The sequence below is a fragment of the Myceligenerans salitolerans genome (assembly GCF_017349295.1).
GTDB classification, from domain to species: domain Bacteria; phylum Actinomycetota; class Actinomycetes; order Actinomycetales; family Cellulomonadaceae; genus Myceligenerans; species Myceligenerans salitolerans.
This window is the reverse complement of record NZ_JAFMPK010000009.1, coordinates 57,672-114,468: the sequence shown is the minus strand read 5'-3', so window position 1 is coordinate 114,468 and position 56,797 is coordinate 57,672. Positions and strand designations below refer to the sequence as shown.

Here is a 56,797-nt window from a genome sequence, read left to right as displayed (position 1 = left end):
ACGCGGTCGGCGACCTTCATGACGAAGTCGACGTGGTGTTCCACGAGGAGCACGCCGCGCCCGTCGCCGGCGAGGTCGCCCACCGTGGTCGCGAGGGCGTCGATGTCGTCGGCGCCGAGGCCTCCGGCGGGCTCGTCGAGGAGCAGCAGCCGCGGTTCGGTCACCAGGGCGCGGGCCAGGGCGACGCGTTTGCGTTCGGGATAGGGCAGGGTCCCGGCGGCCCGGCCGGCGACGTCGGTCAGCCCGAGCCGCGCGAGTGTCGCGGCCGCGCGGGCGGTGTCCCCGCCGGTGGTGCTGAGCGGGACGAGCACGTTCTCCAGCACGGTCATCGTGTCGAACAGCCCGAGCCCTTGGAGGGTCCGGGAGACGCCCGCGCGGACCAGCCCGGTGGCCGACGACGGCGCCGGCGCGCCCGCGATCCGCACCGTGCCGCGGCCGGGGCGCACCAGGCCGCACACGGCGTTGAACAGCGTGGTCTTGCCGGCGCCGTTGGGCCCGATCAGGGCGACGGTCTCGCCCTCGCGCACGGCGAAGGACACGTCCTCCAGCGCGGTCAGCCCGCCGAAGGCCACGGTGACCCCGTCGATCTCCAGGAGGGGAAAGCTCTCGTTCATCGGCACCTCTTCGTGTCGGGTGGCGGACAGCGTAGCGGATAAACCGACCGGCCGGTATGGCCGGGGCGGCGTTCCGCGACGGCGTGTTCGGTGGGGTGGCCCGGCGGTGCCGGGCGGTCAGCGGTGCGGGATACCGGCGATCATGCCGCCGTCGGCCACGATCTCCGCGCCCGAGACCCACGACGAGGCGTCGGAGGCGAGGAACAGCACCGCTCCCACCACGTCCTGCGGCAGCCCCGGACGGCCCAGCGGGATGTCGAGCCGTTCCGGGTCGATCTTCACGGACATGTCCGTGAGCACCAGCCCGGGATGCACCGAGTTCACCCGGATCCCGGACGGCCCGAGCTCGACGGCCAGGGACTTGGTCAGGCCGAGCACCGCGAACTTCGAGGCGGTGTAACCGTGCAGGCGCGGGCTGCCGCGCTTGCCCTCGACCGACGAGATGTTCACGATCGACCCGCGGCCCGCCGCCTTCATGACCGGCACGACGGCACGGCAGCCCAGGAACGTTCCCGTGGCGTTCACGGCCATGACCGCCTCCCACTTGGCGAGCGTGAGGTGCTCGATGGGCGCCGCGTTCGCGATGCCCGCGTTGTTCACGAGCACGTCGACGCCGCCGAGGTCACCGGCCGTGCGCTCCACCACCCGCTCCCACGCGGCCTCGTCCGTGACGTCCAGCTCCTCGAACCGGGCACCCTCGCCCAGCTCGGCGGCCAGGGCCCTGCCCTGGTCCACCAGGACGTCCGCGACGACGACGCGTGCTCCAGCGTCGTGCAGGCCCCGCACGTACGCCTCGCCGAGGCCCCGCGCGCCACCGGTCACGAGAACGACCCGCCCGGTCAGGTCGACGCCCGCCGTCACCGCGCCACGTCCTCGGACACCTGGTCCGCCGCGGCCGGTGCCGCGTCGTGCGGAACGGCACCTCCTCGCGTCGTGACGCGCTCCGCGTCCATCGCACGGGCCGTGCCGGTCGTGCGTGCCGCGTCACCGGTGGCGTCGTCGGCGACGCGCACCACGATGCGTCCGGTGGTGCCGCCCCGGGCGAGTCGGCGCACGCCGTCGGCCGCCGCCTCGAACGGGATGACGTCGCTGACGTCGGGGAGCAGCGCGCCGTCGTCCACGAGGCGGCACAGCTCGGCGTGGGCCTGGTCCAGGAGCTGCGGCCGGACCTGCTGGTAGAGGCCCCAGTGGAGGCCGAGCACGCTGTAGTTCTTCACCAGGAGGTGGTCGGGCCGCACCCGCGGCAGGTCACCGCCGGCGAAGCCGACCACGACGATCCGCCCCTCGAACGCGATCACCTTGGTGGACTGCTCGAACGCGGTGCCGCCCACGGGGTCGAACACCACGTCCGCGCCGCGCTGCCGCACCGGGGTGACCCAGTCGTCGCCGCGCAGGTACACCTCGTGGGCACCGGCCGCCCGGGCGACGTCCGCCTTCTCCGGACTCCCGACGACGCCGACCACGTGTGCGCCCGCGGCCGCGCCGAGGCGGCAGGCCGCCGACCCGACACCGCCCGCCGCCGCGTGCACCAGCAGGGTCTCCCCCGGCTGGAGGCGGGCGCGGCGGTGCAGCCCGAACCACGCGGTCTGGTAGGCGATGGTCAGCCCGGAGGCGCGCACGTCGTCGAGGCCGGGTGGGGCCGGGTAGACCGCCGTCGCCGGGAGAACGGCGTACTCGGCGAGCGCGCCCTGCCCCCAGCCGACCACCCGGTCGCCGACGGCGAACCGGGTGACGCCGGGCGCGACGGCGGCCACCTCGCCGCACAGCTCGATGCCCGGGGTGAACGGCAGCTCGGGCCGCACCTGGTACTGGCCCCGGGCGAGCAGCACGTCGGGAAAGTTCAGCGCGACCGCGCGCACGCGGATCAGCACCTCGCCGGCGGCGGGCTCGGGGACGCCGGTGTCACCGAGTTCCATCACGTCCTCGGGCTCGCCGTTGGCCACGACGCGCCAGGCGGCCATGCGCGCCGCGACGGGAGGCACCCGCCGGTCGGACGCGAGAGGTTCCGCGGACACGGCCGGCCGGGGGGACGGTTCGGGCTCCGCGGCGGGGGCGGGTGGTACGGACTGCTCGGGCATCAGGTCTCCTTCCGGATGCTGCGCAGGAACAGATCGGTCACCTGCTGGGCGACCTCGGTCTTGGTCTCGGGGCCCTCCGGGCTGTACCAGTGCGACAGGTAGTGCACGTCGGAGAAGAAGTGCGCGATGAGGACCGCCGTCGGCACGTCGTCCCGGAACACCCCGGCGACCTGCCCGCGCTCGATGATCGCGGCGAACTGGTCGTTGTACTCCCGACGACGGCGGGTGACCTCCTTCTGGCGCTCCTCGGAGAGCATGTGCACGCTGCGGAAGAAGACCGTGCCCTCGGGCAGGAACTCGATGGACGTCTCCATGACGTCCACGCACACCGCGCGGAGCACCTCCTCGGGGGCGCCGCCGCGGGCGGTGATCTCGTCCAGGCGGCTCTTCTGCAGGGACAGCATGCGCTCGTAGATGGCGAACAGCAGGTCGTCCTTGGACGTGAAGTAGTGGTACATGGCGCCCTTGGTGACCCCGGCCGCCTCGACGATCTGCTGCACGCTCGTGTTGGCGTAGCCGCGCGTCGAGAACAGGTCGAGGGCGGCGCGGGTCACCTCGTCGGCGACGTTCTTGGTACGCATGGCTCCCATCCTCCATCACCTCCCCGAGGCGGCCCGGGCAGGCCGCCGGTCGTGCGCGCCGCCGTCAGCCCAGCGCACGGATGCTCGCCCCGCCGTCGACCAGAAGCGTCTGACCGGTGACCCAGGCGGCGTCGTCGGACAGGAGGAAGGCGGCCGGCCCCGCGACGTCGGACGGCTCACCGAGACGCTGGAGCGGGTACTCCGCGGAGACCTGCTCGTCGCGCCCCTCGTACAGGGCGCGCGCGAACGACGTCCGGACCACCGCGGGCGCCAGCGCGTTGACCCGGATGTCGGGCGCGAGCTCGCCGGCGAGCTGCTGGGTCAGGTTGATCAGCGCGGCCTTGGAGACCCCGTAGAAGCCGATGCCCGGCGAGGCACCCGTGCCCGCGACGGACGACAGGTTGACGATCGAGCGCAGCCCGCCGGCGCCCGTCGCCCCCGCCGCGGCGACGGCGTCGCGAGCCCACTCCAGGGCGGCGATCACGTTCACCTCGAGGATCTTCCGGGCGGCGGCGAGGTCCAGGTCCGCGAGCGCCCCGTAGGCGGGGTTGATGCCCGCGTTGTTGACCAGGTGGTCCAGGCCGCCGAACCGGTCGACCGCGGCGGAGATCGTGGCCGCGCGGTGCGCGGCGTCGTCCACCTTGCCCGCCACGCCCGCGGCGCGCTCCTCGCCGAGCTCGGCCACCGCGGCCGTGAGCGCTTCCTGGTCGCGGCCCGTGATGACCACGGAGCCGCCCTCGGCGACCAGCCGCCGTGCGATCGCGAAGCCGATGCCACGGCTCGCGCCGGTGATCACGGCGACCCTGCCCTCGAACCTGTCTGCCATGCGGTGCACCTCCCTGTGCGTCCGTGCGTGACCCGCCGTGCGGCACCGGGGCCGCGGGATGCCGGTCACGCACCGCCGGCACCACCCGATCATACCGTCTAGTCGGTTTGATGAGGAGACGGTACCGCATCGAGGTCCCGGTGCACCATCCGCGCGACGTCGACCCGCGAACGCGCCCCCAGCGCGACGAAGATCCCCCGCAGGTGGTGGTCCACCGTCCGCACGCTGACGGCGAGCTGTTGCGCGATCTCCCGGTTCGTGGCTCCGGTCGCGACCGCCCGGGCGATGCGGAGCTGGTGCGGGGTGAGCGCCGCGAGCGACGGCGCCGCCCGGGTGGGTGGCGCGCCCGCGGCACGCAGCTCCCCCAGGGCCAGGTCCGCCCACCCGGTGGCGCCGCACCGCTCGAACCCGTGCAGGGCGTCGCGCAGCTGGTCGCGCGCGGCCCGGAGCCGGCGCCGCCGCCGCAGCCACCGGCCGTACAGGAACTGCGTCCTGCTTCGCTCCAGGTCACCCGGGTCGTTCTGGTGCAGGTCGAGGGCACGGAGGAACAGCTCGCCCGGGTCGTCGCGGTGCGGCCCGGGCGGGGACCACTCGCCGCGGACGGGGCGGGGCGGCCACGGGGCCTCGCCGCCGCCCTCGCCGCCACCCTCGCCCGGAACCGCGACGCCGGACGCGGCGAGGAGCGCCCTGCAGCGGAACGCCTGTGCGGCAGCCTGGGCATCGACCCCGAACTCCGCCCACGCGGTGAACGCCGCGACGGCCGGGGCGCCCAGCTCCGGGCGTCGCGCCAGCACGACGGCCTCGACCAGGTCGGGAAGCAGCAGCGGCCGGATCGCGAAGTGGGCTCCGGTCCGGTCCTCGCGGGCGAGCGCCGTCAGGCGTGCGGCGGCGGAGTCGGCACGGCCGTGCCCGAGGTCGTCACGGGCCAGCGCCCACTCCGCGAGCGTGCGCGTCTGGGTCAGGCCGTGCCGTCGCGCGGTGGCGAGCGCCGCCTCCGCGTGCCGCCGCACCGCGTCCCCGTCGCCCTCCACCGACGCCGTGAGCGCCAGCACCGCGTGGTGGTGCGCGGCGGAGTTCGATCGTGCGGCGCGCAGCGCCAGGTCGAGACCTTCCGTGGCGTGGGCACGGGCGCGGGAGTGGCGCCCGCAGCGCATCTCGGCGTAGGCGAGGTACTCCAGCACGAGGGTGGCGACGTCGTCGCGTCCTGCGGCACGGGCCGCGGCGAGCGCCTCACGGCCGAGGCCCGCCGACACCACCACGTCCCCGAGCAGGAGCGCCGCCACCGATGCCCGGTGCAGCGCGGCCGGTGCCCCGTGGCGTGGTGCCTCGACCACGCGTCGCAGCGGCCCGACGGCGTCCGCCGGGCGCTGCTCCAGCAGGGCGCGCAGGCCGCCGAGGTGGTCGGCGAGATGGTCGGCGTCGGCGGCCGCCGGGCGCGGAACGGGGTCGGGGCGGGAGACAGGGTCGGCGCGGGAGACAGGGTCGGCGCGGGAGACGGGGTCGGCGCGACCGCCGTCGGGCGCCGGCACGATCGTATCCGCGGCGTCGATCGCGTCGCGGCAGGCATCGAGGTCACCGGCGGCCCAGGCGGCGTCGGCGGCCGCGAGCCCGGCGGTGCGGGCGAGCTCCGCGGACGCGTCGCCCGTCGCGCCCGAGGCGAGGGAGCGGGCCAGCATGAGGGAGGCGTAGGCGTCCCCGAGCGGACCGTCCCCCATGAGGGTCAGCCCTCGCGCGAGTTCCTCGTGGGCGCCGCCCGGCGTACCGGCGACGCGGAGCAGCACCGTGCCGCCCGTGCGGGCGGCGTCGGCGACGAGCGGCGCGTCGGCGGGCCGGACGACGAGGGCGATGCCGCCGTCGTCGAGGCGGCGCAGCGTGGCCGACGCCGGTTCGCGGTCCGCCCTGCCGGACCGCGCCGTCGGGGCAGCAGGCTCCGGCATGCTCCGTCGCACCCTCCGGATGATAACCGACCGACCAGGCGGTACGGAAGACGCCGGGCGGCGGCCGCGGGTTCGCGCGACCGCCGCCCGGGAGCGGGACGTCGTGAGCCGGGAGCGCCGGGGTCAGAACCCGCAGGTGCTCGCGGACTCCTCGATGTAGAGCCAGCTCGTCGGGGTCGGGCAGAGGAACTGCGTGTAGCGGGTGTCGTTGTCGACCCACCGCTTGAGCCACGAGATCGAGTACTTCGCGATCGTGGTGTTGCTCGAGTTGGGCGCGAAGTGCCCGGCCGAGTTCAGCTCGATGTACATCTTCTCGCCGCCGTGGGTGTTGTAGAAGGGCTTGGCGTGGGAGGCCGGCGAGGCGATGCTGTCGTACTCCGCACCGAAGTCGAGCATCGGGACCTCGACGTCACCCCAGGTCTTGTCCAGGTTCCAGGGGGTCATCGGGATGATCGCCTTGAGCGAGGGCCGGTCCTTCGCCGCTTCGAGCGTGCCGCCGCCGCCCATCGAGTGGCCCATCACCGCGAGCCGGGACGGGTCGACCCGGTCGGCCACGTCGCTGCGCTCGGTGAGGTAGTCGAGCGCGGCCAGGAGCTGGTCGCCGCGCTGGGCGGGCTGGTCCAGGCGCGTGGTGGTGTCGATGGTGAACACCACGAAGCCCTGGGACGCCACCCGGGCGCCGAGCCACTCGATCGAGGACTCGGACGCCGTGTACCCGGGCACGACGGCGACCGCACCGAACGTGCCGTCGGTGCGCGTGGTCGGGTAGTAGATGGTGCCGCCGCCGAAGCCGGGCGCCAGCGAGGAGACCGACTCCTCGGAGACGGAGTAGTGGCCCCGGGTCGCCTCGATGCTCGACTCGGTGGGGTTGGGTCCGCGCTCGTAGGGGTTGTCGGCGGCGTGCGCGGGTGCGGCGAAGGCGCCGAGGCCGACCGCGGCGGCGGCCACGGCGGCGGCGAGCGCCCGACGACGGCGTGGGCGGTGGTGCGATGGGTGCGTGGCGGTGCGTGACTGCATGGCGTCCTCCTTGACGTCTGCGGGACGTTCGGCAAAGCCCCGCGTGCCTCAACTATCCGACCGGTCGGTTTGTGCGGCATCGGCAAGATCACCGGTCCGCCCGCGCGAACCGTGCCACCACCACGGGCACGGCGCCCCTGATCGTGCGCGCGAGCATGACCGGATGCCGGCGACGGGGCCCGCGACCGCCCCGAACCGGCCGCACACCTAGGCGACGTCGGGCCGGGTCATCAGCGGGGAGCGCAGGTGCGGTTCCAGACGGGGATCGGTGAGGGGAACGACGTTCCACCTGGCGGTCGCGGTGCCGGCCCTGGTGTCGACCTCCAGCCGGATCCGGTGCGGGGTGGTGATGACGTACACGTCGGCGACGAACGTGTCTTCCTGCCAGGCACCTGCCGCGACGACGGGGCGCCCGAGCGGTGAGCTCTCGCGCCACGCGCGGTGCCCGGCATCGATGCCGGGCACCGACCCGAGCCGCAGGGTCCATCCGCCGTCCCCGGGTTCGACCACCACGGAGGTGCCCTCGGGCATCGCCGAGCCGGCGCAGGCGCCGAGCCTCGCCCGGACGACGTGGTCCGGCCCCGAGGTTCCCCGCGGTGGAGAAAGCGCCAGGTTCCGCAGGCGCTCGGCGAGGGCGCCGTCGTCCCGGGCGCTGTCGGCGGGTTCGGCGTGGTCCAGGCCGGGGAGCAGGTGGTCCCAGACGGGGTCGAGCAAGGTCTCTCCGCCTTGGCCGATGCCGGCGGTCAGCGCCACCACCAGATCGTGCGAGGGGACGACCAGGCACATCTGGCCGAACGAGCCCTCACCGCGATACCCGTGACGCGACATCCAGAACTGATAGCCGTACCCGCACAGCGAGTCCGGGTTCTCCGACCAACCCTCGACCTGGCGGGTCCCCACGTGTCGGCGGGTCGCCAGGTCCACCCACTCGCGCGGGACGAGCTGCCGGTCGCCCCAGCGGCCGCCGCGCAGCAGCAGCTGGCCGAAGGCGGCAACGGCCTCCGTCGTGAGATGCAGCCCGTGGAAGCCGAAGGCTGCGCCGCCGGCGAGACGGTCCCACTCGGCGTGGTCGATCCCCATCGGTGCGAGGAGACGCTCGTCGAGAAACTCCGGTAGGCCCGTGCCCGTGACCTGTTCGACCATCCTGGCCAGGACGTAGGTGGTGGAGTTGTCGTAGGCGTGCCGCGCTCCCTCCGGCTCGGGGAACGGAACGCGCAGAAAGCCCTTGGTGAGGTCCGCCGGCTCGAGGGCCCATGCCGCGTCCAGACTGTCCGAGTCGTGCCCGGTGGTCATCGACAGCAGGTGGTGCACGGTGAGCCGGCGTCCCTGCTCGGGCACATCGGCGGGGACGTGCTCGGGCAGCACGTCGACCAGCCGGTCGTCGAGCGAGAGCAGGCCGTCACCGATCGCGATCCCCACGGCGACGGCGGTGAACGACTTCGTCAACGAGTAGAGCAGATGCGGGCGGTCGGCCGAGTAGGGCGACCACCACCCCTCGGCGACGACGTGGCCGTGACGCACGACCATGATCGAGTGGCACTCGACCGACTGTGACTCCAGCCGGTCCAGCAGTGCCAGCACGGCCCGTGACGAGACGCCCGAAGCGCCTGGTGACGACCGGGGCAGGAGGGCACGACGAGAGGGCATTCACGCACTCTAGCCAGACGGGTCCGCCGACGGTGCGGCGGGCGCGCGGGAGGAGGGGAGGCGGGCGCGCGGGAGGAGGTTGCGGCCGTGGCGGACCCTACGCGTCTCAGTCCACCGCTTCCAGGACCTCGCCGATCATCGCGAGCACCTGCTCGTCCATCTCGACCTGGGCGAGGACGACGCAGATCGTCCCGTCGGGATCCACGAAGAAGTCGGTGCCGTATCCGCCCGACCAGCCGAACCGTCCGCGGTGCGGGCCGGCGGTCGTCACCGAGACGCCGAAACCCCAGCCCAGGCCGTCCCAGAAGCCCGGGAAGAAGCTCTCGGGAGTCTTGGCCGCCGCGTCGACCTGGTCGGTGCGCAGCTCGTCCAGGAGGGCGGGGCCGACCAGATCGCCGTCGACCAGCGCGCGCAGGAACGCGTGGTAGTCGGCCAGCGTCGAGACCAGCTCGGAGTGGCTCTCGTCGAACGGCGCCGGGCCCGTGTGGAATCCGCCGCCCGCGGGCTCCGCCTCGACCAGCCCTTCAGGCGTCCTGCGGTACGCCGCCAGGAGCCGATGTTCCTGGCCCTCCGGCACGCGGAAGCCCGTGTCCGGCATACCGACCGGTCCGAGGACGGAGTGCCGCAACAGCTCCGAGGTGCTCGTTCCCGCGACTCGTCCGAGCAGGATGCCCAGGATCCCGAACCCCAGGTGGTAGCGCCATCCCTGGCCGGGCTGGTGCGCGAGAGGCAACGCCGCGAGGGCGGCGAGCCACTCCTGGGCGCCCCGGTCCACCGGCTCGTTGTTCGCGTCGAGCCCGGCGTCCACCATCGCCCGCAGCAGCGGCGAGTCCACGGTGACGACCCCGTAGCCGGACTGGTTCGTCAACAGGTCGCGCAGCGAGATCGGGCGCTGCGCGGGCACGGTGTCGTCGACGTCGGCCATCGGATGCGCGAGCACGCGCCGGTCGGCGAGCTCGGGCATCCACGACTCGATCCCGTCATCCAGCGCGATCGCGCCCTGCTCGACGAGCCGCAGCGCCGCGACGGTCGTGACCAGCTTCGTCATCGACTGGATGCGCACGATCGCGTCGGCCTTCAGGGCTCCGCCGCCGGTCCCCGCGGACCCGACGAGCAAGGGGTCGCACTCTCTGCCGTAGGTCGCGATCGCGCCGGGGATCGTCCCCGCGTCGACGTGCCGGGCCAGGACTTCGCGCAGGGGATTCGCCATGGACGCCAGCGTAGTGGTGGGCCGCCGAGGACTCGGTGTTTTCCCCTCCGTGAGCTGCGGAAACCCCACCGGCCGGGTGCCCTCGTGGCAGCCCACGGTGAGCCCGCGGCCCGGGACGCGGGACCCCGTTCGGCCAGTCCGGCTCACTCCTGGATGAGCGCGATGACGTTGCCCGCGGGGTCGGCGATCCATCCGATCGTCGGGCCCTGGGCGGGATCAGGACTCCGCGCCACGCCGCGTTCGTCCTGGGCGAAGCCCGGGTACCGGATCAGGCTCACGCCCGCCGCCTCCAGTTCCGTCACCGCGTCGTCGATGTCCGGAACCACGAGGTTGAGCACGGTGAACGACGCCGGCGTGTGAGCGTCCCCCTTGGGGTAGACGAACACCGACGAGCCCTCGGTGAGGTCGATCTCGAGACCGCCCATGGCGTTCTCTCGCGCGGGCAGGCCGAGGGTGTCGCGGTAGAAACGGAGAGCGGCGTCCGCGTCGTCCACCGAGAAGCCGCTGAAACTGCGGACCGTGGTGACCATTGTGGGTTCCTTCCGTCGGAGCGGTCATACGGTTGACGACGGCGTGCCGAGAAAGTCATCGGTCGTGGCCGCGGTCGCGCGACGACTCCTGTGATCACCGGCTCCACCGGGAAGGAGCGCTGTCGGCGCCCTACCCGTGAGCGGCCAGGACCGCCGCGAGGCCTTCCTGAACGTCTCGGACGAAGTACCCGGGAACTTCCAGCGACGGGAAGTGTCCCCCGGCCTCGGCCGGCCTCCATCGGACGATCCGTCGGTACCGCTCCTGCGCCCAGGGCCGCGGGCACTTCTCGATGTCGCGGGGGTACATCGTGATCGCCGACGGGATGTCGACCCGGAGCCCGGGATCGAGCGCGTTCACGCCGCCGTGGCTCTCGTGGTAGATGCGGGCGGCCGATGCGCCGGTTCGTGTGAGCCAGTAGAGGGTGACGTCGTCGAGGATCCTGTCCCGGGAGATCCTCTCGAACGGGCTGTCCTCGGTGTCCGACCACTCGGCGAACTTGTCGAGGATCCAGGCGAGAAGCCCGACCGGCGAGTCGACAAGTGAGTAGCCGATGGTCTGCGGCCCGGTCGCCTGCTGCTTCGCGTATGCCGCACGCCAGCGCCAGAAGTCGCGTGTCTCCGCGGCCCACCGGCGCTCGGTTTCCGTCAGCCCATCCGTCGACAGCCCGGGCGGTGCCTGCGCCAGGGTGGTGTGGATGCCGAGGACGTGTTCCGGGAACCTGCCGCCGAGAACCGTGGTCACCACACCTCCCCAGTCCCCTCCGTGGGCGACGAACCTGCCGTAGCCGAGCCGCTCCATCAGCTCGACCCACGCGGCCGCGATCCTCCCGACTCCCCATCCCGTGGTGGCCGGCTTGTCGCTGTAGCCGAAGCCGGGCAACGACGGGACCACGACGTGGAACGCCGGGGCGTCCGCGTTCTTCGGATCCGCCAGCTCGTCCACGACATGGGCGAACTCGACGATGCTGCCCGGCCAGCCGTGCGTCATGACCAGCCCGACGGCGTCCGCGCGCGGGGAGGGGCGGTGCAGGAAGTGGATTCCCAGGCCGTCGACCGTCGTGCGGAACTGGCCGATCCGGTTCAGGCGCTCCTCGAACGACCGCCAGTCGTACCCCGTGCGCCAGTAGTCGACCACGTCGACGAGGTCGGTGAGCGGAACACCCTGCCTCCATCGGCGGGGGCCGTGTTCGGTGCGGTCGATGGTCTCGGGCTCAGGCAGTCGCGCCGCAGCCAGCCGCGCGCGCAGATCGTCGAGGTCGACGTCGGTCGCGCGGACCTCGAACGCTTGGACGTCACTTGCGAGACCGGACATCGGGACCTCCTGGCTGTCGCGGGCTGACTCTCCGGACCGGCGAACCGGCAATGACGGTTCTAGCACGACGTCTCGCCGCCGGGCAACCGGCTATGGTGGTTCCGTGCCTGCTGAGATCCCCGAGTTCCGCCTCGGTAGCGTGCTGGCGACGAGCTTCACGGCCACGCTGACCGAGCGGTGCGGCGACCCCGTGGAACGCATTCCCACGCCACAGCGACTCGTCGACTGGCTCGCGGCGAGTGGGCTGGCCGTAGATTCCTGCACCAGTGCCCAGTGGACACTCGCCCACGAACTGAGGGAGTCGATTCACGCCGCCGCGACGGCGGCAGCGGTCCAGGACGCTCTTCCCGCGCCCGCCGTCCAGGTCATCAACGAACGCAGTGCGCAGGGGCGGGCCGCCGCAGTGCTGACACCCGAGGGAGAACGCGAGTGGCGCCTGAGGTCGGCCTCGGGTGTGGAGGACGCCCTCGGCGTGATCGCGGCCGACGCGATCAGCATCATCGCCGGCGAACGAGACGGAAGACTGGCCCTGTGCGCCTCGCCGACATGTCAGGCCGCGTTCTTCGACACCAGCCGGAGCCGCACCCGCAGGTGGTGCGACATGAACACGTGCGGGAACCGCCAGAAGAAGGCGCGCTTCATGGCCAACCGGCGAAGGCTTGCCGGGCCGGCGGAGTGATCCCCGAGCACGCTCAGGACTCGTCCTCCGCCCGGGCACGACGGCGCAGCTCTTCCAGCGGGTAGGGGGTCGTGCGGCTCTCCCGTTGAAAGCGGAGGTAGAAGTCCCCCATCACCGCGGCGACGGGCGCGTCACGGACCATGATGTCCGCGAGCGCCGCCGGGACACCCGCCGGGGACACTCCCTGCGCGCAGGAGTGCACGGCCTTCCGGCGTTCGTCCGGCCCGTACCCGTAGAGAGCGACGGCCAGCCAGTTCACGAGGTGTGTGGCGGCGTAACCGCGGTCGTAGCCGCGGTGTGCGTCGAGGAAGGCGGCCTCGTCCCGCGCGAGGTCGAAGCGGGAGGAGATCGCGAGCCCGTAGTCGGCGAAGTAGAGGCGTTCGCCGTCGGTCAGGATGTTCTGGAAGTGGGCGTCGAAGTGCAGCAGCCCGCGGGAGTTCATGAACGAGATGCCGGCGCGCAGTTCGCGGTCCACCATGGCGCAGGCCCGCTCGGCGGCCTCGTCGCCCGCCTGGAGCTGGACGTCCAGCCAGTCGTGCAGGTTCTGCGGGATGTATTCGAGGAACAGGATGATGCTCGCCGAGGAGTCCCGTACGGCCTCGATCCGGTGGCGTATCTCCGGTCCGCCTCCCCAGTAGGCGACGGCGCGTTCGACGTCGGCCAGTTCCTCGGGAAGCGGCTGGCCGGCATCCGGCAGCACCCGCCAGTGGTGCGTGAGCGGGAAGCCCTCGTGGTCTCCGGTCACCACCCAGTTCGTCGTCATGATGTGCGCGGCCAGTTCCCGCCAGGCGCCGAACCCCGGGCCGCCGATGGTGCCGACGCCGTAGTGGCAGAACAGCGGCAGGTCGAACACGTTCGCCGTGGAGCGGAGGTTCTCGGGCCGGCGTTCGAGATCGGTCAGGCGCACCTGCTTGACGAAGACCGGGAATCCTTCGACCTCCAGGAGAACGGTCTGGCCGCCGATCCCGGTGCCGATCGGTGTGCCGGCGTCCACGAGCTCGGCGAGGCCGCGGTTGCTGCGCAGCGCAAGCGAGGTGGACACGGCACCGTGCGCGGCCAGGCGCGCGGTGCGGGACATGTCAGGGATCGTCAACTCTGCCTCCTGCCACCGTCCACGACACACCCATCACGATCATGCCCGACCAGGTGCCCGGTTCTCCTTACCGGACGCTGTCGCCGGTAGAGGCTGGCGTGAGATCGCGGCTCGGGACGGCCGGCGGAGCTCAGCGCCTGGTCTCGTACCTCGTCAGGACCACGCCATCGGGGAACTCCCTGGTCTCCACCAGATTCAGATCGACCCAGTTGTCCAGGGCCGTGAAGAACGGCTTGCCGCCACCCACCAAGACTGGTGCGGTCGCCAGCACGTACTCGTCGATCAGCCCGGCCCGCATGGCCGCCGCGGCGAGTGTGGCGCCACCGATGTCCATGGGGCCGCCGTCCTCGGTCTTGAGCCGGGAGATCTCGGCGACCGCGTCGCCGGTGGCCAACCGGGTGTTCCAATCGACCGTCCTGGTCGTCGAGGAGAACACCAACTTCGGCATGTCCTCCCAACGGCGGGCGAATTCGACCTCCGCCGGTGTGACGCCAGGCTGCTGATCGGCGGTCGGCCAGTAGGAACTCATCGTCTCCCACATTTTGCGCCCATACAGCGCCAGGCCCGTCGCCGCGACCCGATCGGACCACCACTGGAACAACTCGTCGCTCGGTACGCTCCAGTCGATGTCGCCACCCGGCGCGGCGACGTAGCCGTCCAGGCTCACGTTCATGCCGAACGTCAGTTTCCGCATAGCGCCATCCTCACACGAGTCGGGATCGGGTGAACAGGTCGGTGCAAGGCGGGCCATCTCGCTCGATCGAATTGGCGCGTGAGCTGCGTCCGCAGCGGGGATCGTGTCAGCGCGTACGGTCTGGTACTCGGGCCCGAAGCCGCGGATGTTGCGGATCGAGGCTCTTCGCCAGGCCGGCACTCGGGCGGCCGGGTCAGAAGTTGATCATGTGGTTCGGAGGGGCTGGATCGTTGGAATTCTGCGGTTTCCAGGATAGCTCGGGTCCGGCGTGCCTGCTGCGTGCCACTCCGGACCAGGGTGCCGTGCGCTGGCCAACGGGCCGATCAGGACGTCGAAGGCATCTCCGAGCTGACGCATACCGTCTCCGCACCGTGACGCGTCATGGCTGAGAATATCCAGCACGCCGAGCCATACAGACGATCGGTCAATTCCCACCGCATACGAACGTGACCGTCGTGTCGTGCGATGACCCGAAGCTCAGATTCGACCGCCGCGCGCTGCCCGCCGACGTCGGGTTCGTTCTGCCAAGGGAGCTGGGACGGGCCAGGGGGACGGTTCTCGTCATCCCGCAAGCGGCGGCCGCGTCCTTGCGGACAAGACCTACTCCGGCCCGGCTACCCGTCACGCGCTGCCCAAGCGCAGTACCACGCTCGTGAGTCCGGCCCACCCGTGTTCGACGCCTGGGCCCACAAGGGACGCAACGTCGTGGAACCCGCTGAGTCAGTACGCCTAGGCGAGCCTCCACGATACGAACTAGCGGTCTGCCGTATGGTCCGTTTCATGCCGAGCGTCGCCGCCACCGCCACGCCGGAGGCGTACGCCCGTTGGCAGGTGAAGCTGGCGGCTGAGTTCTTCGAGGGCCACGAAGGACAGCCCGTCGTGATGTTCGTCGGTCGGGACGAGCTGGATGCACTCGCCGACGACGGTGAGGACTGCGTCCGCTCCCTCGCGGCGGCGGTGCGAGGCGTCGTCGACGTCTCGAAGCATGGCAGCATGTTCGAGCCGGTCACCCGACTCGAACGAGCCTGGCAACACGGGCTGCGCGCCACCCCGCCTCCCACGCTGCCCGTGCTCGCGCTTAGTGTCCTGGCGGCGTCAGAGATGCGTAGCGACTCCTCGGGGGCACGACACAACTACTACATCCGGCTGGCACGTGCTCTTCTCCCCGACGGCACCGATGCTGAGGTCGACGTCCTCCGCACTGACCTGCGCGAACGTGGTGCCTTCGTCGGCGTTGCCACGATGTGGCAGCGCCTTGACGAGTGGCTCGAAGAGCAAGCCGGCACCTTCGGCACCTCCACGATCCGTGAGGACCGGGAGTACACACGGATCGGTTATCCCCTGTCCCAGACGCTGCTCCGGCGTAGTGACCGCGCCGCTCTGACGCGCTTCTTCGAGCGCATGCGCCTGAAGCAGGCGGGAACTCCGGCGCCCTCGACGTTGCTGAGCCTCCTGAAGGTCTGGACGTACAACCGCAACCAGGGCTTCAGCGACCGATTCGTGGAGGCCCTCGACGACGCGACGCTTCAGGATTACCTAGAGCCGCTCGTGCATGGTCTGGCCGTGGCTTGGGACGGAAACGTCATCACGGCGAGCGGGCTCCGTCGCCTGGAGATCCGCCCCGCAATCGACCTTGACGAAGGCGAAGCGTGGTGGGTCGTCCCGGCCGTTGCGGGTGCGCCAGATGACGTCCTCGTGGGTACCAGCGATAGCGAAGAGTTCACGGTGATCGTGACGACCGACCCGCACAGCTCGATGCTCGACGCTATTGGGCTCCCGGAAGTGACCCCACATGCACTGACGGTCGGGCTATCAGCCCGGGGCGAGGCGTCGTACGCCGAGTTCGAGCCGTCCAAGCTGCTCGTTTTCATGGAGAATGCCCATGCTGGCGGCTGGTTGGCGGTCGACGCCGTGCAGCCCTACGAAGAGCACGTCTTCGCGGTCACACGGCACCTCTCCCCCGGCGTTGAGGAAGCGCTGCGGTCGGCAGCCGATAGTGGCTGGCAGAAGATGAAGGACACCAACGCCGAGCGCCTTCTCAGCGGCTACTCGATCTACTACCGCGTCACTTTCTCCGACCAAAGGCTGCTCGAAGCCGCAACCCGAGCTCTGCCGGGCACCACTGCGGCGCCGCTGCGCATAGGGACGACGGCGCGACCAAGGCTCATCAACGGGCTGCCGATGTTCCGCAACCTCAGCCGCAACACCTATCTGGCCGGCGGCGAGCCCGATCTTGAGCTCCCGGTGGGCGCCGAGCCTCGCAGGGTCGAGGTGACACTTGACTACAACAGGTCGCAGCCCTTCCGTGCCTCGATCTTCCCGATCCCGTTCGCCAGGTTCGGACCGTACGAGTCCGGGATCCACACGATCGAGGCGGACGGGGAGGAGTTGGCGTTCATCGTCAGCCCCGGACCAGATGCCGGCTGGCAGGCTCCCGGCGTTGGCAGTCGCTTCTGGATTGGCGGCAACCTGCGTGAGATCGGAGAACCCGCTGAGGTCTGTGGCGCGCTGACGAACGATCTCGTTACCGACGACGTCGTACTAGCACGACGAGGTGCGCTGGAGAACTGGATAGTGGATCGGAGTGGTCACGTACGGCTGCTCGAGGAGCCAGCGCTTCCGACCTTCCTTCCAGGCGCGAGCTTCATGTGCTTCGAGGTCGCGCGCGACGAGGGTGCTTGGCTGCTCCAGCGACGCGCGAAGGGGTGGCAAGCAACGCGTCTCCGAGTTGCCGAGCCCGCCTTCCGAGAACTCACCACCCAGGACCGGCAGGTCTGGGCCGCCGCCAGCGCGACCGTTCGACTGGACGACCCGATTTGGAAGTTGTACCTCGAAGCCTGGGAGCGCCGCAGTGCGAGCTGACCTTCTCCTGAACTGGATGAGCGAGGTCGGGTCCGGCGACATCCGCGACCTGCGCCAACGGATCGCGTGGGCCGCTCGAAGCGCGGACCGGAGCCCGCGACCGCGTGACACCGGACGCTGGCTCCGAGATGTCTCCTCCCTCGGCCACGCCGAGATCGATTGGGCGAATGATCGCTGGGCGATCGCTCCCGCCGTTGCCACCTTGACACCTGGTGCAGGGGGGACGGCGGTGCTCGTGGGTCAGCGGCGAATCGGGCTACTGGAGCGCCTGGAAGACGTCTTCGCCGTCCAGGTCGAGGAGCACGAGAGCAGCCACGGTGCGCCGCTCTGTGCGCCATCTTCGGTCTACGTGCAGTCAGACTCGATCGACGCGCTGCGATCCGACCTCGCCGAGCTCGGGATCGCTTTCGTCGGCTGCGCCGCCCGCAACATTGCGGAGGGCCTTAGCCCCATTGGACTCGGCGACCTGGCGGCATCGCCGAGCCGTAGCGACGTGGTCGAGCATCTGACACTCACTGAGGACTGGCACCAATTCTCCCCTGGGCTTCCAGCTGCTGACGGGCTCTGCCGGTTCACGGCGCTCGGGCGGCCGAGCTACCTCTTCCGGTCCGGCAAAAACTGGCACCACACCGACCACGCCACCGGGATCCTTCTCGAACTCGCCCGCTGCGGGCTATCCGTCATCCGCTGGCGCCCTGAGCGCACCATGGCGGGTCAGGAGATCGGCACGGCGTTCGTAGACCAGGGTGCACCGCTACCGCCACTTCAAGCCCGCGCACTTGTGCTGTGCAGCGGCCTCCCGACCCGGTTCGGGCGGGCCGTCGGCACCGCGATCTATCCGAATGTCCCCAAAGAGATCGTCGAGCTGGTGGGAGAATCCATTCGCCAGCGCGTCACTGTCATCTCGTGATTCAGCCAGAGGTACCGATGGCCACTCCCCAGCCCCCTTCCCACCATGGTCTCGACGTCACGGGCACATTCGACCGGCTGCGCGAGGCGTATTTCCGCTACTACGACACGCCGTTTGGGCTGGCCGACCAGCGGCTGGAGCACGAGCGACGCGCCCTCTTCGACCGCGACAACGGCGCCTACCGTCTGCCGCTCGTCGAACTGCGCCCGGAGTACGTCAGTAGGCCGCACGGTCTGAGCACCTCGGTCGCCACCTGCGGGGCGCCGAGCGAGCTGGCCGACTTCGCTGCCTGCGGGCTCATTCCTGCAAACCGCCCGCTCTACCTGCACCAGGAGCGGGCACTCACCGCCGGGATGGCAGCGGGCACCAACATGATCGTGACGGCGGGCACGGGCTCGGGTAAGACAGAGTCATTCTTGCTCCCGGTTCTCGGCTCGCTGCTCGAAGAGTCCCGCACCTGGGCGGGCAGCCCCGCCTCCTATTGCCCCTGGTGGCAACAGGGCGGCACGCCGTTCGCTTCACAGCGCCAGGGTGAGACGGGCCGCGACCGAGCCGTGCGTGCCCTCGTGCTCTACCCGATGAACGCCTTGGTCGACGACCAGCTCATGCGTATGCGACGCGCCTTGGACAGCGATGCCGCTCGGAGCTGGCTGGACGCGAACCGCCACGGCCACCGCTTCTACTTCGGGCGCTACACCGGCGCGACACCGGTGACCGGCAGCCGCGAGACCAACAGTGCGGTCGAGCGGCTCCGCGACGTCCTCAACGCGACAGAGCTGCGCGGGCTGCGGGCAGCCCAGGTGGCGCAGGAGACTGGCAACGACGAGGTGCGGTACTTCGTTCCCCGGCTTGATGGCGCCGAGATGCGCTCTCGCTGGGACATGGCCGACGCGCCGCCCGACATCCTGGTCACCAACTACTCGATGCTCAACGTCATGCTCCTGCGCGAGCGCGACGGCCACTACTTCGACTCGACGCGGAAGTGGCTGGAGGCCGACCCAAGCCACAGGTTCACGCTGGTGGTCGATGAGCTGCACATGTACCGCGGCACAGCGGGGACTGAGGTCGCCTACCTGCTGCGCAACCTCAAGCAGCGCCTCGGGCTGGATGAGCATCCGGACCAGCTCCGTGTGTTGGCGGCCTCTGCCTCGATTGACGCCGAGCGCGACCAGGACTACTTGGAGGAGTTCTTCGGGGTCGACGCCAGCTCCTTCGAGTTCGTGCCGGGGACCCTATCTATGCCGGGGACTGCCCCCGTTGGCACGGCGTCGTTGGCTACCCAGATCCTCGACTCCGAGGAATCCGCGACGCCGCGGATCGTTCGCGATGCCGGCCTGACCGACACGCTCCGGCGCGCCTTCCTCACCAAGGAGTCGGACGACGCACCGGAGATTCCGGTCGCGAAGCCGCTGGCAGCGCTGGCCGACAAGGTCTTCTCTGAGGCGCCGGAGACCGACCGTGAGACTGCGCTCAAGCGGCTGCTCTCTGCCCTTTCGGATAATTCCGTCGATGCCGATCCCAAGGTGCGGGCGCACTACTTCTTCCGGAATGTGCCGGGCGTCTGGGCGTGCAGCGATCCGGCATGCACGCTCGGCCCGCAGGACGAGAAACCGCGACCGGTCGGCCGACTCTTCCGTGAGCCTGTCACGCGCTGTGGCTGCGGTGCTCGCGTCCTTGAGCTTCTCTACTGCCAGAACTGCGGCGACGTCATGCTCGGCGGTTTTACGCCGGAGGGCGCGACCCAGCGGAACGTCGTCAAGACTCTCCTACTGGCGGACGTACCCGAGCTCGGCAAGCTGCCTGACCAGGTCCAGTCGGAGCGGACGGCCAACAACTACCTCGTCTACTGGCCGAACACGGCCAACACCCTGCCGACCTTGCCAGGTAGCAACTGGACGCGCGACGGCGGCAACGTCCAGTACGAGTTCCGCCGCAGTGAGTTGACTCCGGCCAGCGGCGGCATACGCAATGCCCGGCCACATGGTGGACACACCGGATGGACCTTTCACGCAGTGGTTCCCGCGGCGCGGCGCACCAGGCGCGACCCCGCCCAGCTCAGCCCGTTCCCGACTACGTGCCCGAGCTGCGGCGACGACTGGGAGATCCAGTGGGGCCCCGGCGGAGTTCGGCTGCCGCACACCGACCAGCGCACTCAGCGCTCCCCCATCCGGACTATGCGCACAGGTTTCGAGAAGATCAACCAGGTGCTCACGACCGAGTTGGCGACGGATATGGGCGACAACGACCGTAAGGTCATTCTCTTCACCGACAGTCGGCAAGACGCCGCCAAGCTTTCCTCTGGCCTCGGGCTGCGTCATTACCAAGACCTCCTGCGTCTCCTGCTCCACGAGCAGATGCAGGCGTCGGCGGACATCGCGCCCGACATCGCCCTGGCGCGGGCGCACGTTGTTGATGGCGACAAGACGCCCGAGTCGTGGGCGGCGTTCGACCGGCTGGAGAAGCATGACGCGCTGGTCTTCCAGAAGCTGCGCGACACTTGGGAAGGTCGGCCCGGACACGATCTAGCAGACGAGCCCGGCCTGATCCTGAGTCTCAGCAAGGGGCCGACGGTCGACGCCTCAACTGGCGCCATCTCAGCCAAGCTCCTCATGCTCGGCCTCAACCCGGGCGGGCCGCACGCGAGCATCGAGAAGACGGCCTCAGGCCGCAAATGGACCGGTCTCTATGACTGGTCGCTGACGCCACCGCAGCCCCGCTCAAACCTGTCGGCCGAGCAGCAGGCGCTCCTCGCGGAGATCAATGTCAAGCTCCTCGCCGAGATTCTCGACGGGCTGTTCTCCGGTGGCGGTCGTGACTTTGAGTCGCTCGGCCTCGGCTGGCTGGCGCTGAGTAGCGACGACGAGCCGCTCGACATCCTGGCGACGGACGACATGGCCTACACCCGCGCCAGCCTGCGGGTCCTTGCGAACGCGCGCCGTTTCGAAGGGATGAGGACGCCACGACAGGATCCGCCTGCGCAGCTTCGGAACTTCTGGAAGGCGATCGAGCAGGCCGGCGGGCCGACGGCTATCCAGTTGCAGAACGTCTTCACGTTGAAGTGCGGGACTGCTGTGCGTGACTACCTCATCGACCCGACGAGGGTGCTGCTCCGCCAGAGCAACGGCAAGGCGTGGGTCTGCGACAACTGCGGACGACAGCATCTGAGCCGGAGCTGCGGGTTCTGCGTCCACTGCTACAAGGCGCTCCCGGTCGACGCTGAGTCGGTCGACCCGACCAGCGACTACTACGGCTGGAAGGCGACCCGTCAGGCCGGACGCTTCCGGCTCAACACCGAAGAGCTGACCGGCCAGACCGACCGGATCGATGCCCAAGGCCGCCAGGCACGCTTCCAGGGTGTCTTCCTCGATTCCGGTGCCGATCCGGAGGTCGGCGAGGCCGACGGCATCGACCTGCTGAGCGTCACCACCACGATGGAGGCTGGTGTCGACATCGGCGCACTATCAGCCGTCGTACTCGGCAACATGCCGCCTACCCGGTTCAACTACCAGCAGCGCGTCGGTCGTGCCGGGCGGCGCGGCAGCCCAGTCGCTATAGCGCTGACAGTGTGCAGGGGCCGGAGCCACGACGAGTACTACTTTGACCAGCCCGAGCGGATCACGAACGATCCGACGCCAAAGCCATACCTGGCGACTGGGCGCAAGGAGATCTTCGCCCGATCGCTCCGCGCTGAGGTGCTACGTCGGGCGATGCGCGACGTCGAGACAGCGATGACAAATGACGGCCTGGACTTCACGCGGACGGTCAATGTTCACGGGGCGTTCGGCCAGGTGACTGACTGGCACGCCGCGCGACCCTACCTCGTGGACTGGCTCACGAGCCACGCTGCGACGGTACAGCAAGTTGCACAAGCCTTCGCTGATCGGACGCCGCTGGCACCCGAGGCCAGCAACCTGGCGTCCGCCTGCATCGCCGAGCTGCCAGACCTCATCGACAGGGCGGCTGCGGACGGAACGGTGGGGCACGAGGATCTCAGCCAGCGGCTCGCCGAAGCCGGCGTCCTGCCGATGTTCGGGTTCCCGACGAGCGTTCGCTACCTCTACTTGGAACGGCCGTTCAAGACCTACCCGTGGCCGCCGGCCAACGTTATCGACCGCGACCTGGCTATCGCCTCAAGCCAATTCGCCCCGATGAGCGAGGTCGTCCGCGACCGACAGATCTACACCTCGATCGGGCTCGCTGCCTTCCAGCCGGCCGGGCGCCGGGTGGAGCATGCGGACGGCGATCCTCTCGGTCACGACCGGACCATCTACCTCTGCCGTTCCTGCTCCTATCTCTCCGACGAGGACCTGGGCGACATCGTCACCTGCCCACAGTGTGGCTACGGGCCGGACGGGTTCGCCAAGATGTCACTGCGCGAACCGCTCGGATTCCGTGCCTGGAAGCCACGCGATTTCGATGGCAACTTCTCCTGGTCGCCTCGTGCGATGGCGGCACGGGCACTCGCCGACCTCAACGCCCTCGACTCGGCAACGGTCGGTTCAGCCATCGCATACTCTGGCCCCGGGCGCCGGTTCGTGATCAATGACAACGGCGGCAAGCTCTTCACGTTCAAGGCGGCAGCTGCGGGCGGCCAGAACTGGGGCGGCTACGTCTCGGTGGAGGCCATAGACAAGGGGATCATCCCGCAAGCCCTTGCAGCGGGGGATGCGCTCGACCCCGTGGCGCTCGGCGCCGTGCAGCCGACTGACTTCCTATTCTTCGGCCCGCAAAGCGGCACGATTCCCAGCGAGGGCATCCGCCTGAACTTTTCGGGTGGGACGCAGCCATACGGGGCACCAGACATCTCCGACGGACGCCGCGCGGCGTGGTACTCCCTTGCCTTCCTGATCCGCAGGGTCGCCGCGGCGGAGCTGGATATTGAGCCGCTGGAGCTCGTCGCCGGCATGTTCGCGGGGCTGGCGAGCAACGGGGAGTCCGCGCCGTACGCCTTCATCGCTGACACGCTAGAGAACGGCGCTGGCTTCTCGACGCACCTCGGGCGTGCGGAAGAACTCCGCGACCTGATCAAGGCGATCGGGAAGCACCTCGACAAGCTCGCCGAGCCCGAGCACGCCGACGACTGCTCCGCCTCCTGCTACCGGTGCCTCCGCGACTACGGGAACATCTCGTACCACGCGCTGCTCGACTGGCGGCTGGCTCGCGATCTGCTCCACGTTCTGCTGCACGGCAAGCTCGAGGTCGACGAGCAAGTACTCCAGCGAGCCGCCGAGGCGTGGGCGCACGGCTACTCCGCGGAGGTGCTCCCTGACGCCACGGGCGCTGTCCGCTTCGAGCACCCGCAAGGCGACCGCGTCCTCGTCGTGCGTCACCCACTCGAGTCTGCGGACACCGTCCTGATGTCGGACCGTCTCGCAGAGGCGGTGGCCCTTGCTGAGGTGGCCGCGCCGGGTGTCCCGGCCGTGATTCTCGACAGCCTAACGCTCGACCGTGACCCCGGCAGCGTGCTGCAGCTCGCCGAAGCGATGGACGCACCGGCGTGACGAGTGCAACGCCGATCGACCAAGGCCGAGAGTGGTTGTCCCCCACCCGCGCATGGCGCCTGACGGAGTGTCCCGCCTCCGTTGGTCCAACTACTTACGCCACGGCGAAGGGCACCACGCAGGATGTCAACACCGGCACGTTGGCACATCGCGTGCTGAAGCGCTGGATTGCCGTGGAGGGCTACCGCGCCCAAGACCCACGACAGACGTTGGCGTCCGCGGTCAACGAGCATGTCGCCGAGCTTGGCGGACGTCTCCCAGCCGGTTGGGCACTGGCTCGCGCGCGGCTGCTGGCGCGCGGAACCGCACTGGCGGCACTGCTCGGGGCGCGCTCACCTGATGAGGTGATCTCGGAGCAAGAGATGATAGACCCCGAGCTCCGCCTCCGCGGGACACCCGACCTCGTCCTACTTGGCCCCGAAGTCGTCCTGATCGACCTCAAGACACAGACCTTCACCAAGGACGATGTACCCGACTGGGTGAAGTTTCAGCTCACGATCTATGCATATCTCGTTGAGCTCACGTATGGCCTGCGGCCGGACCGGGTCGAAGTCTTCTCCCTCAACCGCGGGCCGATTCCGGTGACGGTCACCGACGAGAAAATTAAGGACGCGTTGTTGCAAGTCGCCTCGGCTCGGGCGTCGAGCAGGCACGATGCGAAGCCTGCGGAGGTCGTCTGCTACTTCTGCAGACGACGGCTGGAGTGCCAGCCACACTGGGATGCCGCGACTAAGTGGCCCGATGCTGACTGCGTCGAGGGAACACTCCGACGAATCGAGGAAGCGACGACCGGAGCGGTTGCAGTGCTCATCCAGACTAAAGACGGCGACGTCTGGGTCAGCGGCGTACCCGGGGAACTCATCACTGGTGGCCCCGGCGACCATGCGAGGCTCGTACGGCTCGGACGATCCCGAACCAACGAGAGCGGGCTAACCGGGCGTCGCTGGGGGCATAACAGCGCGGCCCACATCGCGACACCAATGTAGCCTTCAGGATCTACACCGCTCAAACCTCGTCTCAGAATGATCGGCGTGTCCGCTATGGCTGTCCTGGCAATGCATTTTGGCACAGAGGCCGAGCTTGTCACACAGGGCACGGTGGCCCGACACTTCGGTCAAATGGCGAGGTCCAGCGGGAGGTCGCTAATATCCTTAAGGCGTCTGCCGTCGACCATGGAGTCGAGCAGAGCAATGTGCTCGTCATCCCCGGAATCCCGGACGGCGGTCTCCAGCTCGTACAGCGCGAAGTGGTAGACGGTATCGATGTCGCCCGTGCCCAGCGCGAGCGAGGAGATTCGCGAGAGGGTTGGCTCACCGGTGACAACCACGATGTGTGGCACCTGGCCTTTTCGGTTCCGGATCAGGTTGAGTGCCTCGGTGCGAGCGTTCTGGGCGCGGTCCGAGCGGAGGGTCCACTTGCACGAGACAACCGAGTGAAGGATCGGGTCAGGCTGGACCGAGCACCGAAGGCTTGCGTGTGTAGCGACGCTCTCGTCGACCAGGAGTGTCCCGGCGTTGAGCACGGCGTCGCTTACTGGATTCCGGGCGATGATGACGTCGGGAGCAACGACGTATGCGTTGCCTAGCGATGCCCTCAGCATTGGATCAGCCTTTACCGCACGGTCCAGGTCGGCCAGATGGCGGTACTGTTCGAACTGAGAGACCCCGCTAGCGTTCCGCCCCGTGATCTTGCGGATGTCCCAATCCCCAGGCCGCAAAGCCGACAGCGCCGGGAAGGAACTGTTGAGATAAGCTGCCACAGCGTCCTCGAACGTGTTACCCGATGTCTGGCCCGCTGCACGCTCGTTAACCGTCTCGACCTTGAGCTTGTTCGCGATCGCCTGAGCCCACATGACGGACCGAGAGTTCTGCTTGTCAGCGTTGCTCGGCACTCCGTTCCTGTCGACGGTTAGCGTTCCCGACGCCAGCAAGCTCGCATGGAACTCTCGCCGCTCCTGTGCGAGGAGCACGGGGCTCTCAGCGAGAGCTTCTGTGGAGTCGTCGACACGCCTTGAGCCGGAGGTGTCGTGGTCAAACGAGGGCTGAGTCATCAGCAAGGTCTCCCTGGTTCACAGTGGCCGGTGGGGCTGCGTGCAGTCCGCAAGATACACGCGCGTGCCGCCAGGTTCGGCACAGGCCCACCTGAGGGGGTGAGATCCGTGCTCACATTGGCGCCCAGCCTGTCCCCTAGCGGGGAAGTCGGCCATACTCCCGCTCGTGACTACCGATGCTGAGTACCCGCCCGACGCGTACACGCCGGGAGGCGTCCTCTGGTGGCAGCTGACCGTGAGGCCTGGAACCGAAAAGCAGCCCTTCGGCCAGACGTCCCGCTTGGCGGCCTGGCTATGGTTCAACAAGAAAGCTGGCAGCCAGTTCACGATGAACGAGTTGCGCGGCGCGCTGGGCAAGGACATCGACGGGAAGTCCGAGCACCTGAACCGCCGCCTCCGTGAGCTGCGCGAGAACGGCTGGGTCATTCGCTCGCACAGGGACGGAGGCCGCAAGCTCCGCCACGATGAATACTGCATCGACAAGTTTGGTGCTCGCTACTGGCTCAAGGAAGAGCGTCGGCAGCACAGGAAGGTTGTTCCGTCTGCCAGAGTTCGGCGGCTCGTGTTCGAACGGGATGGACACCGATGCGTGCTGTGCGGTGTTGGAGCACGCGAAAGCTATCCGGGCGAATCAGATACGAATGCTCGTTTGACGATCGGCCATCGGATCCCTCAGGAGCGCCTGCGGTCTCGTGCTGCGGCAGACGACCTGGATAACTGGCATACGGAGTGCGCACGCTGCAACGAGCCGGCACGGGACCAGATGCCGGACCCGCACCGTTACGACGAGGTTCTAGTCCAAGTACGAGCACTGCGCGCCCAGGACAAGAGGACGCTGCAGTTGTGGCTTACGCGTAGTGAGCGCGGCCGGAGCGATCTTGACCGCGTTTATGACCTAGCTCGGGTGCTCGGAGCGTCCGACCGTGCCCAACTGCGAGAGTACCTAGAAGGCGCCAACCACTAAGTCGTGAGAACTCGTAGCGCAGCATGCACGGGATCAGCGCGGATTTCGTGCTCCCAAACACGCACGGCCGTCCACCCGAGTTCCTCGGCTTCCTGGGTCGCAAGGACGTCACGTTCTCTCGTGCGCGTCATCTTCGCTGTCCACAGGTCGGCGTTGGGGCCTTCGAATCTCTTGCGCCTCCCGTGCTCGGGGCAGGAGTGCCAGTAGCATCCGTCAACCCATACAGCGATCCGGCGGCCAGGAAGTACGAAGTCGGGAGCCGAAGCTGGTCCGAGACGCCGGTGCAACCGGAACCGTGCTCCCAAGGCATGAAGTGCGCGGCGCAACTCGACCTCGGGCGTGGTGTTCCTGCTCTTGCGCCCCGAGAGGCTTGGGCTCGACTTCGTGCTAACCCACTGCTCCACCATAGTTCCAGCCTACGAGGTGGTCTCAGCTGATCCGGTTCCGCGCTGTCGCGAACGCAAGGTGGCGGTCGTGGTCGCCTTGGCCGACGAACCCCTTGAAGGCGCCGAGCATGTAGGTTCGGTCCTCGTCCTCACCGTCAGTCTTGATGTGGAAGTCGCGCGAGAGCAAGCCTAGGCGCTGCTCAAATTCACTCGGGTGGATGTTTCCGCCTGCCGCCTTAATCAACTGCTTCGCGCTGAGGGGTCCGTCAGCGGCCTTGAGGGCGACGTAGATCGGTTCATGCTGCATCGCCTCGGCCTCGGCCTCCGCGAGGTCCTTGGGGCTTCCATCTCGCATGAGGGCGGCACGGATCGCCCCTCCAACAGCCCGTGCCACCGGTGGTGGGAATGCGTTCCCGATCTGGCGGTACTGACTGGTCTTCCTACCTTCGAAGTTCCATGCGTAGTCACCGTCGTCGAGCCAGCCCTGGAGCACCTTGACCATATCGATCGTGAGCTTCGGGATGTGATCGAGGCCGTGCTCCTTGGGGTTTGGAGCGTCGTTGGCAATGCCCATCGCATCAACACCAAGTTCTGCCCAGGCGCGCTTGGCACGTGTCGGGCCTAGGTCAGCACCACCGTGCTTCTTCGACCCGCCGACGATAGTCGGGGCAATGCCCTGGTTCGCCTTGCGACGCCAGGCGTCGGCGCCCGGCCAGCGGTGCGTGTTCATAAGGTCGTAGAGGGCGTCCCCAACGCCCCCGGCGTAGGGAGTCTTCTTAGGCCAGTTGAAGTGGCGAGCATCCTCCTCGTCATGCAAAGCGACGAGGATGAAGCGCGGGCGCAGTTGCGGAACCCCGTAGTCGCGCGCCTCCAGGAGCTTCCAGTCCGACCAATAGCCAAGCTTGCTAAGCCGGTCTTTCACCCACTGCCGGTAGGCCGCGAATCTCGGCATCGATAGGCCACGGACGTTCTCAAGCATCACTGCGCGAGGTTTCATCCGCCCGACCAGCTCAACAGCCCAGGCGAAGAGATCACGTTCGTCGCTGGTACCAAGCTGCTTGCCCGCGATCGAGAACGGCGGGCACGGCACGCCGCCAGCGAGAAGATCGATTCCCACATAGTCATCTGGGTTCCAGACATGTCGTTCACCGTCGAACTGTTCACCCGGTTCTGGTACGGCCGCGACATCGCCCACAGCCACCCTCATGTCCCACCCAAGACGCCTGCCGTTCGTGCTCAGGGTCTTCGCCGCGGTCTCGTCGATCTCGACGGCAAGCGAGTGCTCGAACTTGGCTAGATGGAGCCCGAGGCTCTGCCCGCCCGCACCGGCACAGATCTCGACGACGCGAAGTTCAGACACTCTCTGCTCCTTGAAAATTTGTCAGACTGCGGATCACGTTCGGCTCATTCAACACGCTGTCACTGACACTCACCCGGCCTAGGCCACGGCTCGTAGTGTGTAGCGAACCACAGTAGGCCCGGCCAGCACCGATGTCTGCGAGGCGGCGAACGTCACACGCTGTGTGAACGGGCCGCGGGCCGGTCGTGCTCGGCTACATCGCCGCCCACACCAGCGCCCAGCGCAGCAGCAGCGCGAGGTCGTAATCGCATGCGCGCAAGCCGGGGGCCTGGCGGACCCGCTGCAGCATCGCGGCGACTCAAGGGCGGAGCCTCCGGATCTCGGTGATGGCGTTGCGATCGATGAAGCGTGCGCCGTCCGGCTCGAAGCCGTGCTTGCGGTAGAACGCCTGAGCACGCGGGTTCGGGTCCGCTACCCACAGTTGAGCAGGTCCGGACGGAAGCACCGCACCGAGAAGTGCCGCGTCGGCGCCCGATCCGTGGAGTTCGGGCAGGACATACAGTGACCACAACTCCCGATCGTGCACGGGCGCGAAGTCCTCCTTGACCCGGGCAGGGCCGACCTGCGCGAAGCCGACACGACCGTTCACTTCGGCGATGACAGGCCGACAGGCCAGCCCTCACGCTCATTGGCTCTGAGACGCGTGGCGCAACGCTGCACGCGACGCTCGACGGTGTCGGTCAGCCAGTGCTCCCCGGGCAGCAGGTTGGCTTAGGCGTGACGCCAAGTGGAGTGATGGACGACGGCCACCTGCTCGGCGTCACCCGCAACGGCGTCGCGGATCATAGGATCAACGCAGTTCGGCGGGTTGGTTGTCCCATCGCCGCGCGCCGTTGCAACGTTGCCGCGATCATCAGTAGAGCGACGAGGGGGCCGTGTGAGCCGATCGGGACAGCCGGCCCATCAACGCCGCGAGCGGTTGATCGCCAGGCGCAAGGCGATGGGCCTGTCGCAGGAGATGTTCGCCGAGCGCCTCGGTGTGGACCGCACGACAGTGGCCCGCTGGGAGGCTGGTACCAGTGAACCCACGCCTTGGACGCGCCCCACGATGAGCAAGGTCCTCGGGATCACGGCCGAAGATCTCGATGAGTTCCTGCGGCCCGCACCCCAGCAATACTCAACGACGACGGTAGCGATCTGCGGCAGCCGCCCAGCCGGTCACAACGCCGCCCTCATCGATGCGACAGTTGCCGAACTGGCGCGCATCGTCGCGTCGACCGAAGTTAATGTCAGCCATGGACCCGTCGGGATCGGGATCGAGGTCATCACCTACGTGGCCGACCAGTTCCGCCCGGGCGGCTTCACCCGAACCACGGCACGCTTCGGCCACGCGAACGTCGTCGACGGCGTCGACCTTGTACTGATCGTCGGAGGAGGTGCGGGTACCGCCGCGGAAGCCGCAATCGCGGCCGACGCCGGCACACCAGTCCTGCCCTTTCCCCGCACGGGCGGCGCAGCCGCGACGTGCCTGGACAGAGAGTCATTCCAACAGTTACTCCCAGCCGGTACGGTCACGGCGTTGACCGAAGCCGCGACGGCCGCCGCCTACGGCGCGCTCGTCGAACAAGCCATCTCAACCAGGACAGGAAACCCAGGATGATGCAACGCCCGCACGTGCTGCTGTCGGTGGCCGCATCGCTCGACGGCTACATCGACGACACCAGCGAGAACCGGCTCATGTTGTCCAACGACGAGGACTTCGACCGCGTCGACGCCGTCCGTGCAGGCGTCGACGCGATCCTGGTCGGGGCGAACACGATCCGCGCCGACAACCCGCGCCTCATGGTCCGCTCCGAGGAACGCCGCGCCAAGCGCGTCGCCGACGGCAAGCCCGCCACCCCCACCAAGGTCACCCTCACCACAACCGGCGACCTCGACCCCGAAGCACGGTTCTTCACCACCGGCGACAACGACAAGATCGTCTACACCACCGACCAAGCCGCCTCGGACCTCACTGCGCGGCTGGCCGATGGCGCGACCGTCGTCTCCCTCGGCGCAGACGTCACCCCAGCCGCCCTCCTGAACGACCTGGCCGACCGCGGGATCGAACGGCTCATGGTCGAGGGTGGCGGCGCAATCCACACCATGTTCCTCACCGCCGGCCTGGTCGACGAGCTCCACCTCGTCTACGCCCCGTTCTTCGTCGGCGAACAGAACGCCCCACGATTCGTCCGCCCCGGCACGTTCCCACAGGACGCCAACCATCGCATGGCCCTCGCCGAGACTCGCGCCATCGGGGACTGCGTCCTCCTCCGCTATCTCCCCGAGAACTGACTGCGCCTGCGCATCGTCAAACCGACAAGAGTTCGCGGAACGCCCATGCCGATCAGAAATCCTCGAGCCGGATCCCCGCCTCGGCTCGAACGCGCGCAGCCTCCGAAGCCGGAACCCATTCGACCTCGTAGACCCCGATACGAGCCTTGTCCGTCATCAGCATGCTTCCTGCATAGTCGAACAATCCCTGCCGCATCTCGGTGACGTACGACCACGGCGGGTAGTCCTCGATGAGACGGTCCTTGGTCCCGTCGGCCCAGGCGATGACGAACCACACCCACCACCTGTTTCGGGGGCGTGCGAAGAAGTGGGTGACTTCGCTGGCGACATGGCCCTGGAACTCACCATCCCGCCGCAGGATCGCCACTCCGCCACGAAACGGGTCGAGAGTTGGGTCCGGTTCGGGCTCCCTCCGTGCGGGCCTTCGGCGGAAGATCATGAATCGCCCCTTGTCTTGAGCAACTTCCACGGCAGCCCGTCCGAACGTGATCCGGACGGGCAACGATCAGCCGAGCCGGGCCATTGCTGCCTTCAGCCGTTCCAGGGTCCGCTCGCGGCCCAGCACCTCCATCGACTCGAACAGTGGCAGCCCGACTCGACTCCCGGTGACCGCGACACGGACGGGGGCCTGTGTCTTGCCGAGCTTCAGCCCGTGCCCGGCACCGATCCCCTCCAGCGTCGTCTTCAGCGTGTCAGCATTCCAATCGATCGCTTCGTACCGCTCGATCGCAGCCTTGAGGATGTCGGCCGCGTGCCCGCCGCGCATCGCCTTGTCCCACGCCGCCTCATCGATCGCGGGCTCGTCCAGGAAGAGGAAGTCCACCATCTCCACGACGTCGCCCAGCAGCACGATCCGCGTCTGCACCAGCTCCGCCACAGCATCGAACACCGCCGGGTCGTACGCTCCGGCCGACCACGGCACGCCGTCGGACGCCAGCCACGGCTGCACCACGGCCGTGAACTCGGCCAGCGACATCGCGCGAATGTAGTCCCCGTTGAACGCCTGCAGCTTCTTGATGTCGAAGAACGCCGGGGACGGGTTCACGTCCTCCAGCCGGAACTCGGACACGATCTCGTCCCAGGGCACGATCTCCCGGTCGTCGGACGGGGCCCACCCCAGCAGCATCAGGTAGTTGCGCATCGCCTCGGCCACATACCCCTCGGCGCGGAAGTCCTCCAAAGCCACCCGGTCGCGCCGCTTGGACAGCTTCTGCCGCTTCTCGTTCACCAAGATCGGCGCGTGCGCCCAAGTCGGAGCCTGCGCACCAAGCGCCTCCCAGACCAGCTCCTGCTTGGGAGCGTTCGGCAAGTGCTCCTCGGCACGCATGACATGGGTGATGCCCATCTCCATGTCATCAACGACGTTCGCCAGCAGGAACACTGGTGAACCGTCACCGCGGGCGATCACGAAGTCCTCGATCAGAGCGTTCTCGAACTCCGGCTTGCCGCGCACGAGATCCACCACGACCGTGGTGCCCTCGTCTGGCGTGCGGAACCGCACCGCGCGCCCGTCACCGAACTCCAGGCCACGGTCACGGCAGAAACCGTCGTAGCCCTGGTGGCTCGACCTGGTACGTGCGATCACGTCCTCGCGCGCGCAGTCGCAGTAGTACGCCCGGCCATCGGCGAGAAGCTCGTCGATCGCTTCCCAGTGCTTGCCCGCGTAGTCCGACTGGAACAGCGGACCTTCGTACTGGGACTCGTCGATCCCCAGCCACGCCATCGCGTCCAGGATTCCCTGCACCCACTCCGGCTTCGAACGCTCGGCGTCGGTGTCCTCGATCCGCAGGACTAGCGACCCACCCGATTGCCGCGCGAACACCCAGTTGAACAGCGCCGAACGAGCGTTCCCGACGTGGAACATGCCCGTGGGCGAGGGTGCGAAGCGAACTCGGATCTCGGGATTGGTCACAGCGCAGAAGCCTGTCTGGACGCTTCTGAGATTCCGGTGTCTGTAATCCGTGCGGCTACAACGACATTGCGGTAGCCAGAGCTGACGGTGTGCACGTCGGCGCCTGCGGCCTGAGCCCCAACGGCGACGGCCCAGAGCCACCGTTCGATGCCGCCGTACCCGACGGGTGGGAACTGGTAGGTGCTGGGGAAGTCGCAGACGCCGACGAGCATGGGCTACTCCTTGGAGGTCGTGCCGTCCGGGTTGATCCGGGCGAAGCCGAGGTACTTGGTCAGGGCGTGCGGGAGCAGGACCGACCCGTCGGCCTGCTGGTGTTGCTCCAGGACGGCGGCCAGAGTCCGCCCCACGGGCAGGCCGGAACCATTGACAGTAGCTGCCGGGGTTGTCTTGCCGTTCTTGTCACGGGTGCGGATGCCGGCGCGGCGCCCCTGGAACGTGCCGAAGTCGGAGACCGAGGAGATCTCGCGGTAGGTGTTCTGGCTGGGGAGCCACACCTCGATGTCGTACGTGAGCTGGGCGGAGAAGCCGGTGTCGCCCGCGGCGAGAGTCACGACGCGGTAGGCGAGGTCGAGTTCATTGAGGCATGCCTCGGCGTGCTCAACCATGGCCTCCATCTCGGCGCGAGCATTCTCGGCGGAGGTGATCCGGACCATTTCGACCTTGGCGAACTGGTGCTGGCGGATCAGCCCTCGGGTGTCCCGACCGTACGAACCGGCTTCAGACCTGAAACATGGGGCCAGAGCGGTCAGAGCGATGGGCAGTTGGTCAGGAGCGATGATCTCGTCGGCGTACAGGTTGGTCAGCGGAACCTCGGCAGTGGGGATAAGAAAGAGGTCACGGTCTGCTACAGCGGTTCCGAAGAGGTCCGCTTCAAACTTCGGGAGCTGGCCGGTGCCGGTCATGGTCTTGCGCGTCACGAGGAACGGCACGGAGTGCTCCACGTACCCGTGACGTTGAGTGTGCAGGTTCAGGAACAACGTGGACAGGGCGCGCTCCAGCGCAGCTCCGGCACCGCGCAGCACGCTGAACCGCGGGCCGGACAGCTTCGTCGCCCGTCCGAAGTCGAGGATCCCCATGCCCTCTCCGAGATCGACATGGTCCTTCGGCTCGAAAGCGAAGACCGGTGGGTTGCCGACCTTGCGCTGTTCGACGGCGAACTCCTCCGAGTCGCCATCAGGTGCGTCGTCCGAGGGAAGGTTGGGGATTTCCAGGAGCGCTGTGGTGAGCTTGTCGTCGGCGTCCTCGATGTCCTGCTCGGCCTCGCGGATCCGGTCCTTGAGCTTCCGAGCAGTCTCCTTGAGTTCCTCGACGTCGCCGCCGTTCCTTCCGGCCTGCCCCACCTCGGAAGCGATCCTCTTGGACTCCGCGCGCAAGGAGTCAGCCGCCTGGATGCTGGAGGTCCGCCGGCTCTGGAGCTGAGACAGCTCGTCGAGGTCGAGCCTGTAGCCGCGTCGGGCCAGGCGTCGGACGGCCTCGTCGCCAAGGCTGATCAGGTCGCGCACGTCGTGCATGGGAACTCGATTCTTCGTGCAGTGTGGACAGGGCACTTGACGCTAGCAAAGGACCAGGTAGTGGCACTCGCCCAGCTGGAGGGATGGGGCCCCGGCTCGAACACCTCACGGTCCGCCAGCCCTTCGACGAGGATCTGCACCACGTCGCGGAGGACGTCGTCGGCCACTGTCCAAAGCTCTGCAGGCTCGGCCTCCGCACGATCCGCGAGAACGACGAGCGACCAGTCTGGCCCCCCTGGCCACCGTCGACCTCGCAGCCCGCGCGGAAGGCGCAGAGGAAGGCGCCCATCCGTGGCCGGACCGCCGAGACGCGCTGACGCACTTGCAGGTCACATCGAGCCTGGCGGCGCGCGCAGTGCATACCGGTCCCCAACTGCGAAACTGGGCCACAATGACACTCGACGAACTGCTCGCCGTGCCCGGCCTCGTCGTCGGACGGCCCGCTGACCCCGCGACGATCCGTGCCTGCGAGAACACCCTCGGCCATCCGATGCCGGGTGATCTCGCCCATGTTCTCCTGCGGGCCGACGGGATCGTTCGTGACCACGAGGACCTCGTCCGAACGGTCGAAGACATCGCCCGAACGAACGCCGAGTTCCGGGGCGGAACGTTCGGCAACCTGTACATGTCGTTCGACGACGCCGTCTTCTTCGGCGACCCGGCCGACGGCGACCAGTTCTTCATCGCCACCACCGGCATCCAGCAGGTCTACCAGTGGGACCACGAGACGGACAGCCGCACCTGGGTGGCGTCCTCCGTCACCGACTACCTGGAGCGATGCATAACGGTCCGACGCGGCGATCGTCCTGAGGATGAGGGCTGAGAGTTGATCGGGGCCGGCGGCGACTCACGTGCATCGGGCCGTCCCCTCACCTCCAGGCGAGCATCCTGTCTGCCCTTGGCGCTAACAGCTGACCAGACGTTCGCCTGAGACGTATCCCGTTGCCTACTGGTGTCTGAGGTGCGCTCTGGCAAGCAGCGACGTCGTACACGTTCCAACGTGTCCTATACGCAGTCCCAGGTAAACCGGCCCTCGAGGCAATCCGGGCTCAGGAATGCGTACCCAGTCCCGCCGCCGAAGTCGATCGCGGGTTCGTCCCAGTCGTCGAAGCCGTCGAGCTGGAAGAAGAAGTGCCAGCCGTCCGGCACAGGCAAGGGCAGGTGCGGCTGCCACAGAACGGGCCTGCCACCGATGTAGCTGCGAGGGGCGAGCGTCACCTCCTCGGGGAACTGAGCGGGAAGCCCATTGCGCTCTGCCTCGCAGTAGTCTGCGGCGAGTTCCAGCCACCGCTCTACCTCAGCGTCGATCGGCACGAAGTTGATGGACCGTTCGACCGAGGGTCCGTCGTTCCACTCGGGTCCACGCTTCCAGAGGGTCGGCCCCGTCGCGGAGGCGACAGTCTTGATGAACGCCGGGACACGTCCGCCGGGCTGGACGATGAGCGCGTTCTCGCCGCCGTCGGCCTCCCACGTGAGCCCCTTGTCGCCATCCGTCCTGAAGAGATAGGCCATCCGTTGCACGTCGCCGGGGATCGGGAACTGCCCGATGAACATCATCTGCTCACCGTTGGCCGCGGACTGCGGCCACTGGTGCCGGTCCCGCCACACGGGTTGCCCACCGAGCTTTGCCCGCCCACCGGTGATCGGGGCACTGACCGGGGCGAATGCCATTTGCCGTCTCGGCTTCAACCAAGCGGCACCCGGGTCAGCGCCCGACACTCTCGTCTGCTCCACGGCCCACATCATGCCGGGAACCACGGAGTCGTTGGCAAGCGCTCCTCGACGATCCTGGTCGACCACGATGCTGCCACGCCGGCTCCGACGCGGCAGTACACCGGTCACATCCGTTCCGGCGCGGCGATGCCGAGCAGGTCGAGCCCCGCCGCCAGGGTGCGCCCGGTGAGGTCGCACAGCGCCAGCCGGTTGCCCCGTACCGCGGCGTCGTCTGCCTTGAGGACGGGGCAGGCGTCGTAGAAGCGGGTGAAGGCGGTCGCGACGTCGTACAGGTAGCCGCACAGGCGGTGCGGCTCGAGCGTCGTGGCTACGTCGCGGAGCGTAGCGTCGAAGGCGTCGAGAGTCAGGGCCAGGTTCTTCTCGGCCGCGTGCGCCGCGACGGTGGCATCGACCTGCCCGATGATCTCGCCGGCCTTGCGCAGGATGGATCGCACCCGGGCGTGCGCGTACTGGAGGTAGACGCCGGTGTTCCCGGTGGTGGCGACCATCTGGTCGACGTCGAACACGTAGTCCTTGGTGCGGGTGTTGGACAGGTCGGCGTACTTGATTGCCGCGGTCCCGGCCGCGCGCACGACGTCGCCCAGCTCCTCGTCGGTGAAGTCGTGCTGCTTGTCCTCGAGCACGACGCGGACGGCCGCTTCGGCGTCGTCGAGCAGGTCCGCGAGCCGGACGGTCTTGCCCGAGCGCGTCTTGAACGGGCGCCCGTCCTTGCCCAGCACGGTGCCGAACCGGACGTGTTCGGCGTGGACCGAGTCCGGGAGCCAGCCGGCCCGGCGGGCGGTGTCGAACACCATGGTGAAGTGCAGCGCCTGGCGTGCGTCGACGACGTAGAGAATCCGGTCGGCCTTGTACTCCTCGACCCGCAGACGCATCGTGGCCAGGTCGGTGGCGGCGTAGCCGAACCCGCCGTCCTTCTTGCGCACGATCAGCGGGACCGGGTCGCCCTCGGGGTTGTTCACGCCGTCGGTGAAGGTGACCATGGCGCCGTCGGACTCGCTCGCGATGCCCTTCGCCACGAGGGCGTTGACCACGCCGGGTAGGGCGTCGTTGTGGCGGGACTCGCCGTCGAAGTCGCCCTCGTCCAGCAGGACTCCGAGGCGGTCGTAGATGACCTGGAACGCCTTCTCGGACTCGGCGACCAGATCACGCCACACTGCGACCGTTGCTTCGTCGCCGGACTGGAGCGCGACGACGCGGGCACGGGACCGGTCGGCAAACGCCGCGTCGGCCTCGAACTCGGCGCGGGCGGCCTTGTACAGGGCATCCAGGGCGGACATGGTGTCGGCGCCCTTGCCCTTCCAGGAAGCCTCGGGGTGCTCGTCGAGGTACTGGATGAGCATGCCGAACTGGGTGCCCCAGTCGCCGATGTGGTTCTGCCGGGTCACGTCCGCGCCCAGGTGACCGAGCACGCGCACGAGCGCGTCGCCGATCACGGACGAACGCAGATGGCCGACGTGCATCTCCTTGGCGACGTTCGGCGCCGAGTAGTCGACGACCACCCGCTCCCCCGCGCGCGGACTGCTCACGCCGAGGCGCGCGTCGGCCAGGCGCGCTGCGACGGCCGACCAGGCGACGTCGTCGGGCACGGTGAGGTTGAGGAAGCCTGGACCGGAACAGGTTGTCACCCAGCCCGCATACCGAAGCTCCCTGGCGACATCTATCGCGATCACAGAAGCAGGGATCCCCACCTTCTTGGCCACGGCGAGCACGCCGTTGGCCTGGAAGTCGGCGCGGTCGGATCGTCGGACCACCGGGTCGGTGCCGGCCAGCTCGGCCGGGAGCACCTGGGTCAGGGCAGCCTGAACAGCTGCCTCCACCTGGGCGGAGATCGCGACGATATCGGTCACGCGGGAACCTCTCGTTGAGAAGGGAGTGCTCCGTGCAGAGCGCGGCCAGTCTACGGAGGCACACGCCGGTGGGGTGTTGACAGGGCTACGTTGGCGCCGTGGCAAGAAAGCAGCAGAAGGTGCCGGAGCATCACTACTCCGGGCCTACGACAAGAGATTCGGCGGTGCTCCAGCGGGCGCTTGTGGGCGCCACGACGGCGGATGTCACGGTCGGCAGCTACCTTGCCTTCTCGGTACGACGACGTCCTCGACGATGCAGCGCTCAAACGCGTCACCGTCATACGTCGTGGACGATCGAGTCGGCACTGGCTTGGTGGGGCACATCTCACCGAGCCGGAAAGGTTTCACCCACCCGAATCAGCGGGGAATGCCCACCCGGCCGCTAGGTTCAACCTGGTAGCCGACGACTCGATCATCGATCCCGACGGTGGCGTCCCATGCGTTCGACCGTCACCGCTCGACGCCTCCGATGAGTCGGCTCTAGCTCGACCACGAAGAGTCCTGATCGCGGGGGCTCTGCCTACCTACGCTTCAGGAGCCGACTGTGGACGAAAAGGTTCAGCTGATCAGTGACGGCGATGGCCTGGCGGTCATCGGGAATCGAGCGGTTGTCGAACGCTTCCTCGTTTCTGAGGGACTGTCATCGGAGGACCTCGGACTGCACCGGCTCGGCGCGACCCTCGGTACCGCGGCAGGATGCGCACAGGCAGGTTCCCAGATAGCAGCCAGTTCGGGCTGCTGGGTGAAGTTGACTGAGGAGTCAGCGCAGCTTGTTACCAAGTACGGGCTCAGGACGAGCTCGAAGACAGGTCTCAGCACAGGCGTGCTGAGGGGCAGCAACGGCCAGATCCGGGGGTTCGTCCAATTCGTGAAGACGCCCGGATCGCTTCTGACGAGCCCGGCGATGCTTGCGGGTGCCGCGGGGATCATGGCACAGCTGGCGATGCAACAGGCCATGGAAGAGATCACCGACTATCTCGCCACGATCGACGAGAAGATCGACGACGTACTCCGCGCCCAGAAGGACGCGATGTTGGCGGACATGATCGGAGTGGACCTTGTCATCGAGGAAGCCATGACCGTCCGAGAGCATGTGGGTCGGGTCTCCGAGGTCACATGGTCGAAGGTTCAGGCGACCTCGATGATCATCGCGCGCACCCAGGCATATGCGTTGCGTCAACTCGACGCGCTCGCGGAGAAGCTTGAGCACAAGGCCAAGATCGGTGATCTCGCCAAGGCATCGAAGGAAGCCGAGTCCAAGGTCATGGAGTGGCTCGCGGTCCTGGCGCGTTGCTTTCAATTGCAGGATGCGATCGCCGTGCTCGAACTCGACCGCGTGCTGGAGGCGTCGCCAGACGAGCTAGACGAGCATCGCCTCGCGCTGAAGGTCGCCCGACACAAGCGCCTGGAACTCATTTCGCAGAGCGCCGAGCACCTGATGGCGCGGATCGAGGCAGCCGCCGGCATCGCCAACACGAAGGTGCTGCTGCACCCAACCGCATCACGGGCTGTGGTGCATTCGAGCAACCGTGTAGCGACCGCCGTCGTTGACTTCTACCGACGGCTCGGGATTGAGCGCGGTCGGCAGTCGCTGGAGGCCAGGCGATGGGTAGACGCGGCCACAGAGGTGAAGGACAAAGCGCTCGAGACGGGAGCAGAGGGCGTCGATACCGCCAGGCGTCTCGGCAACGAGACCCTCCACCGAGCCATATCGGTAACAGGACGACTCTCCAGCGGGATTGCCGAGCAAACGCTCCGTCAACGCTCGAACGACGAGGAAGACCTCCGGCAGCAATGATCGACAGCGGCAGTGCCGGACATGATCAAAGTCCGGCGCCACAGCCGTGCCGCGTCCGACTGGTAGGTAGCCAGTGGCGACCGTTGTCACGTGCACGATGATCGTGCGCCGCAGCTCGCGAGCTCGATCGTGATCACTTTCCTCGGTAGCTGCGGTGGCCACGCGGTCGATCAGGTGCCCATGGGCGTGGTCGTGCGGCCGTGACAGTCTCTGTTTGGCGAAGCGGAGCGCGTCGTCGCTCATACCGACGGAATCGTGTCTGACGCTGTGCGGTCCTTCGGTGCAACCGGCATTCGGCTGAGACTCGGCGGGCGCGACGCCCTCGGGCTCGCCACTGTGCACACCGACGATGCTCTCGCCCTGCTCATGCCGGTGCGGGTTGGCGGGCAGGGGGTTGCGACCAGTCGCCGGGTCGGCTCGACACCCCGCGCCGCCGTTGGCCAGCATCGCCGCCCCGCAGCCCGACGTACGCCTCTCTCCCCGTCGCCGGTACCACCTATTGTGAGTAGCCATGAGCCTTTCGGACTATCTCGACATCACGATCGCCGAGGCCGAGCGTCAGTGGCGCGAGATCCTGTCCCGTCAGGAGCCCTCGGAGAATCACCCTCGGATCAATCATTCCCCCGTTGAGACGCTCCTCGCGGGCGCGGTGCGCGTCGTGGCGAACGTCAGAGCAGGCGGTGGAAACAGCCGTACCTTCCCGTTTCCCGTACCCGAACTTGCACGACTTTTTCGACGCAAGCCAAACGGTGTTGCCTCCAAGGTTCAGAACCTCTCCGGCGTACCCGGTCGGAACCGCGGCGCTACCACCGACATCGAACTTGGTCGACGCCTTGCGGCGGAGCCGGAGCGCGTCGCAAAGACCTACCGCGTCGTCGTCACGGCAGCCCGAAACGTCGGCATTGGCAGAGATCGACTTCCCGACTTCCTCGGCCTGGAGCACGGCGGCTCGATGGTGCTGCTCGGGCAGGAGGAGATCGACGAGTCTGATCTGCAGACCGCTGTCGAGAAGGAGATGCGCCGACGCCTGCTGGAGAACGTCGAAACCGACGCCGCAACCGAGCGTGCACTGATGCGGATGCTCCGAATCGGGCAGAGCGCCTTCGCCTCCGAGGTGCTGCGCAACTACGGCGACGCATGCGTGTTCTGCGGGTTCACGCTCGGCGACGGGCAACGCCCCACCCTCCTTCGAGCCGGGCACATCAAGCCGTGGCGCGACTCCAATCACCAAGAACGCCTTGATGTCGCCAATGGCATCGCGGCATGCCCCACGCACGATGCCGCGTTCGACACGGGCCTGATGACGCTGGACAGCGCTGCCGACCATCTCGTTGTGCGCTTCGCGCCGCGTCTCGCTGCCGCAGTAGGCAACAACCCGGCGGCCGCCGTGCAGTTCACGGGTCACGGCTTGCGGCGACGGATCGATCTGACTCTCCCGGCGGTCCCGCCCGAAGACAGGTATCTCGCCTGGCACCGTGAGCGGGTCTTCGGAGAGGACCAGCCCAGCAAAGCGTCCCAGTAGTCCCGGATCGGCGGGCTCATCCGGGAGGACCTCGACGAGCTGACCCACCGCCTTGTGATCACGACTCCCTCGAGCTGCTCTGCTTGATGCGGCCCGACAGGCCTGCCTGGAACGGCAGCGGGCGGAAGACACGCGCGAAGTCAACGAAGATCCTGGCGACCTGTCAGGCGCGAGTCGAAACTGGGCTCGCCGGGGAACACGCCGTGACCATCCGGCCATAGAACCTGTCGGGCGCCTCGACTGAACTCGCCGGCAAATTTCAGTGCCTGAGGCAGGTTCGCTTCCACGTACTCCTGGTCGACCGAACCGATGAGCACGTCGAACCCATCGAGTACTCCTTGAAAGGGAAGGGCCATGTCTCACCACAACTCACCCGCCACGCCGCCTGTTCACCTGGTGACCCTCGCCGATGCCGCCGCGCACTTCCACGTGTCCGTGAAGACGCTGCGCCGCCGCATCGCCGACGGCACCATCACCGGCTACCGCATCGGCCGGCTCATCCGGGTGGACCTCGACGAGCTGACTCGGCGCCTTGTGGTCGCGATCCCTGTAGTCCATTCGACGCGGCCCAACACCACCTAACGAGCCGGGTGGTACGACCTCATGTTTCGTGATGTCATCGCGCCAATTCTGCTGCACAAGGAGCGAGTCACGGGCGGTCCTCCGCTCGCCCGCGATCAGAGCCCCTGGATCTGTACTACCTTCCGGCGAGTGAGTGATCGCGTACGGAAGCCGGATTGGGAGTCGCTCCTGAGGTGGACGGCATGGGTGACGAACGACGCCGACGCCGCCATGGTCACCGACGCCCTGCAGCACGTCCTGACCGGCAAGCGCCTGATCGCCGTCAGATACGCCGATGTCGACCACGGCGCGGCGATCCCCTACTGGCGCGAAGGTGACCGCGACAACCTCGGGCACGGAATCGAACTCGACTTCGCCGACGGCTCGACGTGGTCGATCATCTGGGAACAGCGTGGCTCCCAGGACGGCCTCGATATCTGGTGCGGACCGCTGATGCCCGTCCATCTCAGGGAAGCAAGATTCTGGGACGTGACGCGCCGCTGGCGCCGCCGCGGGCCGCGTACGATCACTGATCTCCAAGTCTTCTGGTGGCCAGAACGCCCTGCCTGGGAGTGCGGCTCGCCCGGGAGCCTCAGCCTGGGTGGTCTGGTCCTGCGCGACCACGCCCGTGATCGGCAGGCGATCATTACCATCGACCACCGCTTCGACGTCAACGTCTACTTCACTCCTGGGCGGGCTCGTCGCGATGGTCACTTCAACAAGAACTACCTCGAATTCGGAAAAGAGCCGCTGCGCACTGAAGACGGAACGGCCAGCGACCGGTGATCCACTGAGGTTTTCTCGCCTCGTTCTTCGGTGTGAGATAGCTGTGTCGAGGACCGCTGGCACGTCTGTGGGGCGGAGTGTATGTCTGTGACCTGCGAGATTGGTCTTTTCTCAGTCGGAAGCAGCAGAGTGTACTCATTGAGTGCCAGGTATGTTGAGCACAAGGGAGAGATTTGGTGAGTAACCCGTGGGGGCGTGATGACCGGTGCGCGATGATCAATCGCATTGGCGGTCAAGATGCGGCTATTGCAGCTGATTCCCTGCTGGAATTGACCTATTGTGAAACGAATCTTGTGTGGCTTGAGGGTTTCCTGTTGCGCCAGGCGAGGGAGCACCCCGATGAAAATATTCGCGGACTCGCGGTCACGTGCATTGGGCATGCTGCTCGCATCAATAGGACAGTTGCAAGTGACTCGGTCTATCGCTCCTTGCGCCAATTTCTGATGGACCCGTGCCTGTCCGCTCGTGCGCTAAACGCCATAAGCGATATCGATGTGTTCACAGGGCGGCATTGGTCATCCGTCCAGTGGATCATGCTCCAACTTTCGGCAATGCGCGTGCGATTGCGGGCGGGGGACCTTAGGTTCTGGCTAAGTTGATCTGTGGAACCTATTCAGCCAAGGGCGTTGCAAAGCTGATTTTTGAACCTCCGGGATGCGTGGGTTGTTCGGTGCATGGGTGGTCGGTGGAGAACGGCTCACACCCGAGCGGGTGGGACGATTCCGGACGTCGACAAGATGCCCGACGGGTCTATCCCGTGAGGTTTTCTCGCCTCATTTGGTGACGGGGCGCTCCCTCTCCACCCGCATCTCCTCCCCCACCGTCGCACTCATCCGCGCCGCCAGATCGATGTCCCGCGCCATCGTCGCCTTCTGATACCGCAGCACGACCGCGACGTCGGCATGTCCCCCTCGCCGCATCAGCTCTGCGAGCGTGGCCCCCTCCTGCGCGAACCGCGTGAGCCCGGTGTGCCGCAGGTCGTGGAACCGGTAGCCGTCCGGCAGACCCGCCACCTCCTCCCGGGCCACCGTCCACACCCCGTTCCACCGGGACGCCGACAGATGCTCCCCACTCCGCTCCCGAACCGGCACCACCGGCGCCATCCGCCCCGACCCCACCCGCTCGTCCAGGTGCTCCCGCAGCCGCTCGATCATCAGCGGCGGCACCGACATGGACCGCACCGCGTTGTCCGACTTCGGATCCGCCAGCTTCCCCGTGGTCCCGTTCTTCTGCCGCCGCACGTACAGCGTCGCCGCCGTCCGATCACCGTTCCAGACGATGTCCCTGCGCTGCAGCCCGAGCACCTCCCCGCGCCGCAGCTGGCACCACGCCGCGAACAGCACCGCGATGCGCCACGGCTGCGGCACCGCCCGATACAGCGCATCGACCTGAGCGGGTGTCGCGACGTCGTCCTCGGGAGTGTGCGCGTCGTCGTGCCGCACCGACTTGCGGGCGGGCGTCATCACGTCCGGCATCGTCGCCAGCAGACCGTCCTTGACCGCCGCCCGCAGGATCATCTTGAGCGCGTCCACGACGTCGCCGGCAACCCCGTTGTGCCCCGCCCCCGGCTTCAACACCGAGGGCAGTGCGGTGAGCTCGGCCGCGAGCGCCCGCACCCTCGCGGTGTCGATGTCGCGGACCTTGACGTCGCCCAGCGGTTCGAGGAGGTAGTTGTTGATGCGCCCCCGGTAAGACGTCACCGTTCCGGGCCGACGACGTCGCCCTCCCTTGCCGGGCTCGTGCGCGATCCGCTGGAGCCACTGCTCGGCGTAGTCGCGGAACGTGACGTCCCGGAGCGCCGCCGCTTCGGCCTCGGCACGCCGCCGTCGGACGGCCTCGGCCGGAGGCTCCCACCGCCCGGAGGCGATCGTCTCGTGCATCCGGTTCAGCCACGCCCGGGCGTCGGTCTTCGTGAGGAAGGTCAGCGGCCGGTCGTCCTCGGTCCGTGCCGGATATGTCTCCCCGTCGGGCCCCGGGTACCGTGCCTGCCACCGCTTCGAGGGCAGCTTGCGCAGACTCCCCCATGCCTCGCGGCCCCGCCGCTTCGGCGTCGTCACCTGGCTCATCGTCGTGTCTCCCTGGTTCGCGTCGTGTCCGTCGTCGTGCCATCCCCGTGCCATAAGGGGCGGCAATTTCGGACCCTCCACGTCCTCAGGTGTCCACACGACACCAGGCGCAAAGAGGCCCGGATCCGCGGAATTCCGCGGATCCGGGCCTCTCACCAGGCTCGCCGCCCTGAGGCGGCAGACACGAGATCAGAAGTTGATCATGTGCCCCGCCAGCCCATGGATGGACTCCTGCACCGACTCCGACAGCGTCGGGTGCGTGTGCACGTTCCGGGCCACCTCGTCCGCGGTGAGGTCCCACTTCTGCGCGAGCGTCAGTTCGGGCAGCAGCTCGGACACGTCCGGCCCGATGAGGTGCCCGCCGAGCAGTTCGTTGTACTTGGCGTCCGCCACCAGCTTCACGAAGCCGGTGGTGTCGCCGAGGCCGTGCGCCTTGCCGTTGGCCATGGTCGGGAAGGAGGCGACCTTCACGTCGTAGCCCTCGTCCTTGGCCTGCTGCTCGGTGAGCCCGAACGACGCGACCTGCGGCGAGCAGAACGTGGCCCGCGGCATCATGCGGTAGTCGCCGAGCGTCTGCGTCTCGGCGCCGGCGATGGTCTCGGAGGCGACGACGCCCTGCGCCTCGGCGACGTGCGCGAGCATGAGCTTCGCGGTGACGTCACCGATGGCGTAGATGTGCGGCACGTTGGTGCGCATGTGGTCGTCGATGTCGATGGCACCGCGGTCGGTGAGTGCGACGCCGGTGTTCTCGAGGCCGAAGCCCTCGACGTTCGGCGCGAAGCCGACGGCCATGAGCACCTTGTCGACGGTGAGCTCGCCGGGCTTGTCGTCCTTCACGCCCTTGTAGGTGACCTGGACGGAGGAGCCGTTGTCCTTGACGGTCTGCACGGCGGTGGAGGTGAGGACCTTCACGCCGAGCTTCTTGTACTGCTTGGCGATCTCCTTGGAGACGTCCGCGTCCTCGTTCGGCAGCGCCCGGTCGAGGTACTCGATGATCGTGACGTCCACGCCGTAGTTCTTCAGGACGTACCCGAACTCCATGCCGATGGCGCCGGCGCCGACGATGGCGATGGACTTCGGCAGTTCCCGGGTCATGATCTGCTTCTCGTAGGTCACGACGTTGTCGCTGAGCTCGACCCCGGGCAGCAGGCGGACCTTCGAGCCGGTCGCGATGATGACGTTGTCGAACGTGACGCGCTCGGTGCCGCCCTTGTTGAGCGTGACGTCGATGGTGTTCGCGTCCACGAACGAGCCCCGGCCGTCGTACTCGGTGATCTTGTTCTTCTTCATGAGGAAGTGGACGCCCTTGACGCGGCCGTCCGCGACCGTGCGCGAGCGGTCCCAGGCCTTGCCGAAGTCGAACGACACGTCGCCCGACATCCCGAACAGGTCCTTGTCGTGCGTGAAGATGTGGGCCAGCTCCGCGTTCCGCAGGAGGGCCTTGGAGGGGATGCAGCCCACGTTGAGGCAGACACCACCCCAGTACTTCTCCTCGATGATCGCAACGGACTTGCCGAGCTGCGCCGCACGGATCGCGGCGACGTAGCCGCCAGGGCCAGCTCCGAGGAGAACGACGTCGTAGTGGGAAGCCATGGCCCCCAGCCTATGGCCAGAGCGGCGATGCCGTGGCGTGACGTCCGTCATGAACCGCCATCATGGACGACGACGGCGGTCATGGCGGACCTGGTCAGGATATTCGCCCCGCCCCTGCGGTCGCCGAGGGCGACGAGCCTGCCTCGACCGGCCCGAGCACGACCGCAGGACGGGCGGATGGCAAGACCGCCAGCCTGCCGGGCCGGGAGCGGCGCTCGCCACGTCCGGCTCCGTCACGCCACGAGCAGCGTGATCACCGTGATCGCCGGTACCGAGCCGATCGTCGTCACGAAGATCGCGTCCCGCGCGAGCAGTTCGGCCCTTCCGAACCGGGTCGCGTGCACGAAGATGTTCTGCGCGCTCGGCAGCGCCGCCGTGACGGTGAGGGCCAGCAGGGCGACGTCGTCCACCCCGAGCAGCCGACCCGCGACGTACGCACCGAGCGGCTGCACGACGAGCTTGAGGAACGTGACGAACCCGAGCTCGACGGCCGGAACCCCGCGGCCGGGCAGCGGGCCGAGCCGCAGCGAGATGCCGTACGCGATGAGCACGCCCGGTACCGCGAGTCCGCCGATGAGCCCCACGGGCTCCATGACGAAGTCGGGCAGGCGCAGGCCGGTCAGCGAGGTCGCCAGCCCGAGCAGCGTCGCGACGGTGAGCGGGTTGGTGAACGGCAGCCGTGCCGCGCGCCAGAACGCCTCCGAGCGGGTGCGGCGCGTGCCCTCCCGCCCGGCGTCGAGCACCATGAGCGCGATCGGTTGCAGCACGCCGAGCTGCAGCAGCAGCATCGGCGCGATGAGGGCGGCGTCGCCGAGCACGTAGGCGGCGACCGGCAGGCCGAGGTTGCCCGCGTTGCAGTAGGCGGAGCACATGGCCCCGATCGCCGTCTCGTCGGCCCGGCGGCGCTGCACCAGCGTGGCGACGAGGACGTACGGGATCGCGGCGACCGCGACCCCGGCGGCCGTCGCGACGAGGTTCCGGGACAGGAACCCGGCGACGTCGGTCTCGGACATCACGACGAACAGCAGACAGGGGCTCGCCACGAAGAACGACAACCGGGTCAGGACCGTCTGGGCGTGCTCGTCCAGCAGCCTGACCGCGGCGATGCCGTAGCCGACCGCGATGACGGCGGCGATGGTGGTGAAGCCCAGGAGGACGTCGTGCACCTGGCAAGCGTATTCCGTCGCCCGGCGCAACCGCCGAGCCGTCTCAGGAGAGGCGAGTCAGATGGACGGCGGCCCCTGGCGAACCTTCTCCAGCAGGAACTCCGGCGTGACGGTCTGCGGGTCCCACCACGACTCGACCCACCAGGTGGCGCCCGCCTCCTGCATGGCGCGCGCCTGCTCCGCCGCCTGCCCCGGGTCCTCGGCGAGCTTGCCCTGCGCGACGACGTCGAACGGCCGCTGCGGCTGCCGCTCGGCCCAGGCGGGCTGAGCGCGCAGCCACCGCGTGAGCGCCGCGACGGAGTCGGGCCCCGGTTCTTCCGCGGTGCCACGGTTCTGGGTGACGACCCCGTCCCAGCGCAGGGTGCGGGCGAGGTTCTTGACCGGCGGCCGTGCGGGGTCCCAGACCCCGACGGGCCACACGGGGATCCGGCCGTTCACGGGCGGCTGCGGGAAGACCATCTCGCCCACCTGGGTGCGGCTGCCGGAGAACTCGAAGGGCTCGCCCTTCCATGACTCCTGGAGGTAGACCAGGACGTCGTCGAGCAGTTCCGCCCGTTCCTTGAGGCCGGTCGCCTGGCCGGGGACGGACGCAAAGCCGCCGTCGTCCAGGACGCCGACGCCCACGGGCAGGACGAGCCGTCCGCCGGACAGGTGGTCGACGGTGAGGGCCCGCTGCGCGAGTTCCCACGGCCGGTGCCGCGGCAGGGCGAAGACCATGGCCCCGAGCGTGATCCGCTCGGTGACGGCCGCCACCGCCGACAGCAGGGAGAACGGATCCCACGTGGGCCCGAAGGCTCCCATGCTGACCGCGTCCCACGTGAAGAAGCCGTCCCAGCCGTGCTCCTCGCACTCGCGCGCGAGTGCGAGGTGCTGCTCCGGTGTGCCGAAGCTTCCGATGAAACCGAACTTCATGCCGCAACCTCCGAGTGATCCGAGCCTGGCTGGTCTCGTGCGCCACGCTACGCCGGGACACCGACATCGACGCGAGGGTGCGGCGGCAGACGCGGACCGAGGAACGTGGCGCGCCGTGGACGCAGCACCCGCGGATACGGCGACGGGCACCGGCACGGCTAGGCTTGGACCCCGTGACCAGCCCCGAAGACACCACCCGCAGTGCCCGGCCCGTCGTGGAGATGTGGACCGACGGCGCCTGCAAGGGAAACCCCGGCATAGGCGGCTGGGGCGCGCTGCTGCGCTCGGGCACGCACGAGAAGGAGATCTTCGGCGGCGACCCTGCCACGACGAACAACCGCATGGAGCTGACCGCCGTCGTCGAGGCGCTGCGCGCGCTCAAGGGCCCGAGCGACGTCACGATCCACGTCGACTCGTCCTACGTGATGAACGGGATGAAGTCCTGGGTGGCCGGCTGGAAGCGCAACGGCTGGCGGACCGCGTCCAAGCAGCCGGTGAAGAACGTCGACCTGTGGCAGGCGCTCGACGCCGAGGTCGCCCGGCACGAGGTGCGCTGGGTGTGGGTCAAGGGCCACGCCGGCGACCCGGGCAACGAACGCGCCGACGCCCTCGCGAACAAGGGCGTCGACGCGGTCAGATAGATCGCCGGCTCAGCCGGTCCCGGGCCGCCGGAAGCGTAGCGACGGCGCCCGGCGGCTCCGGACTACACGGCCCGCGCCGGCTCCACCGTCTCCGTCGGCCAGTGCTTCGCGGGGAGCGTCTTGGGGCGCCAGCTCGCGCGGGCCTCCTCGAACGCGGCGATGTCGTCGGCGTGCTTGAGGGTGAGGCCGATGTCGTCCAGGCCCTCCATCAGGCGCCAGCGCGTGTAGTCGTCGATCTGGAAGGGCACGGTGACGTCGTCGGCCGTGGCGGTGCGCGCCTCCAGGTCCACGGTCACCTCGGTGCCCGGCCGGGTCTCCAGCACCTTCCAGAGGATCTCGATGTCCTCCTGCGCGACGACGCCCGCCAGCAGACCCTGCTTGCCGGAGTTCCCCCGGAAGATGTCCGCGAAACGCGAGGACAGCACCACGCGGAAGCCGTAGTCCTTCAGTGCCCAGACGGCGTGCTCACGTGAGGAGCCGGTGCCGAAGTCGGGCCCGGCCACGAGCACCGAGCCCGCGGAGTAGGCCTCCTGGTTGAGCACGAACGACGGGTCACCGCGCCAGGCGGCGAACAGCGCGTCCTCGAACCCGGTGCGGGTGACCCGCTTGAGGTACACGGCGGGGATGATCTGGTCGGTGTCGACGTTGCTGCGGCGCAGCGGCACGCCGACGCCCGTGTGGGTGGTGAACTTCTCCATGGCGGTCTCCAGGAATTCTCGGTTCGGCGCGTCAGCGCGCGCCGGCCGGCACGGGCATGGGCAGGTCGACGACGGTCTCGGTGATCGGCGGGGCGCCCACACCGTCCAGCGGCGAGCCGTCGAACGTGGTCAGGTCGACCTCGTCGGCCAGGCCCAGGTCCGCGACCGACGACAGTGTGCCGCGGATCGCGGTGGCTGCCGCGACGAGCGGCGAGACCAGGTGCGTGCGCCCGCCCTTGCCCTGCCGGCCCTCGAAGTTGCGGTTCGACGTCGACGCCGACCGCTCCCCCGGCGCGAGCTGGTCCGGGTTCATGCCCAGGCACATCGAACATCCGGCGTTGCGCCATTCCGCGCCGAAGTCCTTGAAGATCACGTCCAGGCCCTCGGCCTCGGCCTGCAGCCGGACGCGGGCGGACGCGGGGACGACGAGCACCCGCACGTCGTCGGCCTTCCTGCGGCCCTTGACCACCTTGGCGACGGACCGCAGGTCCTCGATGCGCCCGTTGGTGCACGAACCGATGAACACCGTGTCGACCTTGACGTCCCGCAGCGGCGTGCCCGGCTCCAGGCCCATGTACTCGAGCGACCGCTCGGCGGCGACCCGCTCGGACTCGTCGGCGATGTCGGCCGGGACCGGCACGGACGCCGAGATCGGCAGGCCCTGGCCGGGGTTGGTGCCCCACGTGACGAAGGGTTCGAGGTCGGCGGCCTCCAGGACCACCTCGGCGTCGAACTCGGCGTCGTCGTCGGACCTCAGCGTCTTCCAGTACTCGACGGCGGCGTCCCAGTCGGCGCCCTCGGGCGCGTGCGGGCGGCCCTTGAGGTACTCGAAGGTGGTCTCGTCCGGCGCGATCATGCCGGCGCGCGCGCCGGCCTCGATCGACATGTTGCAGATGGTCATCCGCGCTTCCATCGACAGCTTGCGGATCGCCTCGCCGCGGTACTCCAGGACGTAGCCCTGGCCGCCGCCGGTGCCGATCTTGGCGATCACCGCGAGGATGATGTCCTTGCTGGTGGTGCCGGGCGGCAGGGCGCCGTTGACCGTGATCGCCATCGTCTTGAACGGCTGCAGGGGCAGCGTCTGCGTGGCGAGCACGTGCTCCACCTCGGACGTGCCGATGCCGAACGCGAGGCCACCGAACGCGCCGTGCGTCGAGGTGTGCGAGTCGCCGCAGACGACCGTCAGCCCCGGCATGGTGAGCCCGAGCTGCGGTCCCACCTGGTGGACGATGCCCTGGTCCGCGTCGCCGAGGCTGTGCAGCCGGACGCCGAACTCCCGCGCGTTGGCGCGCAGCGTGTCGATCTGGGTGCGGCTGGTCTCGTCGGCGATCGGCCGGTCGATGTCCAGCGTCGGGGTGTTGTGGTCCTCGGTCGCGATGGTGAGGTCCGGACGGCGGACCGGTCGCCCGGCGAGCCGGAGCCCCTCGAACGCCTGCGGACTCGTCACCTCGTGGACGAGGTGCAGATCGATGTACAGCAGGTCGGGTTCGCCCCCGGTGCCACGTCGCACCAGGTGCGCCTCCCAGACCTTCTCCGCCAGCGTGCCGGCCATTGCGGGTCGCCTCCTCGTCGCTTCCAGTTTCGCCCTGCGTCAGTGCTCGATCTACGTCGCCGACTTGCCATCTCACGCCCTGAGACGGCAATATCGAGGTATGGACGATACTAGCGGAGTCGGCGTACTGGACAAGGCCGCGTCCGTCCTCGGGGCTCTCGAGGCCGGTCCGGCCACTCTGGCACAGCTCGTGAACTCGACGGGTCTGGCCCGTCCGACCGCGCACCGCCTGGCGGTCGCGCTCGAGCACCACCGCATGGTCGCACGCGACATGCAGGGCCGCTTCGTGCTCGGTCCGCGCCTGAACGAACTGGCCACGGCCGCCGGCGAGGACCGGCTGCTCGCGGCCGCGAACCCGGTGCTCATCGCCCTGCGCGACCACACCGGCGAGAGCGCCCAGCTCTACCGCCGGCAGGCGGACCAGAGGGTGTGCGTCGCGGCGGCCGAGCGCCCGGTGGGGCTGCGCGACTCGATCCCGGTCGGGGCCACGCTCACGATGCACGCCGGCTCGGCGGCGCAGATCCTGCTCGCCTGGGAGGAGCCGGACCGCCTGCACCGCGGCCTGCGGGAGGCGGTCTTCACGGCGACCATCCTCTCGGGTGTCCGACGGCGCGGCTGGGCGCAGTCCGTCTCGGAACGGGAGCTGGGCGTGGCGTCCGTCTCCGCCCCCGTGCGTGGTCCGTCGGGTCGCGTGGTGGCGGCGGTGAGCGTCTCCGGTCCGGTGGAGCGGCTGTCGCGGCAGCCGGGCCGGCTGCACTCGGCCGCCGTCGTCGCGGCGGCGAACAAGCTCACGGAGGTGCTGCACCGTTCGGGCGAGTGACCGCGGGGCGTCGCTCCGGCGAAGTCTTTACCAAACCTTCGCGCCACGCCGAGGTCGGTGACCCTGCAGGCTGGACCCGGAAAGTACGCTTTGACTCGACGTGTGCTACCAGGCCGCACGCGCGTCGTCGTCGTGAGGAACACAGATGTCGCCCAAACTCAGGCTCGTCCTCATCTGGCTGGCGGTGATCGCCATCGTGTCGATGATCATCAGCGACCCCAACGGGTCGGCGGATTTCGTGCTCTCGATCTGGGACATGATCTGGAGCGCCGTCCTGGCGATCGCCACGTTCTTCCAGGAACTGTTCACCGGGATCCTGGCCGGGTGACCCCTGAGTGACCGAGACCGACGACTTCCTCCGCCGCCACAGGAGGCTGCGCAAGTACATCCTGGGCGGTGAGGAGATCGTCTTCGCCACACATCGGCACTGGGTCCGCCTGTGGGAGCCGGTACTCACGAGCGTGGGCTCGTTCGTGGTGCTCGTGCTGGTGTTCCTGGCCGCGAGCAACGAGATGCGCGAGATCCTGGTCTGGCTGTTCTGGGCGTGGGCGCTGGTGGTGGCGCGCCTGGGGTGGAGGTACCTGGAGTGGCGGCATGAATGGCTGCTGATGACGAACCTGCGGCTCATGACGGTGCAGGGTCTCGTGGTGCAGTCGGTGGCGACGATGCCGCGCGACAAGGTGACGGACCTGGGCTACAAGCAGGACTTCATGGGTCAGCTCCTCGGCTACGGCACGTTCCACTTCGAGTCCGCGGGCCAGGACCAGGCGCTGAGCACGGAGGACTACATTCCCAGCTCGGACGCCCTGTACCGCACCCTCATGACGAGCCTGTTCCACCCCGACGCGGCCCCGGAGCCGGCCAAGCTGCCCCCGTCGATCCCCCCGCGGCAACGGGAGGAACCCGAGGACACCGCCACCCCGGACGAGGACCCGACCACGCCGCCCCGCTCCACCCCGCGGACCCAGCAGATCAAGATCCGCCCGTCCCACCCCGACCACTAACAACCTCACCCCGCCCGCCCCTCTGCCCGGCCCGGCCCTGCCCGGCCCTTGCCCCCACCCCGCCCGGCCCCCGCCACCGGCCCTCCGCACGACCAGCCATCTCCCTCACCCCCCGGCACGACCACGCCATCACGCGGGTGTGGTCCCACCCCCCAAAATGGTGTGCTCGCCACAACCCACAGAGAACCCGAACCCACCGGAACAACTCACGAAACCCCGTTCCGGACAGCCCACACCCCGAGCCAAGGCACCACGGCGGGGCAAGGGGCGAAGCCCCAAAACGGGGTCCGGGGGCGTGCCCCCGGGGCGGGGCGGGGGGGGCTCCGCCCCCACAGAACACAAAAAGACGGAGCCCGTTCGGCCCCGCCGAACACACTCCGCCCGTCCGTCTCGTACCCCCAGCGGGATTTGAACCCGCGTTACCGCCGTGAGAGGGCGGCGTCCTAGGCCGCTAGACGATGGGGGCCAGGAACTGCTGCAGCATCGGCCGGAGCCGATGGTTCTGCGTACCCCCAGCGGGATTTGAACCCGCGTTACCGCCGTGAGAGGGCGGCGTCCTAGGCCGCTAGACGATGGGGGCCTGAGACTACTGCTGTACTGCGCTGGGGTACCAGGACTCGAACCTAGACTAAGTGGACCAGAACCACTCGTGCTGCCAATTACACCATACCCCAAGGGGGTGTCTGCTCCTCCGCCGGGAGGGCGTCACCGAGGGAAAACACTACCCGACAGTCGCCGACCTGCCAAAGTGGATCGAGGTGCGGTGCATCACGCCGTCACGGGCGAGTGGTCACGCCCGCCGGACAGCGCTGCGGGCAACTCGTCCAGGCCGCTGATGACGGCGATGCCGGACGCTCGCATCGCGTCGTGATCCTCGGTCTCACCGAGCCGCTTGCGCACCCCGCGCCGGGCCAGCCACACGCCGAGCAGGCCGGCGTCCCGCGCGGCCGCCGCGTCCACGACCGGTTCGTCGCCCACGTATGCGGTCCGCCCCGGGTCGGTGCCCAGCAGCCGCGCGCCCTCGGTGAAGACGCGCGGGTCCGGCTTCCCGAACCCGAGCGTGTCCACGCCCACCAGCACGGGCAGCCCGGACAGCCCGACGGCGGCCAGCTTGCGCTCCTGCAGTTCCACGGACGCGTTCGTCACGACCCCGAGGCGCAGCCCGGCGTCACGGGCCGCGGCAAGCGCCGGCGCGGCGTCGGCGAACGGTGTCCAGGACTCCTCGAACGTGCCCCAGAACAGTTCGTCCCACTCGTCGAAGAGCTTCTCGGTGACGGGCTCCCCGCCGAAGGTCTCGTGCAGCAGCGTGGCCCGGTGGCGGCGTTGCGTGCGGTGGTCGGTCTCGCCCCGCGTGTACCGGCGGTACCAGCCGCCCGGGTCCGAGCGCCAGTGGTGCAGCATCTCGTCCAGGTGCTCCGCGCTCGTGGCCGGCAGGTACCGCCCCCGTACCGCGTCCAGGGCGTGTGCGAACGCCCTGCGGGTGTCGACGAGCGTGTCGTCGACGTCGAACAGGACACCGTCCACCAGCCACTCCTTGGTCGTCATGCGAACTTGGCGCTTCCCCTTCGTCGTGCCCGCCGGCTCAGGCCGCCGTCAGCCGCTGCGCACGCCGCCAGCGGGCGAAGGCGAGCAGCGCGGCGCCGGAGACGGCCGTACCGGTCATGCTGAGCACGCCGGACAGTGCGCTCACCTCCGTGATGAGCATGGTCTCGGCCATGGTGCCGGTCGCGATCGCGGCGCCGAAGGCGAACAGGTTGTTCACCACGTGCAACGCGATGGCGCACTCCAGTCCGCCCGTGCGCCAGACGAGCACGCTCGCCACCACGCCGAAGAAGAACCGGTCCGCGAACAGCCACGGGTTCTGCAGTCCGTGGGCGAGCGCGAACAGCGTCGCCGAGACCAGCATGGGCAGGACGACGGCGAGCCACGCGGGCCGGCACCACGCCCCGATCACCTGCTGGAGCCAGCCCCGGAAGAAGTACTCCTCGCCGGTGGCCTGCAGGGGCGTGGTGAGCAGGATCACGAGCGCGACCAGCGGCCAGCCCGCGGCAGGGTCGATCGTGAGCTGTTCGCCCGACGACGTGGGCGCGAACCACTCCAGCACGAATCCGAGCGGCACGAGCACGAGGACGGACACCCCGGCCGCCCCGAGCAGCAGCCCCCAGCGCAGGCGCCCGGTCACCGAGGACACCAGGCCGGGCCGTCCGGTGGCGACGAGCGCCGCCAGCAGCGCGATCGGGATCGGGATGGCGAGCGAGATGTTCGTCGCGAGCAGCCCGAGCGGTGTGGCGAGCCAGTCGGTGTCCAGGGCGGCCTCCTCGAACCGGGTGAGGAACTCCCCCGGATCGTGGGCGAGGATCGCTCCGAGCTGCGCGAAGGCGGACCAGAGGAAGAACACCCCGGCTCCGGCGACCATCACGCCGATCGTGAGCAGCGGCCGCCACCAGCGGTACCCGGGGCCGCGCCATGCCTGCGGGTAGGGCCGGAGCTCCGTCATGCGGCGAGCCGTTCGATCGCGGCGTCCACCCGGGCCAGGGTGCGCTCGCGCCCCAGCACCTCGAGGGACTCGAACAACGGCAGCCCGATCCGGCGGCCGGTGACCGCCACGCGCAGCGGCGCCTGGGCCTTGCCGAGCTTCAGACCGTGCTTCTCGCCGACGGTCGTCACCGTCTCCTTGAGGGTCTCCGCCTGCCAGGCCGCGTCCGCGAGCGCCGCCCGCATGTCGGCCAGCAGGCCGGCCGCGTCACCCTTCATGGCCTTGTTCCAGGAGTCCTCGTCGATGGCGGGCTCGTCGAGGAACAGGAAGTCGACGTTGTCGGTGATCTCGGCGAGCAGGGCGACGCGGGTCTGGGCGAGGGGTGCGACGGCGTCGAACGCCTGCTGGTCGAACTGCTCGGGGGTCCAGGGGGCGTGCGGGGCGGTGAGCCACGGGGCGCAGGCGTCCTTGAACTCGCCCGGCGGGAGTGCGCGGATGTACTCGCCGTTGAAGGCGGTGAGTTTCTTCAGGTCGAAGAACGCGGAGGAGGAGTTGACGTCCTCGATGCGGAACCGGCGCACGAGTTCGTCGAACGGGAGGATCTCCTCGTCGTTGCCGGGGGCCCAGCCGAGCAGCATGAGGTAGTTGACCATGGCGGCGGGGAGCACGCCGTCGGCGAGGTAGTCCTCGAGGGCGACCTTGTCGCGGCGCTTGGACAGCTTCTGCCGCTTCTCGTTGACGATGACGGGCAGGTGCGCCCAGACGGGCGGGGTGGCGCCGAGCGCCTCCCACAGGAGCTGCTGCTTGGGGGTGTTGGGCAGGTGCTCCTCGCCGCGGATGACGTGCGTGATGTGCTCGTCCAGGTCGTCGACGACGTTCGCGAGGAGGAACACGGGTGAGCCGTCGCCGCGGGCGATGACGAAGTCCTCGAGGGTGTCGTTCGCGAAGACGGGGTTGCCGCGGATGAGGTCGACGACGTGCGTCTCGCCGTCGTCGGGCGTGCGGAAGCGCAGGGCACGGCCGGCGGCGTGGTCGAGGCCGCGGTCGCGGCAGTGGCCGTCGTAGCCGGTCTGCTGGTTGCCGGTGCGGGCGAGGACGTCCTCACGGGTGCAGTCGCAGTAGTAGGCCTTGCCGTCGGCGTGCAGCCGCGCGGCGGCCTCGCGCTGGATGCCGGCGTTGGCGGACTGGTAGTAGGGCCCCTCGAAGGCGGGGTCGTCGGACGTGATGCCGAGCGACGCCATCGCGGACAGGATGCCGTCCACCCATTCGGGCTTGTTGCGGGAGGCGTCGGTGTCCTCGATGCGCAGCACGAAGATGCCGCCCTGTTGCTTGGCCACGGCCCAGTTGAACAGGGCGGAGCGGGCGCCGCCGACGTGGAACATGCCGGTGGGCGAGGGGGCGAATCGGACGCGTACGGGGGTCGAGGAGTTCACGCGGACCAGCGTAGTCGGCGTGGCCGACACCGCCGGTCCGCGTGTCCTCAGTCGCGGCGCAGGACCGGGTTCGCGAGGACGCCGAGTCCTTCGACCTCGCACTCGACGCGGTCGCCGTGGTCCACGAGCCCGACGCCGGCGGGCGTACCGGTCAGGATGACGTCGCCGGGCAGCAGGGTCATGGCCTGCGAGATGTAGGAGACGAGGAACGGTACGTCGAACACCAGGTCGCGGGTGCGG

Annotated in this window: 51 protein-coding genes and 3 tRNA genes (2 of these 54 only partly in view); 17 read left to right on the top strand and 37 right to left on the bottom strand. The window is 68.7% G+C overall.

Annotated elements, in window-relative coordinates; translation table 11 throughout:
* The 11 genes from J0911_RS00910 to J0911_RS00860 form a co-directional block, all read right to left on the bottom strand.
* Positions 1-614, bottom strand: partial view of an ABC transporter ATP-binding protein gene (locus J0911_RS00910; RefSeq protein ID WP_207273511.1) — the 5' portion only. Its footprint begins 103 nt before the window's first position; 614 of the gene's 717 nt are visible here — the first part of the coding sequence; it begins with the start codon at positions 612-614; its stop codon lies beyond the left edge, outside the window.
* Between the two features lie 117 nt (positions 615-731).
* On the bottom strand, positions 732-1,475 hold the full coding sequence (locus J0911_RS00905) for an SDR family NAD(P)-dependent oxidoreductase (RefSeq protein ID WP_207273510.1): 744 nt from the start codon (positions 1,473-1,475) through the stop codon (positions 732-734).
* On the bottom strand, positions 1,472-2,692 hold the full coding sequence (locus tag J0911_RS00900; protein ID WP_307864849.1) for an NADPH:quinone oxidoreductase family protein: 1,221 nt from the start codon (positions 2,690-2,692) through the stop codon (positions 1,472-1,474). Before J0911_RS00900 ends, J0911_RS00905 begins: the two co-directional genes overlap by 4 nt.
* Positions 2,692-3,273: a TetR/AcrR family transcriptional regulator gene (locus tag J0911_RS00895; RefSeq protein WP_207273509.1), complete on the bottom strand. Its 582-nt coding sequence runs from the start codon at positions 3,271-3,273 to the stop codon at positions 2,692-2,694. The genes J0911_RS00900 and J0911_RS00895 overlap by 1 nt, the downstream gene beginning before the upstream one ends.
* Before the next feature lie 64 nt (positions 3,274-3,337).
* On the bottom strand, positions 3,338-4,099 hold the full coding sequence (locus J0911_RS00890; RefSeq protein WP_207273508.1) for an SDR family oxidoreductase: 762 nt from the start codon (positions 4,097-4,099) through the stop codon (positions 3,338-3,340).
* A 98-nt stretch (positions 4,100-4,197) separates the two neighbouring features.
* Positions 4,198-6,048: a helix-turn-helix domain-containing protein gene (locus J0911_RS20945; protein WP_207273507.1), complete on the bottom strand. Its 1,851-nt coding sequence runs from the start codon at positions 6,046-6,048 to the stop codon at positions 4,198-4,200.
* Between the two features lie 111 nt (positions 6,049-6,159).
* Complete coding sequence (locus J0911_RS00880; RefSeq protein WP_242636087.1) at positions 6,160-7,053, bottom strand: dienelactone hydrolase family protein; 894 nt, start codon at positions 7,051-7,053, stop codon at positions 6,160-6,162.
* A gap of 207 nt (positions 7,054-7,260) precedes the next feature.
* Positions 7,261-8,700 carry a serine hydrolase domain-containing protein gene (locus J0911_RS00875; protein WP_207273506.1) on the bottom strand — a complete coding sequence of 480 codons (1,440 nt, stop codon included), beginning with the start codon at positions 8,698-8,700 and terminating at the stop codon, positions 7,261-7,263.
* Between the two features lie 106 nt (positions 8,701-8,806).
* On the bottom strand, positions 8,807-9,910 hold the full coding sequence (locus tag J0911_RS00870; protein ID WP_207273505.1) for a serine hydrolase domain-containing protein: 1,104 nt from the start codon (positions 9,908-9,910) through the stop codon (positions 8,807-8,809).
* 143 nt (positions 9,911-10,053) lie between these two features.
* Entirely contained in the window at positions 10,054-10,440 is a 387-nt protein-coding gene (locus tag J0911_RS00865) for a VOC family protein (protein ID WP_207273504.1), read from the bottom strand.
* A 130-nt stretch (positions 10,441-10,570) separates the two neighbouring features.
* Positions 10,571-11,752: an epoxide hydrolase family protein gene (locus J0911_RS00860; RefSeq protein WP_207273503.1), complete on the bottom strand. Its 1,182-nt coding sequence runs from the start codon at positions 11,750-11,752 to the stop codon at positions 10,571-10,573.
* Positions 11,753-11,855: 103 nt separating this feature from the next.
* On the opposite strand from J0911_RS00860, the gene J0911_RS00855 reads away from it, so the two are divergent.
* A complete protein-coding gene (locus J0911_RS00855; protein WP_207273502.1) occupies positions 11,856-12,431 on the top strand; it encodes a CGNR zinc finger domain-containing protein in 576 nt (191 codons plus the stop codon).
* 13 nt (positions 12,432-12,444) lie between these two features.
* On the opposite strand, the gene J0911_RS00850 is transcribed toward J0911_RS00855, so the two are convergent.
* Together J0911_RS00850 and J0911_RS00845 are read right to left on the bottom strand one after the other, a co-directional pair.
* Positions 12,445-13,509, bottom strand: a complete 1,065-nt coding sequence (locus J0911_RS00850; protein ID WP_207273501.1) for a protein kinase family protein — start codon at positions 13,507-13,509, stop codon at positions 12,445-12,447.
* 145 nt (positions 13,510-13,654) lie between these two features.
* Complete coding sequence (locus J0911_RS00845; protein ID WP_207273604.1) at positions 13,655-14,218, bottom strand: dihydrofolate reductase family protein; 564 nt, start codon at positions 14,216-14,218, stop codon at positions 13,655-13,657.
* Between the two features lie 780 nt (positions 14,219-14,998).
* On the opposite strand from J0911_RS00845, the gene J0911_RS00840 reads away from it, so the two are divergent.
* Genes J0911_RS00840 through J0911_RS00825 form a run of 4 tightly spaced genes read left to right on the top strand, consistent with a single transcriptional unit; the run spans position 14,999 to position 24,477 of the window.
* Positions 14,999-17,080 carry a hypothetical protein gene (locus J0911_RS00840; protein WP_207273500.1) on the top strand — a complete coding sequence of 694 codons (2,082 nt, stop codon included), beginning with the start codon at positions 14,999-15,001 and terminating at the stop codon, positions 17,078-17,080.
* Between the two features lie 16 nt (positions 17,081-17,096).
* The gene (locus J0911_RS00835; RefSeq protein WP_207273499.1) at positions 17,097-17,990 is read left to right on the top strand and encodes a hypothetical protein; all 894 of its coding nucleotides are present in this window, start codon (positions 17,097-17,099) and stop codon (positions 17,988-17,990) included.
* Positions 17,991-18,007: 17 nt separating this feature from the next.
* The gene (locus J0911_RS00830) at positions 18,008-23,491 is read left to right on the top strand and encodes a DEAD/DEAH box helicase (RefSeq protein WP_207273498.1); all 5,484 of its coding nucleotides are present in this window, start codon (positions 18,008-18,010) and stop codon (positions 23,489-23,491) included.
* Complete coding sequence (locus tag J0911_RS00825) at positions 23,488-24,477, top strand: PD-(D/E)XK nuclease family protein (protein ID WP_207273497.1); 990 nt, start codon at positions 23,488-23,490, stop codon at positions 24,475-24,477. The genes J0911_RS00830 and J0911_RS00825 overlap by 4 nt, the downstream gene beginning before the upstream one ends.
* Before the next feature lie 128 nt (positions 24,478-24,605).
* Here the strand turns inward: J0911_RS00825 and J0911_RS00820 are convergent, their stop codons facing one another.
* Positions 24,606-25,541 (bottom strand): NgoMIV family type II restriction endonuclease, encoded by a 936-nt coding sequence (locus J0911_RS00820; RefSeq protein WP_207273496.1) that lies wholly within the window; start codon positions 25,539-25,541, stop codon positions 24,606-24,608.
* A gap of 166 nt (positions 25,542-25,707) precedes the next feature.
* Between J0911_RS00820 and J0911_RS00815 the strand changes: the two genes are divergently transcribed.
* Positions 25,708-26,505: an HNH endonuclease gene (locus tag J0911_RS00815; RefSeq protein WP_207273495.1), complete on the top strand. Its 798-nt coding sequence runs from the start codon at positions 25,708-25,710 to the stop codon at positions 26,503-26,505.
* On the opposite strand, the gene J0911_RS21265 is transcribed toward J0911_RS00815, so the two are convergent.
* From J0911_RS21265 to J0911_RS00800, 3 genes are all read right to left on the bottom strand, one after another.
* Positions 26,502-26,912 (bottom strand): very short patch repair endonuclease, encoded by a 411-nt coding sequence (locus J0911_RS21265; protein ID WP_207273494.1) that lies wholly within the window; start codon positions 26,910-26,912, stop codon positions 26,502-26,504. The two genes, J0911_RS00815 and J0911_RS21265, sit on opposite strands and share 4 nt — an antisense overlap.
* A 22-nt stretch (positions 26,913-26,934) precedes the next feature.
* Entirely contained in the window at positions 26,935-28,251 is a 1,317-nt protein-coding gene (locus J0911_RS00805; protein WP_207273493.1) for a DNA cytosine methyltransferase, read from the bottom strand.
* Positions 28,252-28,549: 298 nt separating this feature from the next.
* Entirely contained in the window at positions 28,550-28,840 is a 291-nt protein-coding gene (locus tag J0911_RS00800; RefSeq protein WP_307864848.1) for a GNAT family N-acetyltransferase, read from the bottom strand.
* A gap of 288 nt (positions 28,841-29,128) precedes the next feature.
* Between J0911_RS00800 and J0911_RS00795 the strand changes: the two genes are divergently transcribed.
* Together J0911_RS00795 and J0911_RS00790 are read left to right on the top strand one after the other, a co-directional pair.
* Entirely contained in the window at positions 29,129-29,851 is a 723-nt protein-coding gene (locus J0911_RS00795) for a helix-turn-helix transcriptional regulator (RefSeq protein WP_207273492.1), read from the top strand.
* Positions 29,848-30,525 (top strand): RibD family protein, encoded by a 678-nt coding sequence (locus tag J0911_RS00790; RefSeq protein WP_207273491.1) that lies wholly within the window; start codon positions 29,848-29,850, stop codon positions 30,523-30,525. The genes J0911_RS00795 and J0911_RS00790 overlap by 4 nt, the downstream gene beginning before the upstream one ends.
* A 52-nt stretch (positions 30,526-30,577) precedes the next feature.
* Here the strand turns inward: J0911_RS00790 and J0911_RS00785 are convergent, their stop codons facing one another.
* The 4 genes from J0911_RS00785 to serS form a co-directional block, all read right to left on the bottom strand.
* A complete protein-coding gene (locus J0911_RS00785; RefSeq protein ID WP_207273490.1) occupies positions 30,578-30,964 on the bottom strand; it encodes a hypothetical protein in 387 nt (128 codons plus the stop codon).
* 66 nt (positions 30,965-31,030) lie between these two features.
* A complete protein-coding gene (gene gltX, locus J0911_RS00780; RefSeq protein WP_307864847.1) occupies positions 31,031-32,437 on the bottom strand; it encodes a glutamate--tRNA ligase in 1,407 nt (468 codons plus the stop codon).
* Positions 32,434-32,649: a hypothetical protein gene (locus J0911_RS00775; protein ID WP_207273489.1), complete on the bottom strand. Its 216-nt coding sequence runs from the start codon at positions 32,647-32,649 to the stop codon at positions 32,434-32,436. Before J0911_RS00775 ends, gltX (J0911_RS00780) begins: the two co-directional genes overlap by 4 nt.
* Positions 32,650-32,652: 3 nt before the next feature.
* The gene (gene serS / locus J0911_RS00770; RefSeq protein WP_207273488.1) at positions 32,653-33,948 is read right to left on the bottom strand and encodes a serine--tRNA ligase; all 1,296 of its coding nucleotides are present in this window, start codon (positions 33,946-33,948) and stop codon (positions 32,653-32,655) included.
* A 391-nt stretch (positions 33,949-34,339) separates the two neighbouring features.
* Between serS and J0911_RS00765 the strand changes: the two genes are divergently transcribed.
* A complete protein-coding gene (locus J0911_RS00765; protein WP_207273487.1) occupies positions 34,340-34,771 on the top strand; it encodes an SMI1/KNR4 family protein in 432 nt (143 codons plus the stop codon).
* 182 nt (positions 34,772-34,953) lie between these two features.
* On the opposite strand, the gene J0911_RS00760 is transcribed toward J0911_RS00765, so the two are convergent.
* Positions 34,954-35,682, bottom strand: a complete 729-nt coding sequence (locus tag J0911_RS00760) for a hypothetical protein (protein WP_207273486.1) — start codon at positions 35,680-35,682, stop codon at positions 34,954-34,956.
* A 104-nt stretch (positions 35,683-35,786) separates the two neighbouring features.
* On the bottom strand, positions 35,787-37,529 hold the full coding sequence (gene argS / locus J0911_RS00755; RefSeq protein ID WP_207273485.1) for an arginine--tRNA ligase: 1,743 nt from the start codon (positions 37,527-37,529) through the stop codon (positions 35,787-35,789).
* A 544-nt stretch (positions 37,530-38,073) separates the two neighbouring features.
* Between argS and J0911_RS00750 the strand changes: the two genes are divergently transcribed.
* Both J0911_RS00750 and J0911_RS00745 read left to right on the top strand, forming a co-directional pair.
* Positions 38,074-39,327, top strand: a complete 1,254-nt coding sequence (locus J0911_RS00750; protein WP_207273484.1) for a hypothetical protein — start codon at positions 38,074-38,076, stop codon at positions 39,325-39,327.
* Positions 39,328-39,838: 511 nt separating this feature from the next.
* Positions 39,839-40,849, top strand: coding sequence for an HNH endonuclease (locus J0911_RS00745; RefSeq protein WP_207273483.1), 1,011 nt, complete (start codon positions 39,839-39,841; stop codon positions 40,847-40,849).
* Positions 40,850-40,989: 140 nt separating this feature from the next.
* On the opposite strand, the gene J0911_RS00740 is transcribed toward J0911_RS00745, so the two are convergent.
* Positions 40,990-41,205: a DUF4262 domain-containing protein gene (locus J0911_RS00740; RefSeq protein ID WP_207273482.1), complete on the bottom strand. Its 216-nt coding sequence runs from the start codon at positions 41,203-41,205 to the stop codon at positions 40,990-40,992.
* Here J0911_RS00740 and J0911_RS00735 point away from each other — a divergent pair.
* Together J0911_RS00735 and J0911_RS00730 are read left to right on the top strand one after the other, a co-directional pair.
* Positions 41,204-41,431: a helix-turn-helix domain-containing protein gene (locus tag J0911_RS00735; RefSeq protein ID WP_207273481.1), complete on the top strand. Its 228-nt coding sequence runs from the start codon at positions 41,204-41,206 to the stop codon at positions 41,429-41,431. The genes J0911_RS00740 and J0911_RS00735 overlap by 2 nt on opposite strands.
* A gap of 186 nt (positions 41,432-41,617) precedes the next feature.
* A complete protein-coding gene (locus J0911_RS00730; RefSeq protein ID WP_207273480.1) occupies positions 41,618-42,196 on the top strand; it encodes a hypothetical protein in 579 nt (192 codons plus the stop codon).
* A gap of 773 nt (positions 42,197-42,969) precedes the next feature.
* Here the strand turns inward: J0911_RS00730 and J0911_RS00725 are convergent.
* The 4 genes from J0911_RS00725 to J0911_RS00710 form a co-directional block, all read right to left on the bottom strand.
* Entirely contained in the window at positions 42,970-44,262 is a 1,293-nt protein-coding gene (locus J0911_RS00725; protein ID WP_207273479.1) for a tyrosine-type recombinase/integrase, read from the bottom strand.
* 189 nt (positions 44,263-44,451) lie between these two features.
* Positions 44,452-45,855: a dihydrolipoyl dehydrogenase gene (gene lpdA, locus J0911_RS00720; protein ID WP_207273478.1), complete on the bottom strand. Its 1,404-nt coding sequence runs from the start codon at positions 45,853-45,855 to the stop codon at positions 44,452-44,454.
* Positions 45,856-46,088: 233 nt separating this feature from the next.
* Positions 46,089-47,021, bottom strand: a complete 933-nt coding sequence (locus J0911_RS00715) for an AEC family transporter (protein ID WP_207273477.1) — start codon at positions 47,019-47,021, stop codon at positions 46,089-46,091.
* Between the two features lie 57 nt (positions 47,022-47,078).
* Positions 47,079-47,933, bottom strand: coding sequence for an LLM class flavin-dependent oxidoreductase (locus J0911_RS00710; protein ID WP_207273476.1), 855 nt, complete (start codon positions 47,931-47,933; stop codon positions 47,079-47,081).
* 221 nt (positions 47,934-48,154) lie between these two features.
* On the opposite strand from J0911_RS00710, the gene rnhA reads away from it, so the two are divergent.
* Positions 48,155-48,574, top strand: a complete 420-nt coding sequence (gene rnhA, locus J0911_RS00705; RefSeq protein WP_207273601.1) for a ribonuclease HI — start codon at positions 48,155-48,157, stop codon at positions 48,572-48,574.
* Between the two features lie 62 nt (positions 48,575-48,636).
* Here rnhA and leuD read toward each other — a convergent pair whose 3' ends face one another.
* Positions 48,637-49,272, bottom strand: a complete 636-nt coding sequence (gene leuD, locus J0911_RS00700) for a 3-isopropylmalate dehydratase small subunit (protein ID WP_207273475.1) — start codon at positions 49,270-49,272, stop codon at positions 48,637-48,639.
* Between the two features lie 31 nt (positions 49,273-49,303).
* Positions 49,304-50,824: a 3-isopropylmalate dehydratase large subunit gene (leuC, locus tag J0911_RS00695; RefSeq protein WP_207273474.1), complete on the bottom strand. Its 1,521-nt coding sequence runs from the start codon at positions 50,822-50,824 to the stop codon at positions 49,304-49,306.
* A gap of 100 nt (positions 50,825-50,924) precedes the next feature.
* Here leuC and J0911_RS00690 point away from each other — a divergent pair, with 100 nt between their 5' ends.
* The 3 genes from J0911_RS00690 (at position 50,925) to J0911_RS20075 (ending at position 52,648) form a co-directional block, all read left to right on the top strand.
* Positions 50,925-51,644 carry an IclR family transcriptional regulator gene (locus J0911_RS00690; RefSeq protein WP_123813501.1) on the top strand — a complete coding sequence of 240 codons (720 nt, stop codon included), beginning with the start codon at positions 50,925-50,927 and terminating at the stop codon, positions 51,642-51,644.
* A gap of 145 nt (positions 51,645-51,789) precedes the next feature.
* Positions 51,790-51,972: a hypothetical protein gene (locus tag J0911_RS00685; RefSeq protein ID WP_207273473.1), complete on the top strand. Its 183-nt coding sequence runs from the start codon at positions 51,790-51,792 to the stop codon at positions 51,970-51,972.
* Between the two features lie 7 nt (positions 51,973-51,979).
* Positions 51,980-52,648: a PH domain-containing protein gene (locus J0911_RS20075; RefSeq protein WP_207273472.1), complete on the top strand. Its 669-nt coding sequence runs from the start codon at positions 51,980-51,982 to the stop codon at positions 52,646-52,648.
* A 393-nt stretch (positions 52,649-53,041) separates the two neighbouring features.
* On the opposite strand, the gene J0911_RS00675 is transcribed toward J0911_RS20075, so the two are convergent.
* From J0911_RS00675 to J0911_RS00645, 7 genes are all read right to left on the bottom strand, one after another.
* A tRNA-Glu gene (locus J0911_RS00675) sits at positions 53,042-53,114 on the bottom strand.
* A gap of 41 nt (positions 53,115-53,155) precedes the next feature.
* Positions 53,156-53,228: transfer RNA gene (locus J0911_RS00670), tRNA-Glu, on the bottom strand.
* Positions 53,229-53,250: 22 nt separating this feature from the next.
* A tRNA-Gln gene (locus J0911_RS00665) sits at positions 53,251-53,322 on the bottom strand.
* A gap of 94 nt (positions 53,323-53,416) precedes the next feature.
* Positions 53,417-54,193: an HAD family hydrolase gene (locus J0911_RS00660; protein ID WP_207273471.1), complete on the bottom strand. Its 777-nt coding sequence runs from the start codon at positions 54,191-54,193 to the stop codon at positions 53,417-53,419.
* 37 nt (positions 54,194-54,230) lie between these two features.
* Entirely contained in the window at positions 54,231-55,145 is a 915-nt protein-coding gene (locus J0911_RS00655; protein ID WP_207273470.1) for a CPBP family intramembrane glutamic endopeptidase, read from the bottom strand.
* Positions 55,142-56,557, bottom strand: coding sequence for a glutamate--tRNA ligase (gene gltX / locus J0911_RS00650; RefSeq protein WP_307864846.1), 1,416 nt, complete (start codon positions 56,555-56,557; stop codon positions 55,142-55,144). Before gltX (J0911_RS00650) ends, J0911_RS00655 begins: the two co-directional genes overlap by 4 nt.
* Before the next feature lie 47 nt (positions 56,558-56,604).
* A protein-coding gene (locus J0911_RS00645) for a fumarylacetoacetate hydrolase family protein (protein ID WP_207273469.1) crosses the window boundary here: on the bottom strand, positions 56,605-56,797 show its 3' end. 590 nt of this gene lie beyond the right edge of the window; only the last 193 of its 783 coding nucleotides appear in the window; its start codon lies beyond the right edge, outside the window; the stop codon is at positions 56,605-56,607.

What these genes read in the sequence shown, in the direction of transcription:
- J0911_RS00900 (WP_307864849.1), bottom strand. Translation starts at nt 2,692, where the DNA reads ATGCCCGAGCAGTCCGTACCACCCGCCCCCGCCGCGGAGCCCGAACCG.
- J0911_RS00895 (WP_207273509.1), bottom strand. Translation starts at nt 3,273, where the DNA reads ATGCGTACCAAGAACGTCGCCGACGAGGTGACCCGCGCCGCCCTCGAC.
- J0911_RS00890 (WP_207273508.1), bottom strand. Translation starts at nt 4,099, where the DNA reads ATGGCAGACAGGTTCGAGGGCAGGGTCGCCGTGATCACCGGCGCGAGC.
- J0911_RS00880 (WP_242636087.1), bottom strand. Translation starts at nt 7,053, where the DNA reads ATGCAGTCACGCACCGCCACGCACCCATCGCACCACCGCCCACGCCGT.
- J0911_RS00875 (WP_207273506.1), bottom strand. Translation starts at nt 8,700, where the DNA reads ATGCCCTCTCGTCGTGCCCTCCTGCCCCGGTCGTCACCAGGCGCTTCG.
- J0911_RS00870 (WP_207273505.1), bottom strand. Translation starts at nt 9,910, where the DNA reads ATGGCGAATCCCCTGCGCGAAGTCCTGGCCCGGCACGTCGACGCGGGG.
- J0911_RS00865 (WP_207273504.1), bottom strand. Translation starts at nt 10,440, where the DNA reads ATGGTCACCACGGTCCGCAGTTTCAGCGGCTTCTCGGTGGACGACGCG.
- J0911_RS00860 (WP_207273503.1), bottom strand. Translation starts at nt 11,752, where the DNA reads ATGTCCGGTCTCGCAAGTGACGTCCAAGCGTTCGAGGTCCGCGCGACC.
- J0911_RS00850 (WP_207273501.1), bottom strand. Translation starts at nt 13,509, where the DNA reads ATGTCCCGCACCGCGCGCCTGGCCGCGCACGGTGCCGTGTCCACCTCG.
- J0911_RS00845 (WP_207273604.1), bottom strand. Translation starts at nt 14,218, where the DNA reads ATGCGGAAACTGACGTTCGGCATGAACGTGAGCCTGGACGGCTACGTC.
- J0911_RS00840 (WP_207273500.1), top strand. Translation starts at nt 14,999, where the DNA reads ATGCCGAGCGTCGCCGCCACCGCCACGCCGGAGGCGTACGCCCGTTGG.
- J0911_RS00835 (WP_207273499.1), top strand. Translation starts at nt 17,097, where the DNA reads ATGAGCGAGGTCGGGTCCGGCGACATCCGCGACCTGCGCCAACGGATC.
- J0911_RS00830 (WP_207273498.1), top strand. Translation starts at nt 18,008, where the DNA reads ATGGCCACTCCCCAGCCCCCTTCCCACCATGGTCTCGACGTCACGGGC.
- J0911_RS00820 (WP_207273496.1), bottom strand. Translation starts at nt 25,541, where the DNA reads ATGACTCAGCCCTCGTTTGACCACGACACCTCCGGCTCAAGGCGTGTC.
- J0911_RS21265 (WP_207273494.1), bottom strand. Translation starts at nt 26,912, where the DNA reads ATGGTGGAGCAGTGGGTTAGCACGAAGTCGAGCCCAAGCCTCTCGGGG.
- J0911_RS00790 (WP_207273491.1), top strand. Translation starts at nt 29,848, where the DNA reads ATGATGCAACGCCCGCACGTGCTGCTGTCGGTGGCCGCATCGCTCGAC.
- J0911_RS00785 (WP_207273490.1), bottom strand. Translation starts at nt 30,964, where the DNA reads ATGATCTTCCGCCGAAGGCCCGCACGGAGGGAGCCCGAACCGGACCCA.
- J0911_RS00775 (WP_207273489.1), bottom strand. Translation starts at nt 32,649, where the DNA reads ATGCTCGTCGGCGTCTGCGACTTCCCCAGCACCTACCAGTTCCCACCC.
- serS (WP_207273488.1), bottom strand. Translation starts at nt 33,948, where the DNA reads ATGCACGACGTGCGCGACCTGATCAGCCTTGGCGACGAGGCCGTCCGA.
- J0911_RS00765 (WP_207273487.1), top strand. Translation starts at nt 34,340, where the DNA reads ATGACACTCGACGAACTGCTCGCCGTGCCCGGCCTCGTCGTCGGACGG.
- J0911_RS00745 (WP_207273483.1), top strand. Translation starts at nt 39,839, where the DNA reads ATGAGCCTTTCGGACTATCTCGACATCACGATCGCCGAGGCCGAGCGT.
- J0911_RS00735 (WP_207273481.1), top strand. Translation starts at nt 41,204, where the DNA reads ATGTCTCACCACAACTCACCCGCCACGCCGCCTGTTCACCTGGTGACC.
- J0911_RS00740 (WP_207273482.1), bottom strand. Translation starts at nt 41,205, where the DNA reads ATGGCCCTTCCCTTTCAAGGAGTACTCGATGGGTTCGACGTGCTCATC.
- J0911_RS00725 (WP_207273479.1), bottom strand. Translation starts at nt 44,262, where the DNA reads ATGAGCCAGGTGACGACGCCGAAGCGGCGGGGCCGCGAGGCATGGGGG.
- lpdA (WP_207273478.1), bottom strand. Translation starts at nt 45,855, where the DNA reads ATGGCTTCCCACTACGACGTCGTTCTCCTCGGAGCTGGCCCTGGCGGC.
- J0911_RS00710 (WP_207273476.1), bottom strand. Translation starts at nt 47,933, where the DNA reads ATGAAGTTCGGTTTCATCGGAAGCTTCGGCACACCGGAGCAGCACCTC.
- rnhA (WP_207273601.1), top strand. Translation starts at nt 48,155, where the DNA reads ATGTGGACCGACGGCGCCTGCAAGGGAAACCCCGGCATAGGCGGCTGG.
- leuD (WP_207273475.1), bottom strand. Translation starts at nt 49,272, where the DNA reads ATGGAGAAGTTCACCACCCACACGGGCGTCGGCGTGCCGCTGCGCCGC.
- leuC (WP_207273474.1), bottom strand. Translation starts at nt 50,824, where the DNA reads ATGGCCGGCACGCTGGCGGAGAAGGTCTGGGAGGCGCACCTGGTGCGA.
- J0911_RS00690 (WP_123813501.1), top strand. Translation starts at nt 50,925, where the DNA reads ATGGACGATACTAGCGGAGTCGGCGTACTGGACAAGGCCGCGTCCGTC.
- J0911_RS00685 (WP_207273473.1), top strand. Translation starts at nt 51,790, where the DNA reads ATGTCGCCCAAACTCAGGCTCGTCCTCATCTGGCTGGCGGTGATCGCC.
- J0911_RS00660 (WP_207273471.1), bottom strand. Translation starts at nt 54,193, where the DNA reads ATGACGACCAAGGAGTGGCTGGTGGACGGTGTCCTGTTCGACGTCGAC.
- J0911_RS00655 (WP_207273470.1), bottom strand. Translation starts at nt 55,145, where the DNA reads ATGACGGAGCTCCGGCCCTACCCGCAGGCATGGCGCGGCCCCGGGTAC.